This is a genomic window from Flavobacterium sp. GW823-FHT06G12 (genome assembly GCF_058794775.1).
In genome coordinates this window covers 288,357-346,027 of record NZ_JBXAHE010000001.1, presented here as the reverse complement: position 1 = coordinate 346,027, position 57,671 = coordinate 288,357, and the positions used below count along the sequence as shown (strand labels likewise).

50 protein-coding genes (2 of these 50 cut by a window edge) are annotated in these 57,671 nt (G+C 32.7%); 29 read left to right on the top strand and 21 right to left on the bottom strand.

All coding sequences use genetic code 11. From position 1 onward, the window contains the following. A protein-coding gene (locus AC1Q5Z_RS01420) for a hypothetical protein (protein ID WP_492443504.1) crosses the window boundary here: on the bottom strand, window positions 1-121 show its beginning. 209 nt of this gene lie to the left of the window's left edge; the window shows 121 of its 330 coding nt (coding positions 1-121); the start codon lies at window positions 119-121; the stop codon falls past the left edge of the window. A 112-nt stretch (window positions 122-233) separates the two neighbouring features. Here AC1Q5Z_RS01420 and AC1Q5Z_RS01415 point away from each other — a divergent pair, with 112 nt between their 5' ends. Next, a complete protein-coding gene (locus tag AC1Q5Z_RS01415; RefSeq protein WP_198856927.1) occupies window positions 234-470 on the top strand; it encodes a helix-turn-helix domain-containing protein in 237 nt (78 codons plus the stop codon). On the opposite strand, the gene AC1Q5Z_RS01410 is transcribed toward AC1Q5Z_RS01415, so the two are convergent. Beyond that, a complete protein-coding gene (locus AC1Q5Z_RS01410) occupies window positions 457-1,092 on the bottom strand; it encodes a transposase (protein WP_492443501.1) in 636 nt (211 codons plus the stop codon). The two genes, AC1Q5Z_RS01415 and AC1Q5Z_RS01410, sit on opposite strands and share 14 nt — an antisense overlap. After that, on the bottom strand, window positions 1,089-2,249 hold the full coding sequence (locus AC1Q5Z_RS01405; RefSeq protein ID WP_492443499.1) for an IS3 family transposase: 1,161 nt from the start codon (window positions 2,247-2,249) through the stop codon (window positions 1,089-1,091). Before AC1Q5Z_RS01405 ends, AC1Q5Z_RS01410 begins: the two co-directional genes overlap by 4 nt. 305 nt (window positions 2,250-2,554) lie before the next feature. On the opposite strand from AC1Q5Z_RS01405, the gene AC1Q5Z_RS01400 reads away from it, so the two are divergent. The 8 genes from AC1Q5Z_RS01400 (at window position 2,555) to AC1Q5Z_RS01365 (ending at window position 8,591) form a co-directional block, all read left to right on the top strand. Next, window positions 2,555-2,908 (top strand): hypothetical protein, encoded by a 354-nt coding sequence (locus AC1Q5Z_RS01400; RefSeq protein WP_492443497.1) that lies wholly within the window; start codon window positions 2,555-2,557, stop codon window positions 2,906-2,908. 96 nt (window positions 2,909-3,004) lie between these two features. Next, window positions 3,005-3,439 carry a hypothetical protein gene (locus tag AC1Q5Z_RS01395; protein ID WP_492443495.1) on the top strand — a complete coding sequence of 145 codons (435 nt, stop codon included), beginning with the start codon at window positions 3,005-3,007 and terminating at the stop codon, window positions 3,437-3,439. A gap of 73 nt (window positions 3,440-3,512) precedes the next feature. Continuing rightward, window positions 3,513-3,956 (top strand): hypothetical protein, encoded by a 444-nt coding sequence (locus AC1Q5Z_RS01390; RefSeq protein ID WP_492443493.1) that lies wholly within the window; start codon window positions 3,513-3,515, stop codon window positions 3,954-3,956. A gap of 373 nt (window positions 3,957-4,329) precedes the next feature. After that, window positions 4,330-5,088, top strand: coding sequence for a hypothetical protein (locus tag AC1Q5Z_RS01385; RefSeq protein ID WP_343588432.1), 759 nt, complete (start codon window positions 4,330-4,332; stop codon window positions 5,086-5,088). 18 nt (window positions 5,089-5,106) lie between these two features. Continuing rightward, the gene (locus tag AC1Q5Z_RS01380; RefSeq protein WP_343588433.1) at window positions 5,107-5,496 is read left to right on the top strand and encodes a hypothetical protein; all 390 of its coding nucleotides are present in this window, start codon (window positions 5,107-5,109) and stop codon (window positions 5,494-5,496) included. 244 nt (window positions 5,497-5,740) lie between these two features. Then, window positions 5,741-6,565, top strand: a complete 825-nt coding sequence (locus AC1Q5Z_RS01375; RefSeq protein ID WP_492443490.1) for a DoxX family membrane protein — start codon at window positions 5,741-5,743, stop codon at window positions 6,563-6,565. Window positions 6,566-6,895: 330 nt separating this feature from the next. Beyond that, window positions 6,896-8,098, top strand: coding sequence for a C10 family peptidase (locus AC1Q5Z_RS01370; protein ID WP_492443488.1), 1,203 nt, complete (start codon window positions 6,896-6,898; stop codon window positions 8,096-8,098). Window positions 8,099-8,102: 4 nt separating this feature from the next. Further along, the gene (locus tag AC1Q5Z_RS01365) at window positions 8,103-8,591 is read left to right on the top strand and encodes a hypothetical protein (RefSeq protein ID WP_492443486.1); all 489 of its coding nucleotides are present in this window, start codon (window positions 8,103-8,105) and stop codon (window positions 8,589-8,591) included. Between the two features lie 179 nt (window positions 8,592-8,770). On the opposite strand, the gene AC1Q5Z_RS01360 is transcribed toward AC1Q5Z_RS01365, so the two are convergent. Beyond that, window positions 8,771-9,142: a GreA/GreB family elongation factor gene (locus AC1Q5Z_RS01360; protein WP_492443484.1), complete on the bottom strand. Its 372-nt coding sequence runs from the start codon at window positions 9,140-9,142 to the stop codon at window positions 8,771-8,773. A gap of 643 nt (window positions 9,143-9,785) precedes the next feature. On the opposite strand from AC1Q5Z_RS01360, the gene AC1Q5Z_RS01355 reads away from it, so the two are divergent. From AC1Q5Z_RS01355 to AC1Q5Z_RS01315, 9 genes are all read left to right on the top strand, one after another. Beyond that, complete coding sequence (locus AC1Q5Z_RS01355; RefSeq protein WP_198856921.1) at window positions 9,786-10,280, top strand: SRPBCC family protein; 495 nt, start codon at window positions 9,786-9,788, stop codon at window positions 10,278-10,280. Window positions 10,281-10,284: 4 nt separating this feature from the next. Next, entirely contained in the window at window positions 10,285-10,764 is a 480-nt protein-coding gene (locus AC1Q5Z_RS01350) for a hypothetical protein (RefSeq protein WP_343588439.1), read from the top strand. Between the two features lie 36 nt (window positions 10,765-10,800). Beyond that, window positions 10,801-10,980 carry a hypothetical protein gene (locus AC1Q5Z_RS01345; RefSeq protein ID WP_492443481.1) on the top strand — a complete coding sequence of 60 codons (180 nt, stop codon included), beginning with the start codon at window positions 10,801-10,803 and terminating at the stop codon, window positions 10,978-10,980. Window positions 10,981-11,233: 253 nt separating this feature from the next. After that, entirely contained in the window at window positions 11,234-11,647 is a 414-nt protein-coding gene (locus tag AC1Q5Z_RS01340; protein ID WP_492443479.1) for a lysozyme inhibitor LprI family protein, read from the top strand. Between the two features lie 234 nt (window positions 11,648-11,881). Further along, window positions 11,882-14,191: a type IA DNA topoisomerase gene (locus tag AC1Q5Z_RS01335; RefSeq protein WP_492443477.1), complete on the top strand. Its 2,310-nt coding sequence runs from the start codon at window positions 11,882-11,884 to the stop codon at window positions 14,189-14,191. 330 nt (window positions 14,192-14,521) lie between these two features. Then, window positions 14,522-14,998, top strand: a complete 477-nt coding sequence (locus tag AC1Q5Z_RS01330; RefSeq protein ID WP_343588444.1) for a DUF6265 family protein — start codon at window positions 14,522-14,524, stop codon at window positions 14,996-14,998. A gap of 65 nt (window positions 14,999-15,063) precedes the next feature. Beyond that, window positions 15,064-15,567 carry a DUF6265 family protein gene (locus tag AC1Q5Z_RS01325; RefSeq protein ID WP_198856915.1) on the top strand — a complete coding sequence of 168 codons (504 nt, stop codon included), beginning with the start codon at window positions 15,064-15,066 and terminating at the stop codon, window positions 15,565-15,567. Window positions 15,568-15,577: 10 nt separating this feature from the next. Continuing rightward, window positions 15,578-15,928, top strand: coding sequence for a hypothetical protein (locus AC1Q5Z_RS01320; RefSeq protein WP_343588446.1), 351 nt, complete (start codon window positions 15,578-15,580; stop codon window positions 15,926-15,928). Continuing rightward, window positions 15,894-16,262: a hypothetical protein gene (locus AC1Q5Z_RS01315; RefSeq protein WP_198856913.1), complete on the top strand. Its 369-nt coding sequence runs from the start codon at window positions 15,894-15,896 to the stop codon at window positions 16,260-16,262. Before AC1Q5Z_RS01320 ends, AC1Q5Z_RS01315 begins: the two co-directional genes overlap by 35 nt. 73 nt (window positions 16,263-16,335) lie before the next feature. On the opposite strand, the gene AC1Q5Z_RS01310 is transcribed toward AC1Q5Z_RS01315, so the two are convergent. Next, on the bottom strand, window positions 16,336-17,496 hold the full coding sequence (locus AC1Q5Z_RS01310; RefSeq protein WP_198856912.1) for an MFS transporter: 1,161 nt from the start codon (window positions 17,494-17,496) through the stop codon (window positions 16,336-16,338). Between the two features lie 217 nt (window positions 17,497-17,713). Between AC1Q5Z_RS01310 and AC1Q5Z_RS01305 the strand changes: the two genes are divergently transcribed. The 5 genes from AC1Q5Z_RS01305 to AC1Q5Z_RS01285 all read left to right on the top strand — a co-directional run bounded on the left by AC1Q5Z_RS01305 (window position 17,714) and on the right by AC1Q5Z_RS01285 (window position 26,002). Further along, window positions 17,714-20,020, top strand: coding sequence for a TonB-dependent siderophore receptor (locus tag AC1Q5Z_RS01305; protein WP_343588448.1), 2,307 nt, complete (start codon window positions 17,714-17,716; stop codon window positions 20,018-20,020). Window positions 20,021-20,103: 83 nt separating this feature from the next. Further along, the gene (locus AC1Q5Z_RS01300; protein ID WP_492443473.1) at window positions 20,104-21,258 is read left to right on the top strand and encodes a PepSY-associated TM helix domain-containing protein; all 1,155 of its coding nucleotides are present in this window, start codon (window positions 20,104-20,106) and stop codon (window positions 21,256-21,258) included. Between the two features lie 108 nt (window positions 21,259-21,366). Continuing rightward, a complete protein-coding gene (locus AC1Q5Z_RS01295) occupies window positions 21,367-22,092 on the top strand; it encodes a DUF4198 domain-containing protein (RefSeq protein ID WP_286965435.1) in 726 nt (241 codons plus the stop codon). 236 nt (window positions 22,093-22,328) lie between these two features. After that, on the top strand, window positions 22,329-24,548 hold the full coding sequence (locus AC1Q5Z_RS01290) for a TonB-dependent siderophore receptor (RefSeq protein ID WP_492443471.1): 2,220 nt from the start codon (window positions 22,329-22,331) through the stop codon (window positions 24,546-24,548). A gap of 140 nt (window positions 24,549-24,688) precedes the next feature. Further along, window positions 24,689-26,002 carry an APC family permease gene (locus tag AC1Q5Z_RS01285; RefSeq protein ID WP_343588451.1) on the top strand — a complete coding sequence of 438 codons (1,314 nt, stop codon included), beginning with the start codon at window positions 24,689-24,691 and terminating at the stop codon, window positions 26,000-26,002. A gap of 166 nt (window positions 26,003-26,168) precedes the next feature. Here the strand turns inward: AC1Q5Z_RS01285 and AC1Q5Z_RS01280 are convergent, their stop codons facing one another. Beyond that, a complete protein-coding gene (locus AC1Q5Z_RS01280) occupies window positions 26,169-28,802 on the bottom strand; it encodes a valine--tRNA ligase (RefSeq protein ID WP_343588452.1) in 2,634 nt (877 codons plus the stop codon). Between the two features lie 288 nt (window positions 28,803-29,090). Between AC1Q5Z_RS01280 and AC1Q5Z_RS01275 the strand changes: the two genes are divergently transcribed. Continuing rightward, window positions 29,091-29,471 (top strand): DUF1573 domain-containing protein, encoded by a 381-nt coding sequence (locus AC1Q5Z_RS01275; RefSeq protein ID WP_198856905.1) that lies wholly within the window; start codon window positions 29,091-29,093, stop codon window positions 29,469-29,471. A 144-nt stretch (window positions 29,472-29,615) separates the two neighbouring features. On the opposite strand, the gene AC1Q5Z_RS01270 is transcribed toward AC1Q5Z_RS01275, so the two are convergent. The 5 genes from AC1Q5Z_RS01270 to AC1Q5Z_RS01250 all read right to left on the bottom strand — a co-directional run bounded on the left by AC1Q5Z_RS01270 (window position 29,616) and on the right by AC1Q5Z_RS01250 (window position 37,371). Then, window positions 29,616-30,095: a hypothetical protein gene (locus AC1Q5Z_RS01270; protein ID WP_198856904.1), complete on the bottom strand. Its 480-nt coding sequence runs from the start codon at window positions 30,093-30,095 to the stop codon at window positions 29,616-29,618. A 66-nt stretch (window positions 30,096-30,161) separates the two neighbouring features. Then, the gene (locus AC1Q5Z_RS01265; RefSeq protein ID WP_343588453.1) at window positions 30,162-32,291 is read right to left on the bottom strand and encodes an OmpA family protein; all 2,130 of its coding nucleotides are present in this window, start codon (window positions 32,289-32,291) and stop codon (window positions 30,162-30,164) included. Between the two features lie 10 nt (window positions 32,292-32,301). Beyond that, entirely contained in the window at window positions 32,302-33,228 is a 927-nt protein-coding gene (locus AC1Q5Z_RS01260; RefSeq protein ID WP_198856902.1) for a PorP/SprF family type IX secretion system membrane protein, read from the bottom strand. A 30-nt stretch (window positions 33,229-33,258) separates the two neighbouring features. Beyond that, complete coding sequence (locus tag AC1Q5Z_RS01255; protein WP_492443467.1) at window positions 33,259-35,895, bottom strand: T9SS type B sorting domain-containing protein; 2,637 nt, start codon at window positions 35,893-35,895, stop codon at window positions 33,259-33,261. Between the two features lie 150 nt (window positions 35,896-36,045). Beyond that, window positions 36,046-37,371 (bottom strand): PDZ domain-containing protein, encoded by a 1,326-nt coding sequence (locus tag AC1Q5Z_RS01250; RefSeq protein ID WP_343588456.1) that lies wholly within the window; start codon window positions 37,369-37,371, stop codon window positions 36,046-36,048. 123 nt (window positions 37,372-37,494) lie between these two features. On the opposite strand from AC1Q5Z_RS01250, the gene AC1Q5Z_RS01245 reads away from it, so the two are divergent. The 5 genes from AC1Q5Z_RS01245 to lgt all read left to right on the top strand — a co-directional run bounded on the left by AC1Q5Z_RS01245 (window position 37,495) and on the right by lgt (window position 42,497). Then, window positions 37,495-38,691, top strand: a complete 1,197-nt coding sequence (locus tag AC1Q5Z_RS01245) for a pyridoxal phosphate-dependent aminotransferase (RefSeq protein WP_289058211.1) — start codon at window positions 37,495-37,497, stop codon at window positions 38,689-38,691. A gap of 204 nt (window positions 38,692-38,895) precedes the next feature. Next, entirely contained in the window at window positions 38,896-39,567 is a 672-nt protein-coding gene (gene folE, locus AC1Q5Z_RS01240; RefSeq protein ID WP_281631805.1) for a GTP cyclohydrolase I FolE, read from the top strand. 120 nt (window positions 39,568-39,687) lie between these two features. Next, window positions 39,688-41,169 (top strand): cysteine--tRNA ligase, encoded by a 1,482-nt coding sequence (gene cysS, locus AC1Q5Z_RS01235; protein WP_343588457.1) that lies wholly within the window; start codon window positions 39,688-39,690, stop codon window positions 41,167-41,169. 83 nt (window positions 41,170-41,252) lie between these two features. Further along, window positions 41,253-41,501, top strand: coding sequence for a membrane protein insertion efficiency factor YidD (gene yidD, locus AC1Q5Z_RS01230; RefSeq protein WP_286965404.1), 249 nt, complete (start codon window positions 41,253-41,255; stop codon window positions 41,499-41,501). Between the two features lie 63 nt (window positions 41,502-41,564). Continuing rightward, on the top strand, window positions 41,565-42,497 hold the full coding sequence (gene lgt / locus AC1Q5Z_RS01225; protein WP_343588458.1) for a prolipoprotein diacylglyceryl transferase: 933 nt from the start codon (window positions 41,565-41,567) through the stop codon (window positions 42,495-42,497). Window positions 42,498-42,550: 53 nt separating this feature from the next. On the opposite strand, the gene AC1Q5Z_RS01220 is transcribed toward lgt, so the two are convergent. The 10 genes from AC1Q5Z_RS01220 to AC1Q5Z_RS01175 form a co-directional block, all read right to left on the bottom strand. Further along, complete coding sequence (locus tag AC1Q5Z_RS01220; RefSeq protein WP_492443463.1) at window positions 42,551-43,162, bottom strand: acyloxyacyl hydrolase; 612 nt, start codon at window positions 43,160-43,162, stop codon at window positions 42,551-42,553. Window positions 43,163-43,245: 83 nt separating this feature from the next. After that, complete coding sequence (gene secDF, locus AC1Q5Z_RS01215; protein WP_198856894.1) at window positions 43,246-46,236, bottom strand: protein translocase subunit SecDF; 2,991 nt, start codon at window positions 46,234-46,236, stop codon at window positions 43,246-43,248. 226 nt (window positions 46,237-46,462) lie between these two features. Next, complete coding sequence (gene mdh / locus AC1Q5Z_RS01210) at window positions 46,463-47,398, bottom strand: malate dehydrogenase (RefSeq protein ID WP_278022377.1); 936 nt, start codon at window positions 47,396-47,398, stop codon at window positions 46,463-46,465. A 110-nt stretch (window positions 47,399-47,508) separates the two neighbouring features. Next, window positions 47,509-49,449 (bottom strand): DNA topoisomerase (ATP-hydrolyzing) subunit B, encoded by a 1,941-nt coding sequence (gene gyrB / locus AC1Q5Z_RS01205; protein ID WP_198856892.1) that lies wholly within the window; start codon window positions 49,447-49,449, stop codon window positions 47,509-47,511. Window positions 49,450-49,812: 363 nt separating this feature from the next. Further along, window positions 49,813-51,426 (bottom strand): asparagine synthase B, encoded by a 1,614-nt coding sequence (gene asnB / locus AC1Q5Z_RS01200; protein WP_492443460.1) that lies wholly within the window; start codon window positions 51,424-51,426, stop codon window positions 49,813-49,815. A 310-nt stretch (window positions 51,427-51,736) separates the two neighbouring features. Further along, window positions 51,737-53,410 (bottom strand): asparagine synthase B, encoded by a 1,674-nt coding sequence (asnB, locus tag AC1Q5Z_RS01195; RefSeq protein ID WP_177210404.1) that lies wholly within the window; start codon window positions 53,408-53,410, stop codon window positions 51,737-51,739. Between the two features lie 483 nt (window positions 53,411-53,893). Beyond that, entirely contained in the window at window positions 53,894-54,343 is a 450-nt protein-coding gene (locus tag AC1Q5Z_RS01190; protein WP_198856890.1) for a hypothetical protein, read from the bottom strand. 63 nt (window positions 54,344-54,406) lie between these two features. Beyond that, window positions 54,407-54,937, bottom strand: a complete 531-nt coding sequence (locus AC1Q5Z_RS01185; protein ID WP_343588462.1) for a GNAT family N-acetyltransferase — start codon at window positions 54,935-54,937, stop codon at window positions 54,407-54,409. A gap of 132 nt (window positions 54,938-55,069) precedes the next feature. Further along, window positions 55,070-56,821 carry a TonB-dependent receptor gene (locus AC1Q5Z_RS01180; protein ID WP_492443457.1) on the bottom strand — a complete coding sequence of 584 codons (1,752 nt, stop codon included), beginning with the start codon at window positions 56,819-56,821 and terminating at the stop codon, window positions 55,070-55,072. Between the two features lie 141 nt (window positions 56,822-56,962). After that, on the bottom strand, window positions 56,963-57,671 hold the 3' portion of the coding sequence (locus AC1Q5Z_RS01175) for a PhzF family phenazine biosynthesis protein (RefSeq protein WP_492443455.1). 155 nt of this gene lie beyond the right edge of the window; the window shows 709 of its 864 coding nt (coding positions 156-864); the start codon falls outside the window, past its right edge; the stop codon is at window positions 56,963-56,965.

Here is a 57,671-nt window from a genome sequence, read left to right as displayed (position 1 = left end):
CTTTTAGCGGTATTGTAAACGAGTTGGTTTCTTTTGGCACTGGTTTTAGTTTGCTGAAATATTTTCCTTTATTTATTAATTCTAACAATTCTTCGGCTCTTTCTTTATTTTGTGTTTCCATTTTTATATAAGATTTAATTTACAATTTTAAACAAATATATAAAATATCGGTTGAAAACAATCGATTTTTAACAATCATACCAAAACAATCTATTACTTGTAATTTCATTTCTATGAAAAGAGAAAGAAAAAGTGAAATTCCAGAAGTTGTAAAAGAACTGGGAATTAAGATAAAAGATGTGATTGAGGATAATAAATTAAAGACAAGAGAAGTTGCCCATGACGCTGAGATGGATGTGGAAAATTTAAGAAAATACCTTAAAGGTTCACAAGAAATGAAAGTAAGCACTTTGTTTAAAATTGCTCAAGCTTTAAAAATTCACCCAAGCGAATTAATTAAGGATTTGTAATATTTTGTTGTTGCTTTATTGCTAAATTATTTTTTCGTATTGAGACGTATATGCCTAATTCTCTCATACATCTTAGCACAGTTGTATGTGATAAAAAATACCCTGATTTTTGTAGTTCTATAACAATACGATGGCAACCATAAGTTTCTTTAGAAGCAGAAAAAATAGACTTAATTTCATTTTTTAAGTTTATACGCCATTTTTGAGTTTCTGTAAGCAAACCTCGTTTCCATGTGCGGTAGGTACCTCTATTTACATCTAATGTTCTGCACATTAATTTTATTGAATATTTTTTTTCATTTTCTGCCATAAAATGAAAAATGAAAGGTTTTCCGAGGAAAATATATTTACTGGCATTTCTAATGATTTCAAACTTTAAATCCACATCTTTAATTTGTTTTTCAAGATCGTAAATTTTCTTCTCTTCAGAAGTTAAAGTTAGATTGCCATATCCAGGAAAACATCCTGTTCCATATTTTTTATACTCTTTTCGCCAAAGAGAAAGAAGATTTTTATCTATTTGCAAATCTCTTGCCGTTTGAGCCGAATTTCGATTTTCATAACTTAAGAAGACTGCCTTTAATTTGAAATCGCGGTCATAATTTGCTCTGGTCTTTTTCATAAATTATAATTATTAAATTCCTCGATTGTCTTGTAATTAAGGCTGGAATGTATTCTTTTTTTATTATACCAGTTTTCTATATATTCAAGTATAACGATTTTCAATTCACCTGTTGTTAGTAATCTCTTCTGTTTATAAATTACTTCTCTCTTTAAAGTATTAAAAAAACTTTCCATAACAGCATTATCTAAACTGTCTGCTGTTCTGTTCATACTAGGTTTGCAATTATATTCAGCTAATTTATTAGTAAACAATTTACTCGCATACTGAGATCCTTTATCAGAATGGAATATTAATCCGTCTCTAATAGGACGATTAATTATTGCTTTTTCAAAAGCAGGTAAAGTTGTAACCTTAGTAGAAAGTTCACAACTCAAATGCCATCCTACTATTTTTCTATCATACAAATCCATAACAACAGTGAGATATGAAAACCTTCTCTTTATTTGAATATAAGTAATATCTGAAACCCAAACTTTACAAGGTTCATCTACTTTAAACTGTCTTTTTAATAAGTTGGAAGCAATACATAAATTATGCTTTGAATCAGTTGTAACTTTGAATTTCTTTTTTACTTTACTCCTCAAACCAAGCTCTTTCATCCAAAACGATACCTGTGCTTCAGAAATTTTAAATCCTCGATTATTAAGTTCTCTTGTAATTAATATAACTCCTTTATACTGCTTGAATTCAAAAAATATAGAATCTATTTCTTTTTTAAGCAGATTAACGCGGATTTCTCTTTTTGAAAAAGGTTGTTTTGTCCATAAATAATAGGTTGAATGTGAAGCTCCTAAGACCTCAAACATTGTATATAAAGGATATTTATCTCTATTCTGATGTATGAAATTACAAATTACATGTTTGCCTTGATTCATATATTTAAGACCTTTCTCTAGTATTTCTAACCGCAGTTGAGAATCTGCAAGCTTTTTCTCTAATTCATAGATTTGCTTGTTTTCGTAATATACTCTTTTAATACCTACTCCTAGAAAACTCCCTTTACCAAACTTTAGGTAAGCGCTACGCCATTTAGAAAGCATTTTAGGATTAATGCCTAATTCTTCTGCAGTTTCTGAAACGGTCTTTCTTATATAGCTTAATAGAACTGCATTCTCTTTGAAGATTGGGTCGTAATGTCTAACATTTTCATTCATATTAAGAAGTTTTATTATTAATTTCATTTATACACAAAAAAAAATAACAATCTAATTTACAACAAATTAGAACACAATCTTCATAGAAACCTATTAGCGCGGATTTGCAATCCGTGCCCGCAACAGCAAGACACAATACAAATAATTTAAAAAGCAAATCTTTGTGGGCACGAATTGCAAATCCGCGCTATCTGGATTAGAAATAACGAATTATTTTTAAGTAATTGTAAACAATCGATTGTATACAACCGAATTTAAAACTTATACAAAATATCTTATATTTGAAAAAACTAAACCTATCCAAAATGAATAAGCTAATCAAACTAAATCTTGTTGGAGTGATTTTATTTCTTACTTCTTGTACTTCAATGTCTCCACTTCAAGTACATAACACACTTCCGACTTTAACCAAATCAAAATATATTACACAAGCAGAAATAGAAACAAGTAATTGCAAACCAATAACAAAAAACAGAAGCTATGTAGCTCCCATTGGAATGACTCCAAAAAACGATTTGACAAATGCCGCTAAAGGAATCGATGAATGGGTTAAAATTGATGGCGGAAATGCCTATGTTTTAAGAAATTTTATTTGGGTTAATATTGACCAAGATACAAGTCAACTTCATGTTGATTTTGATACTTTGTTGTGTGAGTAAAATTGCACAAGCTTTAAAAATTAACCCGATAGCGCGGATTATATTTGTTTTAATTTCATAAACCGTACTTCTAAATTTTAATTAAATACTTTTCAATTGAAAAAAATAATTATTGTTCTGTTTATTATAATATTTTCATCCTGCAAAGAAAATAATGAAAATGAAAAACTAATGTATAACCAACTTATACTCTATCGCGATGAATTAAAAACAAATTCATTAGCTATAGATCAAGCAATAAACTTTCAATTAGAAAAGGAGAAAACACTGAAAAACATCTTAAAAGAAAGAAAAAGAATTTTACTCGAATTTGAAAAATCTTTTGAGAAATTAAAATTTAAAGAAAGAGATAAGATAGTTAAACTCCGTGATTCATTTAATAATAAATATAAATTGTACCTGCATTTCGACACTTCAAATTATGACATTAATGTATCGGACACAATTTTTAACAGATTAATGGAAATTGACTTTTATCGCATAAAAACTAGCTTTCAAAGTAGATATTTATTAAGACATGGATGTATTTAACATGTCACCTGTTAGCGCGGATTTTCAATCTTTGCCCTAAACGCTATACAAATTCCAATAAAAAAAAACTTCAATGACCAAATCCAAATTTAAACTGATTATACTTATCGTGGTAGTTCTTTTCATTTCGTATAAGGTAATTTCGTTTTTTTCTACTTTTCATTTTTATGCTGCGGGAACATATCCTTACGCGGAAACCTATTATATTAAATGCCCTGAAAAGAAAATTCTTGATGCTCTGGAAAAAATGAATCTTACAAATCTTGATTTAAAAGATCAGGATACTACCGACTATTGGCACAACATTTATTTTGATTTATATGGCAAAAGAATAGAAGCTTGGACAAGACCTTCTGTCGATGACGGAACAGACTTCGCTCTCGTGGCGGTACACGAAAGCAGAAAAACAGGCTGGCAGTTGGTTAATCAGGAATTAGGTTTATTTAAAAATATAATGGTGAAAAGAGAATTTGAAAAGGAAATAGTAAATAAACTTAAAGCTGAATTAGAAAAATAAAATGTTATACAGATTTTTTCTTTTCACCCGATAGCGCTGATTTGCAATCTGTGCCCGCAACAGCAAGACACAATACAAATAATTTAAAAAGCCAATCTTTGTGGGCACGGATTGCAAATCCATGCTTTTACGAGAGTATTAATAAACTTTAAGTATATTTAATTTGTATAATAGTAATCTTTTACTTACTTTTATAATTCTATTCAGAATAAAAACAATTCAATTCCATTAAAAGATTAGCGCCAATACTACTTCAGGTGCAAAAATGAATCTTCCAAAATAAAAATTTAATTCTCCATTTGCTTCATAGAAATTCTATATCCAAACTGAATTAGGAAGCATTTCAATTGTATTAACTTTAATATCAATAAAAATGAAAAGAATTATTTTTTTACTCGTAGCTGTTTCTGCAAATGCTTTATTTGTGAGTTGTTCAAAAGAACAAGATTCCAAAGATTCGAATTCTGCAAAAGAAAAGGTTGAGATTCCTTTAACTGATTATGGTTTTTATCATAATGAAGCTTTAGATTTATACTATAAAAAATATAAAGGAATTGATGGAAAAACAACTGGTTTAATAATAGACGAAATGTTGGCTGAGCTTAAAGTAAAATATCCTGAACAATTCAAAAATATGGATACAAATGAGGTAAAGCTTGCATTTCAGGACATTGATCCAAAAAAATTTGACATTTATTCTTTTTGGAATTCAAAAAAAGAAGAATTATATACTTCCAATAAAGTATCAAAACGTTTAGGAAGTTTAGTTGACAATATAATTGAAAATGATATGAATTATGACCAATGTATGGTTGCGATTGAAGATTTCAAAAAAGTCAATTATTTATCGAAAACAAATAATCCCCTAACAGTAAATGAGCAAAATGAATTATTAGTATTTGAAAATGTTTTGAAAAGTTCAAATCAATATTGGACTTCTAAAAGTAATTCAACAAAAAAGACAAATAACCAACCAGGATCAAAAGCAATTATTGCTGACACAATGGGAGCTTTAATGTTTGTTTACAGTGGTCCAATGTCATTAATCGCTGGAGGGATTTGTTCACTATTTGTTAATGAAGCTATCCCTTATGAAGCTGTTCCATACGAAGAAGAATTTACAAATCCTTAAGAAATAAAAACTAGCACAATGATAAATATAGAGTTAAATAAAACTGTAGAAATGTTAGAAAAATTCAATTATAAATACAAATTGAGAAACAGTATTATTACTGTAACTCTTGAATTTTCTCAAAATGTGGTAATTGATTTATCAAATCCTTCAAAAATTATTATTTTGGATCGTCTTGAAAATTGGAATTTTTTAACAGGCTGTATCAAAATGAGTTTAAAAAATGCGATTCTGTATAATTTTATCCTGCTTTTATTCTTCGGTTTTTTATGCCAATATTTACAATTTACGGGAAACTCATTAACCAATTTGTTTTTAACTTTCATGGGATGGATATTGTTATTTTCCACATATTATTTAATTAAACTTGAAGGTTTTAAATTACAACTCAAAACAATTATAAAGTAATTTTCTCTCGGTTGGCGCGAGCGTCCTGCTCGTGCTAGCAGAGAACAATATGGAATTTTTTTGCGGAGCTACTTGCGAAGATTTCTCCTTACGTCGAAATGACAATACTGTGTGGTTACTACGCGGATAAACTGGCGAGAAACAAATCGCAAAAAACCAACCTTCATTAAATCAGTATTTTAGTAAGAATTTTATATATTTGGTCAACCACCAAAAACAAATTTACTATCTAAAACCACTATTAATGAAAGGACTTATCAAAATCGGCCGTTTATTTTACGGTATTGGCATCATTGCTCTAGGAGTACATCAGCTTATTATTAAAGATTTTCGATCTGAAATTTTATCTCCTTTTCCCGCTTGGGCGCATCAATATTCTATTTTTTCTATCCTTACGGGAATTGTTTTAATATTGGCAGGAATTATTATTTCGGGAATTGTTACCATTAAATTTATCGATACTAGAAAAGTCTGTCTTTATTTAGGTTTTGCTTTTCTTGCTGCTTTTGTTGTTTCGCATCTTCCGTTTATTTTCGTTTTTAATACCGATAAAACCAACGCCACACAAATCTGGATCAATGCTATTGAGGAACTAACGTATAGCGGCGGAGCGTTTGTATTGGCGGGTTCTTATAGTGCTAATAAAAGCGAAAGCAAATTCGACAAATTTCTAGAAAAACTTATCCCTGTTGGGCGAATTTTCTATTCGCTTTTAATGCTTTTGTTTGGTTTAAGCCATTTTCTTTTTGCTGAGTTTGTATCTACAATGGTTCCGAAATGGTTACCAGGAACTATGTTTTGGACTTATTTTGTAGGTGTTGCGCTTATTTGTTCGGGCATTTCGATTATTTTCAAACTTTGGATAAAACCTATTTCGCTTCTTTTGGCTTTAATGCTTTTACTTTTTGTACTTTTCTTCCATATTCAAGATGCTGTTGCAAACCCAACTGTTGGTGGCGGAAATGAAATTGTACGCGCCATTATTGCATTACTTTTCTGCGGCATTGCATTGGTAATTGCATTAACAAACGATTCTAAAAAAGAGCTTTTGGCTTCAGAAGCAATTTAAACTCAAATAATAAAAAAAACATCCCGCAAAGAGATCTTCTTTTTGGGATGTTTTTTATTTAAAGCAAAAATTAGTTTACACCTCTTGTACTTTAAGAATCTCTAGTTTCAGATTCCCTTTTTTAGCAGGCCATTCGATAATATCGCCTTCTTTGTAGCCTACCATTGCAATTCCTTGCATCTGAATTTATTAGGAAATTCACCAAACCTTATTTATCTTATTATAACATAAAAAAAACTTTTACTGGCTGTCGGTTTGTTTCAACTTGATTTATTTTATAAAAAAGTAAGAAATTACTTTTATTACTAATTATAAATCAAACCTTTAACCATGAAACAAACAATCAGAAAAAAAATTATCAAAGCATTATTTTTCTCATTTTCACTGATCTTTCTTTCCTGTTCGAAAGATTTTGAAGCAGAAAATTTGCAAAATGCCCAACAAGAACATTTCGTAGGATCGGCATTAGCGAAAGAAATAGCGTCGGAGATTCTGTTTAAAACAGATGCAAATTCTCAGACCTCCAAAAGCAACTCTTTAGCTTCTAAAAAGAAAATCGAAAGCATTACTGAAGTTAAAAATGATCTAGGAAAAATAGTATTCTATATCATTAATTACAAAGAGGGAGGCTATATACTCTTGTCGGCAGACAATAGAGAACAACCCGTTTTAGCCTTTTCAGAAGACAGTGAATTTGTTTTAGATACAGATTCTAATTCTTTTGGATTTACGCTTTGGATAAGTAATGTTAAAAAACAAATTACAGGTATTCAAAATTCCACCGCTCAACAAACAGAAGAAAAAAAGTTGCAATGGCGACAAGTTAAGAATATGTTTGCTAATTACAATTTATTTGCAAAAGTACCTCTAGACCAATGTACTGAATATACTACAACAGTAACTAAAGGCCCATATTTACAATCCACTTGGTGGCAACAAGGTGGGTATAACAGTGCATTAAAATATATATCATGTGGAGGTGCCGACTTTCAAATATTTGCTGGTTGTGTACCTATTGCTATGGCACAAGTTATGAGATATTATCAATATCCCACTAATTACATTTGGTCACAAATGCCTTTGGATAAAGCGACACCTACAACTGCAAATTTTATAGCAGATATACATAATGCAATTCAAAGTGAATCTCCTGGACAACCTATGTCTGATTGTTCTGGCACAGGAGTCATTTATTATAAAGATATGGGAGCTGTTTTAAAAAATAAATTTCAATATAATTCTGCTATTAAGGCTGATTACAATTATTTGACTGTGAAAGCAAATTTAAATGAAGGAAAACCTATTTTATTAAGTGGCTTTGGAAATTATGGTGGGCATATGTGGGTTTGTGATGGATATAGTGCTTCAACGATTTATAATACGGATTGTACAGGAACAAGTGTACTATATTTTCATATGAATTGGGGATGGGAAAATGGTAAAAACAATGGCTATTATGCATTTAGTAATTTTAATCCTGGTGTATATACTTTTAATGAAAACATCCAAATGATTTATAATATAAAACCTTAATACCATGAAAAAGCTATTCATTATTCTAACCATTTTTACTTTTCTTGCATGTAATAGTAATGACGACAATAGAGAATTGAAACCAAAGGAATCTATTAATACTTCTATTGACTTTTCAGTTTTTAATGCTCAAGGCGAAGATCTGCTTGATTCAAAAAACGCAAATCACATAGATAGCGATAAAATAAAGTTATTTTACGTAATCAATGGAAATACTAAAGAACTTGTACACAATCCTAAAAATCAACTAATTTATGTACGCAGGGACAATAATATTAATGCATGCATTATGAGAGTCGTGATGAATGACATTGAAAAGGTAAAAAAGTCAATTACCTATATTCAATGGAACGAAAAAGAAACAGACACAATTGAGGCTACTTATGTAAGAGGCAAAAACTATATTTTTCCTAAAGAGGTTTGGGTAAATGGCGCTTTAATTTCTAATGATGTAAAATATGGTGAAACTGCTTATGTTGTCTTGACAAAGTAGGAATTAATTAATTCGCAAAAAGGTTCTTGATGGAAGTTTTACATTCTCAGTTAGTTAAAAACGATCTTCATATAGACCATTTGTTAAGCGACAAATCTTTATTTTTAAACAAAAATCCCAAAAGAGTTTTTCTTTTGGGATTGTTACTAAACTTAAATCGAAAACAAAACGTATTAAACTTATTCTTCTACTTTAAGAATCTCTAGTTTCAGATTCCCTTTTTTAGCAGGCCATTCGATAATATCGCCTTCTTTGTAGCCTACCATTGCAATTCCTTCGTCTGAAAGAACAGAAATTTTGTTTTTGCTTACTTTTACATTTTCTGGACCAACTAAAAGAATTGTTTTTTCTTCATTTTTATTGTGGTCTTTGTAAGTAACTTTTCGGTTTATCGAAACAATATCTTTGGGCAAGTTTTTTCGCAATACTTGAGAAGCATTTTTTAATTGATTCAATAACAATTCTTCTTCCTCTATTGTTACTTTTTTTCTTCTAATATGGTCTTTAATTAAATCGTATGTTCCTGTTGTTAAAATTATATTTTGTGACATGACTTTCTTGTTTACTTCAATTTAAGTAAAGGCATGATACAACTCTATTACCAAATACCACATAAAGTGATAACTCAGTATTATCATATCCTGAAAAATTGAAGATTAAATAAATAGATTAAAATCGTAAAAGATTCCCCTGCCTAGAGTTGTGACAGGGTAAAAGAAATAAACTCTTTTGAACTTTTTAAGAAAGTATCGTCATGCAAATACAGCAATGTGCACATTAAGCACATCAAAGAGCTGTTTATTAAATAAAAATTTGCAGTGATCATTATAATATCAAATTATTTTAGCAATATACGCCTTTTTTATCTTACAAAAAAATAAAGAGCCTAGAGAACTCGCTTTTGAACTTCTAGTGCAGTTCTAAAGAATAGACAAAATAATGTGGCATCTTCTTTTTTCCTGTTTTTTTAATATTATAAAAATAGATTCTCAATACATTTACTCTATCTGTTTATCATTCATCAATCACCAAAAACAAACTAAACATGGTTAAAAATCCGTTTCCTTGGATCAAAGAGAAACATTTTCTACAGCTTTTTTTTGAAATAAAAGCTAGAGGAAATATCTTATATTTGTTTTAATCAATCTTTTAATAATCTCTCTTTCTTCTAACTTTAAAACAACATAAGCTATCATGGAAAATTTCGATTGGACTTCTTTTACAAAGAAAATAGCCGTAAGAGCCGAACTGTCTGACATTTACAATGCTTGGACAAAAGCTGAAGAACTTGAAAAATGGTTTCTTGAAAAGGTATCTTTTTTTGATGGTAATCAAGAACCTTTAAGCAAAGGCAAAAATGCAGAAAAAGATAATATGTATGAATGGCTTTGGTATTTGTATGATGATTCTATGAAAGGAAAAATCGTATCTGCCAACGGAAAAGATCAATTGCAATTTACGTTTGAAGGAAATTGTCTTGTAGACATCAATTTAAGCGAAAAAGAAGATTATACGATTGTAGAACTTCGCCATCATAATATTCCAACAGATGATTATTCTAAACAATACATTAGATTAGGCTGTTCAAATGGCTGGCATTTTTATCTCACTAATCTTAAATCGGTTTACGAAGGCGGATTGGATTTGAGAAATAAGGACAGTAATTTGAATCCAATGATTAATAATTAAGCATATGATATCACAAATTGATATTAGCGAATTCCGAAAAAGACTTAAAACCAATACCAAACAAGGCAATCCAAAAATTAGTGGTACTCCTTTTCATGCTTTTAATTTGATTGGAGACAAAGACAAACTTTTTTTTGGCATAGTAAATCAAAACGATTTTAGAATAACCCAAAATGCTATACTTCATCCTATTCCATTTATTTTAAAAGGAAAATTTAAATCAAAAAATGAAAATCAAACAGAGATTTCATATGAAATGATTCCAATTAAGTTTGGCTATTATTGGATTCGTTATTTTCCTTTTGTTGCATTTTTATTATTCAATACAATATTTATTGTTAAAAAGGCGCCATTGACAGTATACATAATTTTCAATTCGTTTCTTTTAATAACTAGTTTGATTTCTAGAACAATCACCAGCTACAAAAAAAGAAAATTTATAAACAATTTTAGAAAAACATTTGAAATAATAAACAATGAATAAAAAAATAATCCGCCAAAATCCAACCAATTAAGCGCTATGAAAGTACTAATTACATTTTTCCTCTTAGTTTTCAATCTAACTTTATTTGCACAATCCAATCAACTTGCTGGCGAATATTCTCGTTCACTTTCTGAGAAAGAAAAACATACAATCGAATATAAATTAACTTTAAATCCCGACGGAACTTTTGTATTTCATTCGTATTCAAAATTATAAGACGGAAATCCAACGGAAGACAATAAATATGGAAAAGGAAAATGGAGTGCAAAAGACAATCTGATTACTTTTTCGGCAAACAAAAAAGAAGATTTAGACTCAAAATATACTCTAGATTTTAATAATTCGACAGCTCGATTTATTACCAAAAATTCGAGAGATAAAAGTGATAAAGTTGTTAAAACAAAACTTCAGTTTTTAAAATCAGAAATTTTCTGGATGAAGAGCATAGACGTTTTTAAATTGTAAATGAATGAAAAAAGTACTTATTTTAAGTTTTCTGTTTCTATCAATCGCAGTGTTTTCACAAAACAAAAATGAAAACCCAATAGATGCCTTAGAATCAAAATGTCTTAATAAAGACAACATTTCTAATGCCGACATGTGCAATTGCACCATACAAGCCCGTGAATCTTGGGATAAAGAATTGAACAAATATTACAATTTATTGAAAACGAAACTTCCGAAAGAAGCTTTTGAAACTTTAAAGGAGTCTCAAAAACAATGGCTCACTTATCGCGATAAAGAATATGCTTTTATTTCAAAATACTTTTACGAAGTACAACAGGGAACCATGTGGTATGCTGTTGCTGAAAACAGAAAGAAAGAAATTGTAAAAACGAAAGCGCGGGAACTGGAAGAATATTATAAAATGTTTGAATATTAAGCGCCGAAGTTATAAAATTTATCCTCTTACTTCTTTTCTTATTATTAAATATTTTCATTCAAAAAAATATCCTTGTTTTCTTGCCCAATTGAAGTAAAAAAGAATGCATTAGATCAATTTCAATTCTTATAAAAAAAAGAGGATGATAAAATGTCTTTGTCTCTTTGTTACTAACAACCTTTGCCCCTTTCTTCAAAATTCCCTACTTTCGCCTATTAATCAAGAAAGGAAAAAATGAAGGTCTGTATTGCCGAGAAACCAAGTGTAGCGCGTGAAATTGCATCTGTTTTAGGTGCCAATACCAAGCACGATGGTTATTACGAAGGCAATGGTTATGCCGTGACTTACACTTTTGGGCATTTATGCACCTTAAAAGAACCCAACGATTATAAACCCCACTGGAAAAGCTGGGATTTAAACAATCTGCCGATGCTTCCTGAAAAGTTTGAAACCAAAGTCGTTCAAAATTCTGGAATTCAAAAACAGTTTAAGATCATTAAAAGTCTTTTTGAGAAAGCCGAAGTGGTTATAAACTGCGGGGATGCTGGACAAGAAGGAGAATTGATTCAGCGTTGGGTAATGAACGAAGCACATTACAAAGGCGAAATTCAGCGATTATGGATTTCATCTCTTACTACAGAAGCAATTAAAGAAGGTTTTGAAAACTTAAAACCCTCTTCAAATTATGATAATTTATTTTATGCCGGATTTTCTAGAGCTATTGGAGATTGGCTTTTAGGAATGAATGCTACACGTTTGTACACCGTAAAACATGGCGGTTACAAACAAGTTTTGTCTATCGGACGTGTACAGACACCAACGTTGGCAATGGTTGTAGAGCGTTTTAGAGAAATCGAAAACTTTAAACCTCAGCCGTATTGGGAATTGCAGACTTTGTATAGAGAAACACTTTTTAGTTATGAAGAAGGCCGTTTTCTAAACCAAGAAGATGGACAAATTATAGCAGCAAAAGTCAAGGAAAGTGATTTCGAAATTGTTTCTGTTGAGAAAAAGAACGGAAACGAATATGCTCCAAAACTTTTCGATTTAACTGGTTTGCAGGTCTATTGCAATCAAAAATTTGGCTTTTCGGCCGAGGAAACACTGAAAATTGCACAAACTTTATACGAGCAAAAAGTAATTACATATCCTAGAGTTGATACGACTTTTTTACCAGGAGACATTTATCCGAAAGTACCTGGAATTCTCCAGAAATTAACAAATTATGCTGAATTGACTCAGCCTATTTTGGAGAAAAAAATCAAAAAATCGCCAAAGGTTTTCAATGATAAAAAAGTAACCGATCACCATGCGATTATTCCAACTGGAATTCAGAACAATTTACCGCATAATCAACAGCAGGTTTACGATATTATTACGCGACGTTTTATTGCTGTTTTTTATGATGATTGTTTGGTTGCAAATACGACAGTAATTGGAAAAGCTGCCGATGTGACTTTTAAAGCAACTGGAAAAGAAATCTTGAAAAAAGGTTTCCGTGTTGTTTTTGAAGACCCGAATGCGAAGGAAAAAGAACCCGATTTATTGCCGAGTTTTACTGTGGGCGAAAAAGGTCCTCATGAACCTTCGTTTCTTCAAAAAGAAACCAAACCACCCAATCAATTTACTGAAGCAACTTTATTGCGTGCAATGGAAACAGCAGGAAAACAGGTTGATGATGAAGATTTACGTGAATTGATGAAAGAAAACGGAATCGGTCGCCCGTCAACTCGAGCGAATATTATCGAAACGCTTTTCAAACGTCAATATATCGTTAGAAACAAAAAGCAGGTTTTACCAACTTTAACTGGAATTCAGTTGATCGATACTATTCAGAACGAATTGGTAAAATCAGCCGAGCTTACCGGAACTTGGGAAAAGCAATTGAAAGATATTGAAAAAGGAACTTTTACCGCTGCTGCATTCATTAGAAACATGAAACGCATGGTTGAAGCTTTAGTCTACGAAGTGCGAAGCGAGACCAAACATGCTAATATTTCGCATGCGGCAACGATTCAAAAACCTGTTGTAAAAGCCGAAAAAGAGAAGAAAAAATCCTCTGGAATTTCAGCAGAAACTTGCCCGAAATGCCAAAAAGGAAACCTGATTAAAGGAAAATCTGCTTTTGGATGCAGCGAATACAAAGCAGGTTGCGACTTTGTATTGCCTTTTGTTTTTCATGATAAAAAAATCACAGAAAGTCAATATTTACGATTGGTTCAAAAAGGTTCAACAGTAAACATTAAAGGCTTCAAAACCGAATCTGGAACTGTTGAAGGTTTAATTCGTTTTGAAGAAAACTATAAACTGAAATTAGAACCAAAGAAAACAGATAAAAAAGCGGAATCTAAAGAAAGTTCCGATGCATTAGTTTGTCCAAAATGTAAAAAAGGTACAATCTTAAAAGGCAAAACAGCTTATGGCTGCGCAGAATATAAATCAGGTTGTGATTTTAAAGTGACTTTTGATGAAGTGCGTGCAAAACTTCAAGATCAAAAACCAACAAAAGAATTGGTTTATTCTATTTTGAGTGAAAGCGTTTGATTTTTTTGCAACGAATTTCCACGAATTATTTTTTGAAAATTACTGTGTTTATATTATTTGCCACAGATTAAAAGGATTAAAATGATTCTTTACTCTGTATATTTTACCAATAATTGCACAAATTTTTTCCCGCAGATTTAGCAGATTTGACAGATTTTTATAATGCAGATTATAAAATAAATTTGCTGAATCTGCTAAATCTGCGGGAGACAAAATCCTTTTAATCCTTTTAATCTGTGGCAGATATAAAAAAAGAAATTTGCGAGAATTCGTGAAATTTGTGGCAAACATTTTTTTCATACATTAGTGCTATCAAAAACCTCAAAAAATATGTTTCAGAAAATTACTCTTTTAGCTCTTGTAATAGCTTCGGTTTCTTGCCAAAAAAAAGAAACTATTGAAAAAGACAAAATCAAAAAAGCCGACTGGTTAATCGGGAATTGGGAAAATACTTCTCAAGAAGGTGTTTTGTCTGAAAACTGGCAAAAGTTAAACGACAGTACTTTTAGCGCTTCTTCTTATTTTATTAAAGGAAAAGACACGCTTCATTTTGAAACTATTGTTTTGGCGCAAATAGGCGAAACACTTACTTACAAAGCAACAGTAAAAGGTCAAAACGAAGATCAGCCTGTTTTCTTTCCTTCTACTTCTGAATCGGATAAACAATTTGTTTTCGAAAATCCGAAACACGATTATCCTCAAAAAATTACTTATACAAAAGGCACGAACAATACTTTGACGGCAGAGATTTCTGGAAATTTGAATGGAAAACCGAGTTCTGAGAAGTTTGTTATGACGAAGAAATAAAATGAATTTGGGCTAAAACCTACCGATAGTTTTCCTCTTACTAAAATTATAAAACACAATGAATCATGAAATTAAACAGCATTTTATTTCCGACACTTATAACTTTAGTAATTTTCTCTTCTTGCAAAAAAGAAGTCAAAACCGAAACTCCTGTAAAAACCTACCCTAAACTTGCAAAAGCAGAATGGTTTATTGGAGAATGGGGAAATAAATCGGCTGAAGGCGAACTTACCGAACGCTGGAAAAAAGAAAATGATTCGGTTTATTTAGGAGAATCTTATTTTGTGGTGGGACAAAACGACACCGTTTTTTCAGAACATGTTCGTCTTGAAGAAACCAATGGAAAATTGTCTTACATAGTAACAGTTCCTGGTCAGAATAAAGAATTGCCTGTTAGCTTTAAAATGACCTCAACGACAGATAATCAAATAACTTTTGAAAACCCAAAACACGATTATCCGAATAAAATCATTTACAATCTGGTAGAAAAAGACTCCTTAATCGCAGAAATTTCAGGACTGAAAAATGGCAAACCCAATACTGAAAGATTTGTTATGGCAAAGAAATAATTGTTTTTGAATGTTTACAATCGTCCTTTCTTTTTTCGGTATTATTATCGTATTGAATATCATTTTGTATATAAAGTATTCAATTATTCCAAAATCATTTATACCTCTTGAAAGCAAAATAGTTCGCTTTGAAGAAAGGATAAAATGGCGCGATGCTACAGGAAGTCCAAGCAATCCAGAAGTATCACCTACTTACTTTGTACCAATTATAGAATATACTTTTAATGATAAAAAATATATTTATGAGGGTAAGCTTCCGATAACGTTTGCAACTTATAATTTCAATCGCAAAATAGCATTATACATCAATCCCAAAAAACCATCTGATGTCAGACATAAAATTAAATACTATTGGGAGTGAATTATGGAATGGCTACAGCAAGCACAATGAAACTAGAGCTTTTTTAATCCACTTAATTGAAAGCGGAATTACTTCTTTTATTTTTAAATACAATCGAATAGAAAAATCAATGTACACCACGTTTGATTTTAGGCTTTATTGCATAGAAAATCAAGTCGAAAAAGAACTATTCTATGTTAATTGCAGCTCTACCAGAAAGACTTTGCTTTCTTTCTTGCAAATCCTGAATCATATTAATGAAAACTATAAAATTGATTTGGTAAATGAATTTGCTAATGATGGTTATTTTTACGATGCCAAAAAGCTAGAAATTGTACGATATATATACCCTTAATTTTCAAGGAAAAAGAACTAAATATAAAAACCTTAGAATCTAAGCATCTCAGAATCTTAGTACCTAAAAAAAATTATTCATTCTCCCCGATCTTATTCACCATAAAAATCATTAGAATTCCAAGAAGCGCCATAATAAGAAATGCCCATTTCATACTTAGATATTCGGAAATAAAACCAACCATTGGCGGAACCAGCAAAAATCCTAAATAACCAATTGTTGATATTGAAGTTAAGGCAGAACCACTGCTTAAATTTGAAGATCTTCCAGCAATGCTAAACACTAGCGGAACTACACAAGAAACCCCAAATCCGATTAAAACGTAACCGAAAATAGTTGGGTAAGCATATGGGAGGATAAAACAAAGTCCGAAACCAGCTGTTATTAAGATTCCGCTGTAAAGCAGGATTTTTTTAGTTCCAAATTTCATTACACCATAATCCCCAAATATACGTCCTAACGTAACTGCAGAAGCAAAAAATACAAATGCGGCACTGGTTAATTTTGGAGAAGCCTTTAATATATTTTCAAAATAAATTCCACTCCAATCGTACATGGTGTTTTCGCAAGCCATAGAAACAAAGCAAATCAGCGAAAATTTTACTAGATTTTTTTCAGGCATTGAGAAAAACTTCTTCTTAACCGGAACAGGCTCATTATGAATACTCATTGGATAAAAACAAGCCGTAAGCGCAAGCATAAAAATACTCACTCCCAATAAATGATGCGACGGTGCAATGTGCTGTGTTACCATTACATATCCTAAACCAGCTCCAGAGAAAACTGCAATACTCCAAACCGCATGAAAACGTGTTATAATAGACTTTGGATACAATTTTTGAACTTCAAGAGATTGTGCATTTATTGATAAATTGAAAATATTACGAGAAGCTCCAAAAAATAAAAGTATAATTACCAACTGCCAGACAAATGCTGCCAAACCTGGCAAAGAAAGCGCAACATTAAACATAACCGCACCAAGAAGCATTATATAGCGGCTGCTGTATTTATTCAATAATTTTCCTGTAAAAGGCATTGTAAGCATTAAACCGATCGGAAAAGCAAATAAAACTGCTCCAAATTCGGCTTCAGACAAATGCAATTGGGCTTGTATATGTGGAATTCTTGAAACCCAAGAAGAGTAGCCGAAACCTGATAGAAAGAAAAAAACAGTGTTGGCAATACGATATCCTCTAGGCGTATTTTGAATCTTTTTAAAGAATGGTAAAATCATGAAGTCATTTTTCAGACAGCAAAATTAAGGCTTTTTAAAGTTTATCCAACCACAATTTCGAATAAGAATTTTGATTAATCGCTCTAGAATAAACATTTAACAATTTAATCTGCAAATGGCAGAAATAAAAATTGTTAAAGTTATTTTAATTTTTACATTTGCATTGTTTTTATTTATTCTAAATAAAATTTAATTATAAACCAATTAAAAATTAGCAATGAATTACCTCAGTTTGAAAACTTCGCGTTTTCTATTTTCTATCAGTTTTTTATTTTCGTTCTTATCAATTTTTGCTCAACAAAATCACGGAAAAATTAAAGGAACCATAACTACCTCAGACGGCGATGCTGCGGCGGGAGTAAATATTATTCTTAAAAACACAAAATATGGCACCGTTTCTAATGATGATGGTACTTTTGATTTTAATAAAGTAAAAGCCAATTCTTATACATTACAAGTATCTTTAACTGGTTATGAAACTCTAGAAACTGAAATTACAGTTACTGAAAACGAAACCTCAACAGTCAATTTACAACTGAAAGTTTCTAATAAAGAATTAAAAGAAGTTGTTATTAGCAGTCCGAAAAGCATTATGTCTAAAAAAACCGACTATGTTGCCAGAATGCCTCTTAAAAATCTTGAAAATCCGCAAGTTTATAGTGTAATCCATAAAGAACTTTTGTTAGATCAAGTTGCTGTAGATGTTAGAAGTGCAGTACAAAACTCCCCTGGCGCAGTTCCTGTTACTTATCCTTCTGGTGGAGTTGGCGTAACTTTTAGAGGTTTTACTACAGGAATTAATGCTAGAAACGGAATGGAAACTGCTACAAATCGTTCTTCTACAGATCTTGCTAATATTGAAAGAATTGAAGTTCTAAAAGGTCCATCAGGAACTTTATTTGGATCAACTATTTCATCTTTTGGAGGTGTAGTGAACTTGGTAACTAAAAAACCTTTTGAAACCGCAGCCACAGAAGTTTCTTATACTATGGGAAGCTATAACTTAAATCGTTTTACTGCAGATATCAATACGCCTTTAAAGAAAGATAAAAGTGTTTTATTTCGACTAAATGCAGCGGTTAACAGAGAAAAAAGTTTCTTAGATTTTGGTTTCAATAATACTTTTGCCTTCACGCCAAGTTTGACTTACAAGGCAAGTGATAAACTTACTTTCAATATTGACGCAGAATATATTAGCTCAAACAACACAAGACGTACTTATCATAGATACGATCCTAAATCAGGAATTACAAATCCTGGAGATTTGATGGTAGGTTACAGAAAATCACTATTTTATGATGACAATGATGCTAAAACTTCGGCAAATAAAGTTTTTGCTCAAGCAGAATATCAAATATCTGAAAACTGGAAATCGACTACTCTATTCTCTTTTATGGGAGAAAATGTAGAACGCAGCTACCAAACTTATACTCTTTGGCTAACTCCATACTTAGCGGCGAGAAGAGTTGGTAACTGGGGACCTATTTACAATAACTACACTAATATTCAGGAAAATATAAACGGTCAATTTAAAACAGGAAGCATCAAACATAAACTTTTGGTAGGTGCAAATTACAGTTTTAATAAAAATAGCTTCTCTTCTGGAATTACAGCTTATATTGATACGGTCGATGTTAGAATGCCTTTTGATCCGATGAGAAGAAAAACGGTTGATGCAACATTAAAACAAACTGCTTATCCTACTGATGGCGACCAGACTTTTAGCATTTATGCTTCTGATGTAGTTAATTTTACGGATAGATTATCTGCAATGTTAAGTTTACGTATGGACAATTATAAACGTAAAGAAGTTGAAGGTACTGAAGCTTATAACCAGACTGCATGGTCTCCAAAATTAGGTTTGGTTTATCAGGTTGTAAAAGATCAAGTTTCTCTTTTTGCAAATTACATGAACGGATTCCAAAATTCACCTCCTGCAACACAGCCAGATGCAACAAAATTGATTTTAGATCCTGTTTATGCTGTACAATATGAAGCAGGTGTAAAAGCAGAAGCATTTAATAAAAAATTAAGTGCTACTTTAAGCTATTATAATATTACTATTGATAATGCAATTCGATACGATTCAAATGGTTTTGCATTTCAAGATGGAGTTCAAAAAAGCAAAGGTTTAGATTTTGAGTTAATAGCCAATCCAATAAACGGATTAAATATTATTGGAGGATATGCATACAATGAAAATCGCATCGAAGAGTCGGGAGCAATAGCACCTGGAGCTCCAAAAAATGTAGCTAACTTTTGGGCAACTTATGCTTTGCAAAATACGGTTAAAGGTTTAGGTGCTGGTTTTGGGTTAAATTATGTTGGAAAAAGCTATCTATTTGAAGACAATATTTTCTACATGCCATCTTATACAACAGCAAATGCAACAGTTTTTTACGATCAACCGACTTGGAGAATTGGAGTGAAATTCAACAACATTTCTAGTGAAAGATATTGGGATTTTTACGGAAATTCTCAAGCATTATCAAACTTCTTAGTGAATCTAACATTGAAATTCTAAGGTCATTCCTTTTCAAAAAACACCTCTGTACTATCTGCAGAGGTGTTTTCTATTTTAACACCTATCTTATTTAACCTTTTACAATGACTTTTAAAAAGCTACTATTAAAAATACATTTATGGCTAGGTTTATCATCAGGTCTTATCGTAGTTATACTAGGAATTACAGGCTGTTTATACGTTTTTGAAGAAGAACTGCGTCCTATAATTCATGACTATTATTATGTCGATCAGGTTAAAGATAAAAAACTGCCTATTAGCCATTTAATAACGATTGCGCAAGAAGCAAACAAAAAGATCCATCCGAAGCAGACATTTTCTGGATGCAGGACATTTAGTGATGATAGACGTACTATTGTTGCTTGGTTTTATGAAGAATTGGACAAAGATGCGATCTGGTATTGGAATCAGTATCAGACAAACTATGTTTACTTAGATCCCTACACAGGAAATGTCACAAAAATAGAAGATTATAATTTTGAGTTTTTTGTTTTTGTACGAATGCTGCACCAAACACTTTGCTTAAACAGTAAAATTGGCGATCCCATTACAGGTACAGCAACCATTATATTCATAATTTCCTTAATTACAGGTTTAATTCTATGGTGGCCTAAAAATAAAAGTGCGGCAAAACAACGCTTTTGGTTTCAATGGAAAAACACTACAAAATGGAAACGTAAAAACTACGATTTGCATAATATTCTAGGATTTTACATGATGATTTTCACTTTGATCATTGCCTTAACCGGATTAGTATGGGCTTTTGAATGTTACGATAAAGGAATTCAATGGTTATTTAATGGCGGAAAAACATTTGCGAAAGAAGAAAGAATCGTTTCTGATACTACAAAATATACTCCAATCAGTGCTACTGATAAGATATATAACGCCACTCTAAAAGCACATTCTAAAGCCACTAGCTACTTTTTATTTACACCTGCAGAAAACGATTCTTTGGCGACTGTTCAAACATTTATTCGATACGAAAATCGTTTCGATGATACATCAATGTTATTTGACCAATACAGCGGAAAGAATCTTAAAGTTACCACCTATAAAGACAAAAATAATGGTGAAAAATTCAGGTTTATAAATTACGATCTGCATGTTGGAAGTATTCTTGGATTTCCAGGAAAAGTTCTTGCTTTTTTTGCCAGTCTAGTTGCTGCAAGTTTACCTCTAACTGGCTTCTTAATTTGGTGGGGACGAAATAAAAAAAAGAAAAAAACGAGTAGCTAGTACTTTCTCCCTTATTTATTGGTCTTTTTTATGATTTTTATTTTTAATTATTCTAAATAAGACTTATGTTTGTAAAAAATATCATTCTAATAATTTAAACTTGATCTTATGAAATCAAATACTTTAAAAACATTAAGCTTTTTATTTCTAATGCTTTTTGCCGCACCACAGCTTTTTGCCCATGCTCTTTGGATCGAAACTAAAGCAACAGGAACAAAAGGAAAAGCCCAAGAAATTTCTGTTTATTTTGGAGAATTCTCTGACAATGATATTACAAAAGCTGATAAATGGTTTTCTGATTTAAAAGATTTTTCATTGGTAGTAATTTCTCCTTCAAAAAAAGAAACAAAACTGACTGCAAAAGCTTTAGATAATAAATACCAAGCATTCTTTACACCAGAAGAAGACGGAGTTTATACCATTGTAATGCATCATACCGTTGGAGACGTTTACGGAACAATGAAATTAGATTATAACTCAAGTGCAACTGTAGTTGTTGGAAATAAATCTGCAGGAAATGTCGCTGCAGCTAACAATAATAAAATTAGCGTATTCTCTGAAAATGCTGATATCGCGAAAAAAAATACTGTAATCAACGTCTCTGCTTTATATGAAGGAGCTATTGCAAAATCTCAAAAAATTAAAGTAATCGCTCCAAACGGATGGGAAAAAGAATTATGGACAAATGATAAAGGAGAAATCTCTTTTACTCCTATCTGGTCTGGAAATTATATGGTTGAGTTTGCTTATACTGAAAAATCTGCAGGTGAACATAACGGTAAAAAATATGACGAAATCTGGAAAATGGCTACATACCAAATTGCAGTAAAATAATTTAAGAAAATTTCATTCTTAGAGTTTAATTTCAATTTAAAAAAACCTTGTTTAACGGCAAGGTTTTTTTTGTTGCTATTTATACTAAATTAAAATAATATTAGAAAATCCTTAAGACAATCTTAAGAAAACAATAAGAAAGGTTTAAGTAAGAAAACGCCCCATAAATTTCATTAACACAATCATGCCATTGTATATTTGCGGCGATCTATTTTTATTGAATCTAAATAAACAACATGAAATATAATTTACTATTTGCATTAGGCTTATTAAGTTTTGCCTCTTACGCTCAAGACTATTCAAGCACTGAATCTACTTCATCTGTAAACGATACAGTTAAGAATAAAAAAGGGGAAATTTTAAATGAAGTAGTTGTTACTAAAACCAAAGAACCAAAACCAGTAACAGCAGTTCGCTCTGGATTAAAACCAATGGATAATCCACAAAGCATACAAGTTATTGGTTCTGAAGTTATCGAACAGCAGCAAGCTATCAGATTAAGCGAGGTTCTTAAAAATGCTAACGGTGTTTACGTTGGTTCTGCTCGTGGTGGTGCTCAAGAATCTTTTTTCTCTAGAGGTTATGACATGTCTGCAAACAATATGTTTAAAAACGGATTCCGTTATAATGCAGGGTCAATTCCTGATGTTTCTGGACTAGATAAAGTAGAATTTCTTAAAGGAGGTTCAGCTTTATTATTTGGAAACGTAGCACCTGGAGGAATTCTAAATTTAGTAACTAAAACACCTCAATTTAAAAGCGGTGGAGAAGTTTCAATGCAAATTGGAAGTTACTCTTATTACAAGCCAGCATTTGATTTGTATGGAGGTCTTACTAAATCAATTGCCTTTAGAATCAACGGTTCTTACGAAAACTCAGAAAGCTTTAGAGATGTCGTAAAAAATAAACGTGTATATGTAAATCCATCGTTGCTTTTTATCATTAATCCTAAAACTCAAATTACAATTCAAGGAGATTATTTAAGCGCAGATTGGACACCAGATTTTGGAACTGGAATTATTGGCACACAAATTCTTGATTTGCCTAGAAATGCTTTTTATGGATCTCTTTGGTCTAATGGTAATACAAAATCTGCTAGTGCGTCTGTATTGTTAAATCATGATTTCAATAAAAATTGGAAGCTTAATTTCAATAGCTCTTACCAAACTTATGACAGAGCTTCAAAATCTACAGCACAATTATCTTCTGTTAAGGAAAACGGAGACTGGACAAGACCTTTAGTTCAAAATGATAACTCAGAACAAATTTTAGGAGATCAATTAAGTCTTCAAGGAAACTTTACCACAGGATCAATAAAACACCAAATATTTACTGGTGCAGACTGGGAAAACTCATTTGCAACTGCTTATACTTTTGCATTTAATCCTGCAAATTATGATACAATCAATCTTTTCAATTTTGATCCGTCAACACAAAGAAATGATATTCCAGATGCGAGAGCAACTCAAATTGCAAAAACAGAAACGAATCGTTTTGGTGTCTATTTTCAAGATTTAATCTCAATTACAGAGAAATTCAAAGTATTGGCTGGTGTACGTTGGTCATGGCAAGAAGCTGAAGTTACTACTTATAAAGAAACAGCAACTGGTGCAGGAAACCCAGAAAATGCAATACCAACAGTTGGTGACAAAAAACTTGATAATGCATTTTCTCCAAAATTTGGATTAATATATCAACCAAGAAAGGAAGTTTCATTATTTGCCAGCTATTCTACTTCATTTACGCCAAACACAGGAACTACAGCAGATTTAAAACCAATTGAACCTTCTATTATTGATCAATACGAGGCTGGTATTAAAACTGATTTCTTAAAAGGATTATTAAGCACAAATGTTACAGTTTATCAAATTACCAACAGCAACTTAGCTCAAACTGCCGAATTTAAAGCTGATGGAAGTTTAAACACAGATACAAACGTAAAAGTTTTAAGTGGTGAAACTAAAAGCAAAGGTGTTGAAGTTGATGTTACGGCAAGACCAATTGACGGACTTAACATTATTGCAGGATACAGCTACAATGATATGCGTTATACTAAAACATCTGGTTTAAACGGAAGTTTTATTGAAGGTGATCGTCTTGTTAGAACTCCAGCAAATACAGCAAACTTAAGTTTCTATTACACCGTACAAGAAGGTCTATTAAAAAATTTATCTGTTGGAGCAATTGGAAATTACATTGGTGATCGTTTAGGAGGTTGGAATGACCAATACAGCACAGATACAGTTAAATATCCTGACGGAATCTACCATAGAGAAATTCCTTTGGAAGGTTATGTTACTATTGATGCATCTGTTGGATATGCTTGGAGAAAATTCTCGATTCTTTGCAAATTATCAAACATCACAAACGAATTAAATTATACTGTTCACGAGAACTATAGTGTAAACCCAATCGCTCCTCGTCAAGTTATGACAAGCTTGCGTTACAAGTTCTAAAATATTGAATTAGAGTTTTGATTTTATCCCAAGATTTTTAAGTAAAACTAAAAATCTTGGGATTTTTAGTTTATGTCCAATACTAATTCAATTAGCCCTATTTTTGCTTGAAATTATAATCCTTAAACAGAAATTCAAAAATGTCAGATTCCAAGAAAAACCAATTGCAAAAAAGTTTAGGCCTTAGTTTTAATATTGCCGTTTTAATTGGAGGAACAATCGGTGTTGGAATCTTAAGAACTCCCGGAACCATCGCAGAAATGCTAAACAATTATTGGCTTATTTTGGCTTCTTGGCTGTTTGGAGGTTTATATGTTTTAATGGGTGCAAATTCGTATTCAGAACTGGCGACAATGTTGCCAAAAGCTGGTGGATCGTACAATTACATTAAAAGAGCTCTAGGAGAATACGCTGGTTTTCTTTCTGGATGGTACGATTATATTGTCAATGCAATCCCTCCTGCTTTTTACTGCATTGTAATTAGCGAATACACCATTATTTTATTTCCGCAATTAGCCAATTATTCGACAGTATTATCGATTTCTTTATTAGTTGCTTTTGTTTTATTGCATTTAAGCGGAGTTAAAAACGGAAGCTTGATACAGCAAATTACCAGTTTCTTAAAAGTAATTTGTTTTGTTGCTTTGGTTATAGCTTGTTTTGTGTATACAGGAGTCGAAGTTCCTTCAATAAAAACAGACAGCTCCATTTTTCAAATCGGACTTATTTTTGGATTCTTTAAATCATTACAGCTCATTATTGGAACTTATAATGGTTGGAACGCTGTTTGTTTTTTCGCAGAAGAAAATGATGATCCAAGCAAAAACATTCCAAAATCATTATATAGTGGCGTTTTGCTTGTTGTAGCTATTTATATTTTGGTAAATGTTGCTTTCTTTCATGTTTTACCAATTGAAATTTTAGCCAAATCAAATCTAGCGGCTGCTGATGTTGCTAAGATTCTTTTTGGCGAAAGTGGTGCTAAAATCGTAACCGTTATTTCAATCTTTTCTTTAATCAGTATTTTAAATGCTTTTATGATGATTCCGCCAAGAATTCTTTATGGATTAAGCCGCGACGGCTTCTTCATCGAAAAAGGAACAAAAGTAAACAAGGGTGGAACTCCAATTGTTGCGCTATTAGTTTCGTCTCTCTTTAGCTTATTTTTAATTTGCATTGGTTCATTTGAAGTATTGTTTTCATTTGCCGCTTTTATCTCGATAATCGTTTGGGGACTCGCCTATTATTCGCTTTTAAAATTAAGAACTACAGAACCAGATTTGCCAAGACCTTACCGTTCCTTTTGGTATCCATGGAGCACTATAATTGCTATTATATTCTCAATTGCATTACTTGTAGGATTTATCTACAGCGATCCTAAAAGCTTTATTGTCATTGTGGGAATTGCGATTGTTTCTTATCCTTTGTTTTTGGTTTTGAGGAAGAAAAAATAACATGCTTTTTTTCATTCCGAGGAACGAGGAATTACACATAAAAGTCCGTACAGTGATTCTCCAATCTTTGTCGATTTCCGAGTGTGATTCCTCGTTCCTCGGAATGACAAAAACAAAAAAAGCTGTCCAAAGTGGACAGCTTTTCTATTTTAAATCAATCTGATTCTTATTTCAAACCAGCCAAACTCTGCTCAATTGTAGCAATTTTTGCTAAAGCATCAGCTTGTTTTTGTTTTTCTAGATTAAGGACTTTCTCTGGAGCTCCGTTTACGAATTTCTCGTTTGAAAGTTTCGCTTCTACAGATTTCAAGAATCCTTTTGTATAATTTAATTCTTCTGTCAGTTTTGCAATCTCAGCTTCAATATCGATATTTCCTGTAATCGGGATGAAGTATTCATTCGATTTTACACGGAAAGACAGTGCGCCGTCTACTTTTTCAGAAACATATTCGAAAGCAGAAACGTTTCCTAATTTCGTTATGATTGAATCAAAATAAGTAGAAACATTTTCGCTGTTGATTCCTTTTAATTCAATTGCATCTTTAAACGGAATATTTTTATCTTTTCTGATTGTTCTAATTCCAGAAATTACTTCAATTGAATTTTCAAAATCAGCAATTAATTTTGCATCAAATGATTTTACTTCTGGCCAAGTCGAAACAATTAAAGCTTCTTCAGGCGTTCTTTCAGCAATTAACTGCCAAATTTCCTCTGTCAAGAAAGGCATAAACGGGTGCAATAACTTCAAGTTGTTTTCTAACATTTCGATCGCTTTCGCGAAAGTTACGCTGTCAATTGGCTGTTGGTATGCTGGTTTGATCATTTCTAAGAACCAAGAACAGAAATCATCCCAAACCAATTTATAAATTGCCATTAATGAATCTGAAATTCTGTATTTCTCAAAATTATCTTCGATGTCAACTAAAGTCTGCTGTAATTTCGCTTCATACCATTCGATTGCCACTTTTGATGATTCTGGCTGTGCGATCGTTTCAGAAACTTCCCACCCTTTAATCAATTTAAAGGCATTCCAGATTTTATTCGAAAACGCTTTTCCTTGACTGCACAATTCTTCATCAAACATGATATCGTTTCCTGCAGAAGCACTTAAAAGTAATCCCACACGAACTCCATCAGCTCCAAAAGCATCGATCAAATCTAAAGGATCAGGAGAATTTCCTAATGATTTAGACATCTTACGACGTTGTTTATCACGAACCAAACCAGTCAAATATACATTTGTAAATGGTTTTTCGCCTGCATATTCGTAACCTGCAATGATCATTCTCGCCACCCAGAAAAATAAAATATCCGGACCAGTTACCAAGTCATTTGTTGGGTAATAGTATTTAAAATCTGCACTTTCTGGATCCATGATTCCGCCAAAAACAGACATTGGCCATAACCAAGAAGAAAACCATGTGTCTAACGCGTCAACATCTTGTTTTAAGTCAGATGTTGTAAGTGAGTTGTTAGATGTTTTTTCTTTTGCTAAAGCTAAAGCATCTTCGATATTTTCTGCAACTACAAAATCTTCTTTTCCGTCTCCGTAATAGTAAGCTGGAATTTGTTGTCCCCACCATAATTGACGAGAAATATTCCAATCGCGAATGTTGTTTAACCAGTGCGCATACGTGTTTTCGAAACGTTTTGGATGTAATTTAATTTCTCCTGTTTCTAAAACCGACTTAATTGCAGGTTTTACTAATTCTTCCATTTTCAAGAACCATTGGTCAGATAATCTTGGTTCGATCACAGCTTTTGTTCTTTCAGAAGTTCCAACTTTATTCAAATGGATTTCTGTTTTTGCTAAAGCTCCAATTTCTTCCAGTTCTTTTGCAATTTCTGTACGAACTACAAAACGGTCTTTTCCTTGATAATGTAATCCGAAACTATTTAAAGTTGCGTCTTCATTAAAAATATCAACGATTTCTAGATTGTGTTTTTCTCCTAACGTTTTATCGTTCATATCGTGAGCAGGCGTTACTTTCAAACATCCTGTTCCGAATTCTACATCTACATATTCGTCTTCAATAATTGGGATTACTCTTCCGCAAATAGGAACGATTGCTTTTTTACCTTTTAAATGTGTAAAACGCTCATCGTTTGGATTGATACAGATTGCAGTATCTCCAAAAATAGTTTCAGGACGTGTTGTAGCAATCGTCAAGAAATCTTCTGAACCTTCAATTTTATATTTTAAGAAAAATAATTTTCCTTGTTGTTCTTCGTAAATTACCTCTTCGTCAGAAAGAGTAGTTTTTGCTTCTGGATCCCAGTTTACCATACGGTATCCTCTGTAGATTAATCCTTTGTTGTATAAATCTACAAACGATTTAATTACAGATGCAGACATATCTGGATCCATCGTAAATTTAGTGCGTTCCCAATCGCAAGAAGCACCTAATTTCTTAAGTTGCTCTAAGATTGTTCCACCGTATTTATCTGTCCATTCCCAAGCATGTTTTAGGAATTCTTCGCGGGTCAAATCGTTTTTATTGATTCCTTCTGCTTTCAATTTTGCTACCACTTTTGCTTCAGTAGCAATAGATGCGTGATCTGTTCCTGGAACCCAACAAGCATTGAATCCTTTAAGACGTGCACGACGAATTAAAACATCTTGAATCGTATTATTCAACATATGTCCCATGTGAAGGACTCCAGTGACGTTTGGCGGCGGGATTACAATGGTGTACGGTGTTCTATGATCTGGTTCTGAATGAAAATAATTGTTTTTCATCCAGTAATCATACCATTTACTCTCAATCGTCTTAGCGTCAAATTGTGCTGGAATTGTCATTTACTAGGGTTGTTTAATCGTTAATTTGTTTAACCGTTTAATCGGTTTTGATCATCGAATTTCAAATTGATTTGTTTTCTTATTTCTGTTTAAAAAAATCATTTATAAATCAATCTCAATGATTAAACAAATAAACGATTAAACAGTTAAACAAAAAAACTGGTTCAATTTTTGTATTTATAACTGACAGCAAAAGTAAATAATTAAGTAGACTATAAAAAGAGAAATAATAATTTGTGTGTTAATTAAAAGAATGTATATTTACTTACAATAAAAAAAAGATTTCATATGAAAAATACAGCCTCTTTTATTGCAGTCTTATTGTTTAGCGCAATAAGTTTTGCACAAAACGGCCCAAAAATTGAATTTGCAGCCTCAGACAATACAATTGATTATGGAAAAATTTCTAAAGGCGACAATGGGCTCCGTTCCTTTGAATTTACAAATACAGGTGATGCTCCATTATTAATTACAGGTGCAGAATCTACAGTAAGTTCTATCATTGTAACAAAACCTGCCGCAGCAATTTTGCCAGGCAAAAAAGGAAAAATTGATGTAAAATATAATATGGTAGCAGGACCTATTCGTAAAACAATTACTGTTGAAACAAACGCAGTAAACTATCCTGACGGAAGAGTAGCTCTTAAAATTAAGGGTGAAGTTCAATAAGAATTAAAAAACTTCTAAATAATAAAAAGCCGTTTCTAAATCTAGAAACGGCTTTTTACTTTTATAGAGAAATATCTTCCTTCTAAAATCTTTTCTCATTATCTACATAGAGAAACATCTTGCTTCTCAAATCTTTCTTCTTTATTACTTCGCAGCACATTCTACTGAGTCAAATTTATATTTTACGCTGTCAAAATCAATCGGTTTGTCTTTTACCAGATAAGTTACTCCCATTGTTGTCTGCATAGTTCCGTTACCCAAAATAAGCTGATTGTTACGTTTTAAAAATGCCATAGGATTTTTGAAGGTTTTAGCGTCCTCATTAACTTTAAAAGTGTAGTCTACAAATAAAGTATCTCCGTGGAATTCACCTGCAACTTCTCCTTTTCTAACAGTTGAAGGTGCTACATTCATAACCATATCTCCCGTTAATTTTCCGTTCTTTAACGTATTCAGTTTTAAATCTATTGTATCCTTTTCGTAAATTGCTTTATAGCATGCAGTACTTACGACTGCTTCACCTTCTGCTTTTACAGCTTCAGCGGCTTTTTGTTTTTCTTCATTTTTACAGCTTTGCAATCCAATAAAGGATAGAAGCAAACAAGATAAGGTTAGATTTCTCATATTTTTTCTATTTTGTTGATACTACTATAAAATTAAAGAAAAAAAGGCTTTCTTCTTTCAATAATTTTATAAATTTTTAATTACAAATTCAGATCTTCTATTCAATTCGTGTTCTTCTTCTGAGCAAGATTCATCTGTTTTGCATTTTATAATTGGAACCGATTCGCCATAACCTTTTGCTACAACTCGCTTAGAATCTATACCAGATTGTATGATAAACTCTCGCGTTGAATTGGCTCTTTTTTGAGATAAATCAGCATTGTATTTTTCATTTCCTCGTGAATCGGTATGCGATCCGATTTCGATTTTCATGTCTGGATATTTCTTCATCAATTCTACAACTCGTCCTAAAATCACTTTCGATTCTTTACGGATATACCACAAATCGTAATCAAAATAAATAGGATCTGTTTTTATGATTAAACGTTCTTTATCCTTGACAATATCTTTTTCTTTTTCTAAAATTTCTTTTACTTTTTCGTTCTTTCGAATTTCAGCAGCTACAATTGCCGCTTCTTTGGCTTTTTTGTCTTTCTCTTTTAATTCAATTGCTGCCAAGGCTTCTTTTTTCTTGTTTTCTTCTTCAATAATAATTTCCTGTTTTCTCTTGTTTTCAGCAATTTGTTTTTCTTCTTTTTGAATTGCTTCTAAAGATCTTAGTGCCAAAGAACCATCATTAACTTTATCTCTTGTTTTGTCTAATGTCAATATTTTAGAAGCATTAGTATAATTTTCTTTGAAAGCACTAATTTTATACGAAGCCTCGCAAGCAACAGTAAAACTGAATTTTCCGTCAGCCGAAGTTGTAATAGTATTTAAAGTCTTATTTTCTGAATCTTGCAATAATACCGTTGCATTTTCTAAAGCCAATTGTGTATCAAGATCTGTAATGGTTCCAGCAATAAACTGTTTGCAATCTTCAACAATCAAATCTTTTATTTCTTTGAATTGGTAAATATCATCGCTTCCTTTACCTCCTTCTCTATTTGACGCAAAAAAGCCTTCTTTAGTATTCGAATCAATATTAAATGCAAAATCATCTAAATTAGAGTTTAATGGAAGTCCGACATTTACGGGTTTTAAATACTCGTTTCCATTTATTTCAGAGACAAAAACATCTAAAGATCCATAACCTAAATGTCCGTCTGATGAAAAATAAAGCTTATTATCTGCAGAAGCAAAAGGAAACTGTTCTCTTTTGTCTGTATTAATTTCTGAACCTAAATTTTTCGGCGTATCAAATGCCCCTTTATTTATGTTAACCGAATAAATGTCAAAAGAGCCGATAGATCCTGGCATATCAGAAGCAAAATACAATACTTTTTCATCTGGACTTAAAGCGGGATGTTCAACAGAATAATTTGGACTATTGAATGGAAGCGACGTAACATTTGTCCATTTTCCTTCTACCAATTCTGCTTTAAAAATCTGAAGATTAGAGATTTTTTTATCGTCTTTTTTCTTCTTTCCGTTTTTAGAATTGTTTCGGGTAAAATACATGGTTTTGCCATCTTTTGTAAAAACAGCATTCGATTCGTGCATTCCGGTTTTTAATTCTTTAGCAAAATAATGAATAGTGGAATCTGCAGAATTAATGTTTTTAAGCGGAATAGTAACCAAATTTAAATAGGTTTCATTATCCCATTTGTACCTTTTGTCAAACAAACCTGGTTTCAATTTTACTCCTGCAAAAACTAGATTGTCTTTGTATTTTACAGCTCCAAATTCAGAATTTGGCGTATTTATCGCAAGATTTTTAATTTCAAAACGTTTACCAATTGCGGTGACATTTTCTAAGGTTTTCAATTCTTTTTCAAAATTGACCATATCTTCTGCATTTGCAGATTTAGAATAATATTCCTTTAAATTGACATTTGCATCATCGTTACTATTTGTTGCTTTTAGAGTTTGTGCATATCTAAAATAATATTCTCGGTCTAAATTATTGCTGTAATTGCCAATCAAGAGACGATAATAGCGTTGCGCTTTAATCAATTCATTGGTATAGAAATAAGAATCGGCAAGATTTTTAATTACTTCTTGAGAAGGTCTTTCGTCTGCCAATTTTTGATATAAAATAATGGCTTCGCTGTAATACGTTTTATCAAAAAAACGTTTTGCTCTTGCTAATTCCTGATCTTGTGCCTTTATAAACTGTATTGAAAATACGAATACAATAACGAGTAATTTTTTCATATTTTTCATTTTAGAAGAATCTTGGAGATTTATCAAATCCTTTTCCTAACAAGTCCAAATCAAACAAAAGCATAATTTCGTGTGTTCCTGAATTAAACTGTCCGAAGTTTGTAAGTGTGTAATCATAGGCATAACCTACTCTCAGCGTTGGCGTAACATTTATATTAAATAGTGCACTTACCGAATCATCAATTCTGTATGCTGCTCCAAATTCGAATTTTTCATTATACAAAACATTAGCAGTAACATCTAAACTAATTGGTGCACCTTTTACAAATTTTGACATAAATGCTGGTTTCAATTTCACTTTATCATTAACCTGAAAAACATAACCCGCTGTCAAAAAAGTATGTATTTCTTCTGAACCAAAAGCATTAACTCCTGACTTTTCTTCAATATATTTTGACTTTAGTAAATTCGGTGCAGACAATCCAACGTATAGATTATCTCTAAAATAATAAGCTCCAACTCCAATATTAGGTTTTGTTGCATTTATGTTTTCTGAAAAAGCTAAATCTGTTTGAGGATCTGTAAATCTGAATCCGTTAAAATTAGTTTGCATAGACGAAAATCCAGCTTTTAAACCTAACGATAATTTATTTTTTCCGCCTAATTTTAAAACATAGGCAAAGTCAGCATAAACGTTGTTTTCCTTTTTTGCGCCGTCACCAATATCATCAGAAATAAATGAGATTCCTGCTTCTATTTTGTCATTAATTGCCGTATGTCCAAAAAATGTAAATGTTTTAGGCGCACCGTAAGCGCCAACCCACTGCGTTCTGTATAATCCGCCAAAATTCATCATGGCGGGAACTCCAGTTGCATAAGCAGGATTTACAACGCTCATATTATACATATAATGCGTATACTCAGGATCTTGCTGGGCAGAAATGGATAAACAGAAAAGGAAATTTATAAGGAGTATTATTTTTTTCATTTGAAAATTATATTAAAAATATAAAAGAGATTATCGATTTAAGTAAAGACGGCCTTGTTGTGGCGGTTTATTGTCTTTATTAAAATGCAGTACATAAAAATAAACTCCATTGGGCGCAACGCCTCCAGCGATACCGCTTTTCTCGTAATTCTTGCCATCCCAAGCTGGTTTACTATTATCTCCTTTATACATTCCGTTGCCGTACCTGTTATAAATTTCAAGTGTATAGTTTGGATATAAAAATTCAATATCTTTTATCACAAATGAATCGTTTACACCGTCTCCGTTTGGAGAAAATCCGTCAGGAACAAAGAAATCGTACTGAGCAACTTCACAATCTCGTAAAGAGACTTTCACTTCTTTATAATTTTCAGACAGACATCTTGTTGTTTCATTTAAATCGTATCCGTAATAAATTGCATTGTGTACCAATAATGTGGTTGAAGGCAATAAATTTCCGTCTACAGAATCATACCAAGCTACCGTTGACGGAACATTTGTCTTACTGGATAAATCGCTTATCTTCGGATTTGCTAAACCGCAAAAATCTGCCGTTTCGTTCATTTCTGGTGCTGGCGTATCATTTATCACTACCGAAACTTTTGCGGGTTCTGAAATACAACCTTCAGCAGAGGTTTCTGTAACGTAATAATCTTCTGTTTTTAAAACATAATCAACGGCAAGTGGCGTTGTTGCTGTTGCAGAATTATACCATTTGTACTGAGTTCCTTTTGGTTCTAAATTGGCAATTACCGCCTCGTCTACTTTACAAAAGTTCTGATCTAAAACAGTTGGTGCAGGCGGAATCGGATTTATAATGAAATCGTCTGTAATGTTGATTAAATCGACATCACAATTTGTAACCGTATTAGTTAAATTCAATAATGTAATTTTTGTTGAACCTGTATTTAAAAGCAATTCGGCAGGAATTACAAAATCTAACTTACCATTTTGCACTGTATTACTACTAGTCTGTATTCCCGAAATATTACTTTCTGACAATTGATAAGAAATACTAACATTGGTTAAAGTTTCCAATCCAGAAATTTCAACAGTAACAGGTGCATTCAAGCAATAATCTTTAACTGCCGCAATTACAGTTAATGCATTTGGCAACGGATTTACATATAGATTTCCTGCAACATTTGCTGTATTGGTACATTGTGGTGAAGGATTTGTAATATTGGTTATATTATAAATTGTAATTACCGACAATCCACTTCTTTTACTCAGGTTTCCCGGAATTGTAAAAGATGCTTTTCCGCCAACAGATTGTATTTCTGCTGTTTCGCCCATAGCTAGATTATCTCCATTTATATTGTAAGAAATACGATAAGTACCATCAAGCAATTGAGGTGCAATAATATCAATTGTCGCTATATCATTTTGGCAAACAGGAAGCGCTGTTAGCGTAGCATTAGTTAAAAGCGGTAACGGATAAATTGTTAAAACACTTGAAAACGGATTGAAAATGTCTACGCATTTTCTTTTACTTGTTGTAGACACTATACCTGTAACCGTTATCGTATACTCACCTACTTCTTTAAAATAAGATGATTGTATTGGAAAATTAAATTCTCCATTCAAAAAATCCCCTCTTACATTATCAGATGCTGATACTCCTGGCCCAACAATATTAAAGCTTACATCATATTTCCCATTAGGAATATTATCTTGCCCTTGGGTAATTTTTGCCGAATAAGTCGCTGTCGCGATTTCAGATTCGCAAATATCTTTGCTTACTTCAATTTTAGATCCTGTAAAATCAAGTCTTTTTTCGAGAGTTATATTTACAGTAGCACTTTTATTAGCACATATATTACTATTAGGAAGTGCCAAAACAGTGTAGGTATAAGGGTATACGCCAGGTCCATTTGCATCAAACAATTCTTGAAGATTAATATTATGATCTGTAGCAGAAGTCAATCCCATACCTGTCCAAGTACCTCCTTTATCCCCTTCACCTATCCGGTCAAATAAATCTAAATCGGTGTAGGCCGCCAAATCTGTAGTCCCACATAATTCCAAATCTTGTGGTTCTCCAATTTTAGGAGCTATAAAAATGGTCACCTGCACATTGGTTGACTTTGTATTAGGAGAACACGCCGGCACTGCCGGTACAGTATATATAAAGTTAAGCGTAGTTTTGGTTTTATATTGTCCAATTGGTATTGTACGCGGTACAGGTTGCCCTTTATCGGTAGTAAAACTTCCGTTTACATGTGGCCCCATAACCTTACTGTCAAAAGCTGTAAAAAGATTAAAAAAATTATTTTCGTTACAAACTGTTGCTTCAGATCCCACGCCCACGTATGCGCCTATGGTAATCGTGACTACAGCTTTGTTATTTGTACACCCCGAAGTCGCTGGAGCCGTATAGGTATAGTGATATTCTCCTCCGCTAAGGATAAATTGAGCATTTAAAATACCAGTAGAAGGATCTAAACCTTGTAGATTATTATCATCTGTCCATGTTCCACCTGGAATTGGAGAACCTCCTAACAAAGAAAATAAATTTACTGATTGATAAATGGGATTAGTGACATCGCAAATTAATTCATTTACATTGTCAGTACCAGCACATTGTGCCGTTAGTTTTGAAGGAAGTAAGGAAAAAAAAATAAAAAACAATACAAAATGTAGGTAGTTAATGTAGTTTTTTGCCATAGATTAAATTTTTGTTAAACATAAGAAATTATCTAACTAAAAAGCTAATTTTTAGTAAACTTATTTTCACAAAAAAAAGGCACACCTACATTACAATAGCTTAAAATGGGGTTTTTAAAGAAATTAACCCAAAATTAAAATTCTACTTTTTTACAACTCATCTTCTAATTTAAACCTAAATTTAAGCACCAAACTATTTCGTTCTACCTCAAGATTAATCCATACATCATCTTCCGATTTCAAAAGATTATTTATTTGTTGAAGAGTGTATTTATATGGCTGATTTTTATTAATACTGACTATAATATCACCTTTTCGCAATCCACATTTTTCAGCAGCAGAATTCTCACGCACATTTACTATTTCGTAAACTGGCTTAAGAGCAAATTTATACTTAAAGTTATTTTCGTTTTTGTCTTTTTCCTGCAATTCGTCCATTGTAGAAGCAACTCTTACAGTCTCTAAATGTACTGTTTCTTGCACCCATTGAAGTCCATTGTGCTGAATCGTAATTCCGCTCTTATTATAAGTAAAAGGTTCTCCAAATTTGCTGTTTCTTTTTAAGTACAGTTTTTTTTCTTTATAATCTAAAACTAAGGTAAATCGTTTCAAAACTTCTCCGCCAACAGAACCGATACGTCCTGGAACCATCTTAACGTTACGAATTGATGCTGAATCAGGAAAAGAGACAATAGGTTTTTTAAAATCAAATTCGTCTATAGAGAATTTATCAATTTTAGCACGATGTCCTTCAATGTCACCGCTAAAACCTTTTCCTAAAAAATCAGGAAAGTTTTTGTTCGGGAGTTTTATTTTATCATTTTCAAAAATCCAGAAAGCATCACTATTTCCAATATCAATTAAAAGCTTTGCCGGAATTTCTTGATCATTAACTGTAGCTTTTGTAATTATATAAGGTTTTGACTTTTCAACCGTTATCGGAACCATTTTAAACTGTTTATCAAGTTTTCCCTGATATCTATCGCTCTTAGCATGAACTATTATTTTCTTTTTCTGGTAATTAATTTCAACAAGATTGTTTCTAAAGAATTTATGACCGATAATTCCATTAACAGGAATTCCAATATGAGAAGACAAATTAAAACTTTGATCTAGGATAATAAAAACCATATGGTCACTTGATTTCAGACCATGCGTTTCTAGAATATTCTTTGTCGATTTCAAGCCTTCTATCTCTTCTTCACTTCCTAATCCACGGAGTTTGATTTTCTCAACATTGTTAAAACTAACTTCTTGTTTATCTTCCATACTAAACAAAAGTGTTTCTTCAACACCAGAATCAAGAAGAAAATTCAACTCTACTCCATTCACTTTTATAGGAATAAAAACGAGGTTATTAATCAATTTAAAAGGGATTATAGCCTTTTTTGCATTGTTTTCCAATATGAAATCGCCTTGCCCGAAAAGCAAAAAAGGTAAGAATAACCCAAAAAACAATACTATATATTTTTTCATTGACAATATTTTATTATAAAATTAGTAAATATATTTATTATTGTTACATTTTTGGAAGTACCCTTATTGTTTACGTTAAATTCGAAAAAAATATGCAAATTTGCACTTCAATAATTTATACTCATGCCGACAATTTCACTCAAGGGAAGAAACATGCCCGAATCTCCGATACGCAAGCTGGCTCCTTTTGCTGATTTAGCAAAGAAAAAGGGACACAAGGTGTATCACTTAAACATTGGTCAACCGGATATCAAGACACCGGAAGTGGCCATCGAGGCGGTAAAAAATATTGATTTGAGTATTATAGAATACAGTCCGTCTGCCGGATATGAAAGCTATAGAAAAAAATTAGCTCATTTTTACCAGCGCCAAAATGTAAACGTTAACACAGAAGACATCATTGTAACAACTGGTGGTTCTGAAGCCTTACTTTTTGCACTGGCCACAATTACAGATCCAGGAGATGAAATCATTATCCCGGAACCTTTTTATGCTAATTATCATGCCTTTGCTTCTTCGACAAGTGCAACTGTAGTGCCTCTAGTTTCTACTATCGAAACTGGATTTGCTTTACCAAGTATTGATGAAGTAGAAAAATTAATAACACCAAAAACAAAAGCCATTCTGATTTGCAACCCTGGAAATCCGACTGGATATTTATATTCTGAAACAGAAATTAAACAGCTTGCCAGCTTAATTAAAAAACATGATTTATACTTAATCGCTGATGAAGTGTATCGTGAATTTTTATATGATGGCGACGATGTGCACTTTTCTGTAATGAATCTTGAAGATGTACAGCAAAACGTAATCATGGTCGATTCTGTTTCTAAACGTTACAGTATGTGCGGAGCAAGAATTGGATGCTTGGTAACTAAAAACAAAGATGTTTTAGCAACAGTAATGAAGTTTGCTCAAGCACGTTTAAGTCCGCCAACTATTGAACAGATTGCTTGTGAAGCTGCAATAGACACACCACAAAGTTATTTTGACGAAGTAATTGGCGAATACAAAGAACGCCGTAATACTTTAATCGCTGAATTAAATAAAATTGATGGTGTTATTGTAACTAAACCAAAAGGTGCTTTTTATTGCATTGCAGAGCTTCCTATAGAAGATTCAGATGATTTTGCACAATGGTTACTTGAAAGTTATAACTTAAATGGCGAAACGGTAATGATTGCTCCTGCTAAAGGTTTTTATTCGACACCTGGAATGGGACTAAATCAAGTTCGTATTGCCTATGTTTTAAACAAAAAAGATTTGATTACAGCCGTAAACATTTTAAAGGAGGCTTTACTAGTTTACAACAACAGATAATCAATTCATTATAATACACTTTAAAAAGACAATAACGTTTTTCGTTATTGTCTTTTTTATTTTTAATAATAGTATTTATCTTCAAATTTTAAATTATATCCAAAAAGCAGCAATTAAATCCTAAAAACCATAGAATAGGTTTCCTATTTATTAATTATCTTTACCGCCTTAAAAAGATATACCACATTATAATAGTAGTTCTTAATGATAAATAACGAAGATTTTTTAGACGAAATAGGTGACAGTCACTTCAGCAGTAATGCAAAAAACCCTTTAAGAGAGGATGCTTTTGACATCACTGATGAAGAAAAAATAGAAAAAATTAAAAAAGATGTCGAAAGCATTCTACAAACATTAGGAATGGATTTGACAGATGACAGCATTAAAGGAACTCCAAACCGAGTTGCAAAAATGTTTGTAAAAGAAATTTTTGGTGGTCTTAACCCAGCAAAACAGCCAAAAGCTTCTACTTTTGACAATAATTACAAATATGGCGAAATGCTTGTAGAAAAAAACATTACAGTTTATTCTACTTGCGAGCATCACTTACTGCCAATTATCGGGCGTGCTCATGTTGCTTATATCTCAAGCGGACGCGTGATTGGTTTATCAAAAATGAACCGTATTGTTGAGTATTATGCAAAAAGGCCTCAAGTACAAGAGCGTCTAACTATGCAGATTGTTCAAGAACTTCAAAAAGCTTTAGGAACAGAAGATGTTGCTTGCGTAATCGACGCAAAACACCTTTGTGTAAACTCTCGCGGAATTAAAGATATCGAAAGCAGCACAGTAACTTCTGAGTTCGGCGGAAAATTCAAAGATCCTCAAACGAAAAGAGAATTCTTAGATTATATCAAACTAGACACTCAGTTCTAGTTTAATCGGTAAATTGTTAATTTGTTTAACCGATTAAATAAATTAACAATTACACAAAAAATATTATCTTTCACAAGAATAAATCCTTACTAAAAGATTAAACGGTTAAACATAAATTTTATGCCATTATATACAACACAACCACTAAAAATATACAATTCACTTTCGGGTGAAAAAGAAGATTTCAAACCAATCCATGAAGGAAACGTTGGAATGTATGTTTGTGGACCTACCGTATATAGTAATGTCCATTTAGGAAACGTAAGAACTTTTATGTCTTTTGATGTAATTTTTAGATATTTTCTTCATTTGGATTATAAAGTTCGTTATGTTCGAAATATTACCGATGTTGGACATATCGTAGACGATGTGGATGAAGGTGAAGATAAAATTGCTAAAAAAGCACGTTTGGAGCAATTAGAACCAATGGAAGTAGTACAACGCTACACTGTTGACTTTCACAACATTCTAAAAGCTTTCAATTTTTTACCTCCAAGCATCGAGCCTACAGCAACAGGACACATTATTGAGCAAATTGAAATTATTAAAAAAATAATCGATAAAGGCATTGCATATGTTGCTAATGGTTCAGTATATTTTGATGTTGTAAAATATAACGAAACCAATAATTACGGTATCTTAAGCGGTAGAAATATCGACGATATGTTAGCTAACACGCGTGATCTTGACGGACAGTCAGACAAAAGAAATCCGCAGGATTTTGCCTTATGGAAAAAAGCTGAACCAGAACACATCATGAGATGGCCTTCTCCTTGGAGCGATGGTTTCCCAGGATGGCATCTAGAATGTACAGCAATGAGCACCAAATATCTTGGCAATCATTTTGACATTCACGGAGGTGGAATGGATTTAAAATTCCCGCACCACGAATGTGAAATTGCTCAAAATGAAGCTTGCACTGGCCAAGCTCCAGTAAATTACTGGATGCATGCTAATATGCTTACCTTAAACGGAAAGAAAATGGCAAAATCAACTGGAAACAACATTCTTCCAGGCGAGATTCTTAGCGGAGACAATAACATCTTAAGCAAACCATTTTCGGCTTCAGTAACTCGTTTTTTCATGCTTCAAGCACACTATAGAAGTATTTTAGATTTTTCTGATGATGCTATTGTTGCTGCTGAAAAAGGATACAAAAGATTAATGGAAGCACTAGACGCTTTACCAAATATCAATGCAGAAACTTCTAGCTCTATAGATTTTGCAGCTTGGAAACAGCTTTGTTACGATGCGATGAACGACGATTTCAATACGCCAATTTTAATTGCACAATTGTTTGAAGCCGTTCGTTATATCAATCTATTAAAAGATGGCAAAGAAACTATTTCTGCGAATGATTTAGCTGATTTTAAAACAGCAGTAAATGCTTTTGTATATGACGTTTTAGGTCTTAACGACGACAAGGCTGCAGATGGCGATAGCGACAAACTAGATGGCGTAGTAAACATGCTTATCGAAATGAGAAATCAGGCAAGAGCAGATAAAAACTTTGCACTTTCTGACCAGATTCGCGATCAGTTAATTGCTTTAGGAATTCAGCTTAAAGACGGAAAAGAAGGAACTACTTTTAGCATTCAATAAGAATATTTATTTTTGGATGTAACATAATTCTTTTTAGGACAACAAATAAAAGTGTTTGAAAATCGAATCATTATTATTAAAAAATGCTATCCAAAATTCTAATATATCCATTTGTATTGTTAGTCCGTTTTTATCAGACTGCTATTTCGCCGTTTACGCCAGCTGCCTGCAGATTTGAGCCGACTTGTTCGACTTACATGATTCAAGCGTTGCAAATTCACGGATTGTTCTATGGCGGTTTTTTAGGCATTAAACGCATCTTAAGCTGTCATCCTTGGGGAAGAAGCGGTTACGATCCTGTTCCTGAAAAGAAATGTGACCACAAACATTAACCTTTTAGAAAGCGGCACTTTACATTAAATATTTATTTTTAAAGCTATATAAAACATTTATACATGACACACGCCTTAAATTTAGTTTGGAATCCTTCTGAGGGAATCAACTTAGGATTTTTTATGATTCGCTATTACAGCTTAATGTTTGTAATTGCTTTTGGTTTAGGATGGTTCCTAATGAAAAAGATTTTCGAAAGAGAAAACGAATCGATTGAAAAACTAGATTCTTTATTTGTTTGGACAGTTCTTGCAACTTTAATTGGAGCGCGTTTAGGTCATGTTTTCTTTTACGATTGGGAATATTTTAGAAATCACATTTTAGAAATTTTCCTTCCGTTTAAATTCGAACCTGAATTTCAATTTACAGGTTTCCAAGGATTAGCAAGTCATGGGGCTGCAATTGCGATTATTATTGCAATGTATTACTACAGCAAAAAAATATTAAAACGTTCTTTACTATGGATCTTAGACCGCGTTGTAATACCTGTTGCAAGTGGCGCTATTTTTGTACGTTTAGGAAATTTCTTTAATTCTGAAATTATAGGTCACGAAACTTCATCTACTTTTGGAATCCGTTTTCTTCACGATACATTTAGCAAAGCCGAAGCAGTACAAAAAACCGGAATTGCAGACCCAAAAGAAGCTTACAATGCAATTGCAACAGATCCAAAATTTGCAACATTATTAGCAGAAGTTCCTTCAAGACATCCTACACAATTATATGAAGCATTCTGTTATGTTTTTGTATTTGCCATTTTATTCTTTTTATACTGGAGAACAAATGCAAGACTTAAATCAGGCCTTTTATTCGGATTATTTTTAGTGCTTTTATTTGTTGTTCGTTTCGTTGTAGAATTTGTAAAAGAAAGCCAAGGCGGTTTCGAAAGCGAATTAGGCTTATTCTCTACAGGACAATGGCTAAGTATACCTTTTATCATTATAGGGCTTTTCTTTATCATTAGAGCGCAAAGAAATCCTTTAGCAGAGTCATAAATTTTCAATATAAATAAAGAATGCCCAATATCGCACGTATTGGGCATTTTTTTTTATAGCTGACAGGAAATACCAAATTCGATATTCTTGGTGTTATATCCTGCATTACTGCTTCCTAATCCAGCATTAGAAACATGTCTTACACTAGGACGAATATCAAACTTAAATTTATCAAAGCTTGCGGCAAAACCAACTGCTAAAACATCAGCAAAAGCAAAACCTTTAGACATTCGCTCGGTTTCTGTATCTGTAATCATCGGACCAATACTTCCCAAAACATAAAACGAACATGTTTTACCAATAGGTTTACACACTAGAAAACCACAATTAAGCACATATTCGCGAATATCTTTTAATCGTGTAAATTCGTCTCTTTTTTGCTGATAATTGGGCGTATCAGGTTTAACAAAATAAAAGTTCAATAGTTGATGTTCAGCAAAATTAATCTCAGGCTGAACTAAAATCTGATATTGAAAATACTTTGTTTCTTTTAATCTATAATATAGCTGAACTTTGTAAAATTGATTGGTAAACGTATAGTTTCTATTACTGAATTCACTTCCAAAACCATAATTAAAACCTAAGGAAAAATTTGATTCACCTTTCTGTGCGGTCATTTCTACAGCCATAAGAAACAATAAGACTAAAAGTAATTTTCTTGTCATAAATCATTCTAAAATTCTTTTAAATATAGCACAAAAAAAAGATCCAGCTTTCACTGGATCTTTTCATATAACTAGAGCAATAATTATGCTTTATTGTGTTTGTCTTCGATTGTGTGTTTCTCATCACTAGAAATCGTATCAACCAATACTGGCGTAGCGATAAATAATGAAGAGTAAGTACCCACAATAATACCGATTAACATTGCGAAGATAAATCCTCTGATAGACTCTCCACCGAAGATAAACATCGTTAATAATACGATGATCATCATTAATGAAGTATTCAATGTTCTAGATAATGTAGTATTAATAGAAGCGTTTACGATATCTTCGAAACTACCTTTACGGTTTCCGATGATAAACTCTCTCACCCTGTCAAATACAATTACAGTATCGTTCATAGAGTAACCAATTACAGTTAAGATCGCAGCGATAAAGTGCTGATCCATTTCCATGTGGAATGGCATGAATTTGTAACATAATGAATAAATTCCTAATACAAAGATTACGTCGTGAGCAACAGCTGCAATTGCACCTAAAGAATATTGCCATTTACGGAAAGATACCATTAAGTATAAGAAAATAACTGCCATTGCACCAAGAACCGCCCAGTAAGAGTTAGTTTTAATATCCTCTGAGATAGAAGCACCAACTTTAGAAGCTTGTAAAACACCAACTTTCTTACCATCAAATGAGTTGATGAATTTATCGTAAGTTGTATTTGGGAAGTATTTCTGTAATCCAGCATATAATTTCTGATTTACTTCTTCATCAATAGCTACTCCATCTTCTTTAATTTTGTATTTAGTTGTGATTTTCAATTGATCATCATCACCTAAAATTTTAGCTTCAACTGGAGTACCGAAAGCAGCAGATAATTCATCTGAAACTGCAGTTGCATCAACTGGTTTTTCGAATTTAACTTGGAAAGTTCTTCCTCCAACAAAATCAACACCTTCATCTAATCCGTTAACGAAGAAGATAGAAACTAAACTTACTACTGTTACAATAGAAGAGAAGATATAAGTGAATTTCTTAACTTTAATAAAGTCAAAATGGAAGTTTGTAAACCAGTTTTTAGTAATATTTGTACAGAAAGTTAAATCAGCTTTTCCAGCAATATTTCTGTCAATAAAGATTCTAGCAATAAAGATTGATGTAAACAATGAAGTTACGATACCAATTAATAATGTTAATGCGAAACCTTTAATAGGACCTGTTCCGAAAATAAATAAGATCGCTCCAGTTAAAACGTGAGTAACGTTTGCATCAATAATAGAACGCATTGCACCATGCCATCCGTAAGAAGCTTGAACAGCTTCAGAAAGAGATTTTCCTTCACGTAATTCTTCTTTCGCTCTTTCGTAAATAATAATGTTCGCATCTACCGCAGTACCTAATGTTAATACGATACCTGCAATACCTGGTAATGTTAATACAAAACCAAAACTTGCCATAATTCCGAATAAGAATAGTAAGTTTAATAATAATGCAAGGTTTGCATACCAACCTGCTTTACCATAATAGAATACCATCCAAACACAAACTAATAAGAAACCTAATACAGAAGAAATTGTACCTGCATCGATAGCTGCTTGTCCTAAAGATGGACCTACAACCGTTGACTGAATAATATCTGCAGAAGCTGGTAATTTACCTGCATTTAATACGTTAGCTAAATCTTTAGTTTCAGCTACATCAAATGAACCTGTAATCTCAGATCTTCCTCCAGCAATAGGACCGCTTGTTACACCTGGAGCAGAATATACGATATCATCTAATACAATAGCAATGTAACTTTTTTGAGCAAATGCTCTTCCTGTCAATTCTTCCCAAACTTTAGCACCTTGGCTGTTCATTTGCATAGAAACTGCTGGTTTACCCATTTGGTCAAAAGTATCTTTTGCATCAGTTACAACACCACCGCTCATTGCTGGAGTATTGTCTCTGTTTCCTTTTAAAGCGTATAATTCTACAACTTCAACATCAGCTGCGCTTTTTACATCTTTAGCTTTTGGATCTTTTATAGTTGTTGGCTTACTCCATACAAATTTTGCATAGTGTTGGTCAGCAGCCAATAATACTCTAATTTCTGGTCTTTTGAAATAATCATTGATAGCAGCTGTATCTTTAGGAGCAAAATAACCTAAAACTGGCCCACCACCATTACTAACTATTTTATCAAATAAAGGATTGTTTCCTTTTTTAACATCTGAAGAATCTTTAGCATCTGTTAATAATGCATTTAATGAATCTTTAGCAACTGTTTTAGTTTCAGTTTTCTTAACTTCAGTTTTCTTTAAAGCTTCGTTTGCTGATACTAAGAAATTACCAATTTCTTCAATTTTATAAGTTTCCCAAAACTCTAATTGAGCTTTTCCACCTAATAATTTTTTAATTCTATCAACATCCTTTGCACCTGGAAGCTCTACTAAGATTCTTCCTGTTTCTCCTAATTTCTGGATGTTTGGCTGTGTAACACCAAATTTGTCGATACGCTCTCTTAATACTTTAAAAGCACTTTCTACAGACTCATCAACTTTTCTTTTGATAACTTTTTGAACCTGCGCGTCAGACATTTGAAAATCTACACCACCATCACCTTGAAGGCTTCTGTTAGCGAAAATATCTGGAGATGCTAATTTCACAGATCCTTTTGAATTTGCTTCAAAAGCTTCAAAAAACTTATTTAAATACGTTTTGTTTCCTTCTAAATTTGCAGATGCATCAGCTAATGATTTATTAAAAACTGGATTTTTAGAATTATTAGCCAAACCTTTTAATACATCTTTAATAGAAATTTGAAGAATTACGTTGATTCCTCCTTCTAAGTCAAGACCTTTATTAAGTTGTTTGTTTTTCACTTCATTGTAAGTGAAATCAGTAAAACCAAGATTTAATACTTTTTCTTTACCAATAGAATCTAAATATTTCAGCTCCTTATCAGGATTATCTCCTGCAAAAGCTTTGGCTTCACTTTTGACACCATTTGCCACAAAAGTGAATGATAGTTGGTAAATACTTACCAATGCAAATAGAATTGCGAAAAATTTAATAAGTCCTTTATTCTGCATTATTACTAAAAATTAATTATGTTTTATTTTTGTTTTTGTTTTAAAGTCCCATAAAATAAGCCCTGACATGATTTTTTTAAAACAAAAATACGAGATCACGAATTACCAATTTTTTTTTAAACCGAGCAAATATATAATTAACGAAAATATTAACCAATTTATTTATTAATTAATCTCAAAAAAAAAGCTGCAAAAGTGCAGCTTCTTTTCTTTTTTGCCATTTTTATTATACTAAAATCGTTTTAAGGGCATCATTCATACTACGAACTGCATCTGCACTTTTCGCAAATAAAGCCTTTTCCTGATCGTTTAAGTTTATATCTAGAATTTCTTCTACTCCGTTTTTACCAATTATACATGGCACTCCAATACAGATATCATTTTGACCATATTCTCCTTCTACAAAAACAGAACAAGCAATCATTTTCTTTTGATCATTCAAAATACTATCAACTAAATATGCCACAGAAGCTCCTGGTGCGTACCAAGCAGAAGTCCCTAGAAGACCTGTAAGCGTCGCTCCTCCTACCATTGTATCTGCGGCAACTTTTTGCAATACTTCTTCTGAAAGAAACTGTGATACAGGAATTCCGTTATAAGAAGCCAAACGCGTTAACGGAATCATAGTAGTATCTCCATGACCTCCAATTACCATTGCCGAAATATCATTTGCTGGTTTGTCTAAAGCTAATGAAAGGTACGTTCTAAAACGAGAACTATCTAAAGCTCCACCCATACCTATAATTCTGTTTTTTGGAAGACCTGTAGCTTTTAAAGCTAAATAGGTCATAGTATCCATTGGGTTGGAAACTACGACAATAATCGTATCTGGAGAATACTTCAATACATTCTCAGCAACTGTTTTCACAATTCCTGCATTGATGCCGATTAATTCTTCTCTTGTCATTCCTGGCTTTCTCGGAATTCCTGATGTAATTACAACCACATCACTTCCTGCAGTTTTAGAATAATCGTTGGTAACGCCAGATACTTTAGTATTAAAACCAGTATTTGTCGCACATTGTGTAATATCCAATGCTTTACCTTCGGCAAAACCTTCTTTAATATCCAACAATACTACTTCGCTAGCAATTCCTCTATAAGAAATAACATCTGCACATGTAGCTCCAACATTTCCTGCTCCTACAATGGTAACTTTCATATTTTTTACTTTATCGGTTATTAATTTTGTCTATTCTTTAAAAAGACAATTCGTTTAATTGTCTAGTAAATTTAAACAATTAAACGAATTGAAATTATTAATTTTTCATTTTATGCATCAATATTTGCATAAACTGCATTTTTCTCGATAAACTCTCTACGAGGCGGCACTTCATCCCCCATTAACATAGAGAAAACTTGATCAGCTTCAGCAAGACTATCAATATTTACTTGACGTAAAGTTCTGAAATTCGGATCCATTGTAGTTTCCCATAATTGCTCCGCGTTCATCTCTCCAAGACCTTTATAACGTTGAATATTAGCACTTCCTCCCATTCTTTCGTTGGCTTGATCACGCTGAACATCATTCCAAGCATATTCTTTTTTATTTCCTTTTTTAACTAAGTATAAAGGTGGCGCTGCAATATAAACGTGACCTTCTTCAATTAGCTCTTTCATGAAACGGAAGAAGAACGTTAATATTAAGGTAGAAATGTGGCTACCATCGACATCGGCATCACACATGATGATTACCTTGTGATATCTTAATTTTTCTAGATTTAATGCTTTACTATCTTCTGCAGTTCCAACTGTTACTCCTAAAGCTGTAAAGATATTTCTAATCTCTTCGTTTTCGAAAACTTTATGGTGCATCGCTTTTTCAACGTTCAAGATTTTACCACGTAATGGCAAAATCGCTTGAAAGTTACGATCACGTCCTTGTTTTGCTGTTCCACCAGCCGAATCTCCCTCGACAAGGTAAACCTCACATCTTGCTGGATCTTGTTCAGAGCAATCAGATAACTTACCTGGCAATCCTCCACCGCCCATAACGGTTTTACGCTGTACCATTTCACGCGCTTTTTTCGCCGCGTGACGTGCCTGAGCTGCTAGGATTACTTTTTGGATAATTAATTTCGCATCATTTGGATTTTCTTCCAAATAATTTTCTAGCATTTCTCCAACAGCTTGAGAAACTGGAGAAACTACCTCTCTATTTCCAAGTTTAGTTTTTGTCTGACCTTCGAACTGAGGTTCAGCTACTTTTACCGAAATAATCGCTGTTAATCCTTCACGGAAGTCATCTCCAGCAATTTCAAATTTTAATTTATCTAATAAACCAGAAGCATCAGCATATTTTTTAAGCGTTCTTGTCAAACCACTTCTAAAACCTTGCAAATGCGTTCCTCCTTCGTGCGTATTGATATTATTTACGTAAGAGAAAATGTTCTCTGTATAACTTGTATTGTAGATTAAGGCAACCTCAACTGGGATTTCACCTTTATCATTATCCATACTGATAACGTGAGAAACAATTGGCTCACGGTTACCATCTAAGTAACGAATGTATTCTTTAAGACCTTCCTGAGAATGGAAAACTTCACTTCTGAATTCTCCTTTTTCATCTACTTCTCTCTTATCTGTAAACGTGATTGTGATTCCTTTATTCAAGAAAGAAAGCTCACGCATACGCGCTGAAAGTGTATCATATGAAAACTCAGTAGTCTGAGTAAAGATTGTATCATCTGGATAAAAAGTCTGGCGCGTACCTCTTTTATCTGTTTCTCCAATTTGTTTTACTGGATATAATGATTTTCCTCTTTCATACTCTTGCTCATAGATTTTTCCTTCTCTAAAAACAGTCGATTTCATATGAACCGAAAGTGCATTTACTACAGAAACCCCAACACCGTGAAGTCCTCCAGAAACTTTATAAGAGTCTTTATCAAATTTACCTCCGGCACCAATTTTAGTCATTACAACCTCAAGTGCAGAAACTCCTTCTTTTTTATGTAAATCAACAGGAATACCACGACCGTTATCTTCAACTGTTACCGAACCATCTTCGTTTATTGCGACACTAATAGTATCACAATGTCCTCCCATCGCCTCATCAATAGAGTTATCAACAACCTCGTAAACCAAATGGTGTAGTCCTCGAACCCCTACATCACCAATATACATCGACGGACGCATTCTTACGTGCTCCATCCCTTCTAATGCCTGAATACTATCTGCTGAATAATTGTTCTTCTTGATTTCTTCGCTCATATAATTTATTCTAAAAAATGTAATTAATGTCTAACACGCAAATATATAAAAACGCGAGCTATATACCCAGTAAATTACGACTTAAAGCACTTAAGTTATCAACACAATTGTCTGAAAAACTAAAAAATAAACCCAAAAATGAATTTAAATTCAATTTTTTTGAAAATTCCAAAATTTTAAATACCAAATTCCAATTTTGAAAATCTCAAACTCCAAATCCCAAATCTGAAATACCGAATCAAAATTTTAAAATTTGCCTAACACATTAAAATTAAAAAACCGAAATACATTTAATGCATTTCGGTTTTCTATAACAGAATCCAACTTGGAATTTGGAATTTAAAAATTTTGGAATTTCATCTTTTAAGCGATAACAGTAGTTTTTACAGGTTCAAAATTTCCATTTAAATGGGCTGCATTTGCTCTTCCGCTCGGATCGAGGTTTTCTTGCCATTTCGGAATCCATTTACGAACCGTTTGCGCCGCGCTGACCTGTGGATAGTATTTATGAAAAATTGATCGATATAAGTACGCTTCTTTCGTCGTTGGCGAATTATACGGAAATTCGGCACTTGCACCAGCTAATTGCTCATCTGTAACTTGCGAAGCACAATATTCGATTAATTCATCTACCCATTTATATCCTACTCCATCAGAAAATTGCTCTTTTTGTCTCCATAAAACTTCTGAAGGCAAATAAGCATCTTCAGTATCAAAAGCTTTTCTTAGAATATATTTCTCAACACCATCATAAGTTTTCGGCTGTTTTTCTTCTGTTTTAATTCGAATGGCAACATCTAAAAATTCTGTATCCAAAAATGGAATACGAACTTCTAAACCATTTGCCATTGTCGTTTTATCTGCACGAAGTAAGTCAGCTGTAAATAACTTTTGAACTCTTTCTATCGTTTCATCTTGAAATTCTTCTTCTGATGGTGCATTTCTAAAATACAAATGTCCTCCAAAAACCTCATCGGCTCCTTCGCCAGACAAGATAACTTTTATACCTTGATCTGCAATAGCTTTTGAAAGCAAATACATAGGAACACCAGATCTTACAGAAATAATATCGTATGTCTCCAAATGATAAATTACTTTTTCTAATGCTTTAACTCCCTCTTCAACAGAAAAATGGATTTCGTGATGTTCTGTTCCTAAAAATTCTGCGGCTTTTCTTGCTGCGATATTATCTGGTGCTTCGGCATCTAATCCGATAGAAAACGAATGGAGTTTTTGTCCTTTTTCTTTCAGCAATCGAGAAGCAATAGAAGAAATCAACGAAGTGTCTAAACCTCCTGACAAAACAGTCCCTAAAGGCACATTGCCTAATAATCGTTTATTTGTAGCTTGAATCAAACTTTCACGAATCAACCCTAAATCTAATGCATGAGTTGCGTTTTTATGATCTTCGTATTCTGGACGATAGTATTTTACAAAACCTGTTTTTGCTGTATAGTAATGTCCTGGAGGAAAAGTAGAAAACGACTTGCACTGGTCTGCAATAGACTTCATTTCTGACGAAAAATAAATTCGTCCTCTTTCATCCAAACCATAATACAAAGGTTTTACTCCAATCGGGTCACGACCTGCAATATATTTATCGCCATCTACAACCACAAAAGCAAAATCTCCATCCAATTTATTGCAAAAATCATATCCGAATTCTTCATAAAGATGTACAATTACTTCAGAATCAGATTCTGTTCTAAAAGTATGATTCTTTAAAACCGTGTCTTTAAGTTCTTGATAATTATAAATTTCACCATCATGTACCATCCATGCTTTATCAGTCCCTTGAATAGGCTGTTTTCCCGAATTAAGATCAATTATAGAAAGGCTTTCATGACAAAGTATACTGCCATTTTCCATAATATGAATATCGCTCTCATCAGGTCCGCGATGTGACATTCTCTCAGAAAGTTCTTTTACAAGCTTGGGGCCTTTTCCTTTGCCAATAACGGCTAACAATCCAGACATACTATTTTATTTTTTATTTTTATTCTGATGTACCAGCCTCAAATAAGCTGTACATTAAAAAATCATTAAAATTTCCGCTTAAAAGCAAAACTAAATATTATTTTCTGCTTTCCTACATTTTGCATCCTAAAATTTCATGGTTTAACTTTTATTTCAACGAAAGTCAAATTGGAAATAAATTTTAATCGATTACCAAAACTTTTAATTTTAATCTATTGAAAAACAGAAACTTTTTTAGACAAGAAAGACGCTCTCATAAAAGAACGTCTTTCGGCAATATATATACTAATTCTAAAAATTAAACTCTTAATTATTTAACATAAGCATCATCGTGAACATTTGCTACTGCTCTTCCTGATGGATCGTTTAAGTTTTTGAATGCTTCATCCCACTCCAAAGCAATTTTAGTACTACAAGCTACACTTGCTTCCTGAGGAACACATAATGCTGCAGCATCACTTGGGAAATGTTCTGTAAAAATTGAACGATAGTAATACTCTTCTTTTGAAGTTGGAGTTTGCAATGGGAATTTAAATCTAGCGTTTGCCAATTGCTCATCTGAAACCTCTCTAGCTACCACTTCTTTCAAAGTATCAATCCAGCTATATCCTACTCCATCAGAAAATTGCTCTTTTTGTCTCCAAGCAACACTTTCTGGAAGCATATCTTCAAAAGCTTTACGAACAACCCATTTTTCCATCGGATGCTCTTTGTTGATCATTTTATCTTGTGGGTTGATGCGCATTGCAACATCCATAAATTCTTTATCCAAGAATGGCACACGACCTTCGATTCCCCAAGCTGCTAGACTTTTGTTTGCACGTAAACAATCGTACATGTGAAGTTTTCCTAATTTACGAACGTTTTCTTCATGGAATTCTTTAGCATTTGGCGCTTTGTGGAAATATAAATATCCTCCAAACAACTCATCTGCTCCTTCTCCTGAAAGAACCATTTTAATTCCCATAGATTTGATCACTCTCGCCATTAACCACATTGGAGTCGAAGCTCTAACTGTAGTTACATCATACGTTTCTAAGTTGTAAATTACATCACGAACTGCATCTAAACCTTCTTGGATTGTAAATTTAATTTCGTGGTGAATAGTTCCGATATGATCTGCTACTTTTCTTGCTGCCGCTAAATCTGGAGAACCTTCCAATCCAACAGAGAAAGAGTGCAACTGCGGATACCAAGCATCTGTAGTATCATCTGATTCGATTCTTTTTTGAGCAAATTTCTTAGCCACAGCTGAAGTAATAGAAGAATCTAAACCTCCAGAAAGTAAAACTCCGTAAGGAACGTCACTCATTAATTGTCTGTGAACCGCAGCTTCCAATGCTTTTCTGATTTCTGGAATGCTAGTTTCGTTGTCTTTTACTGCATCATATTCTGTCCAGTCTCTTTTGTACCACTGTACAAATTCACCGTCTTTACTTGATAAATAATGTCCTGGAGGGAATAATTCGATTTTTGTACAATATCCTTCTAAAGCTTTTAACTCAGAAGCTACATAGAAAGTACCGTGCTGATCCCATCCAATATATAATGGAATAATCCCCATGTGGTCACGAGCTACGAAATACTCGTCTTTATCAACATCATAAATTGCGAAACCGAAGATTCCGTTTAATTCATCAACAAAGCTTACTCCTTTTTCTCTGTAAAGTGCTAAAATAACTTCACAGTCACTTTCAGTTTGAAAGTTATATTTTCCTTCAAATTGTTTACGCAAATCTCTGTGGTTGTAAATCTCACCATTTGCAGCTAAAACTAGTTTTTTGTCTTCTGTAAATAAAGGCTGTTTTCCTGAAGCTGGATCTACAATTGCCAAACGCTCATGAGAAAGAATCGCTTTATCATTGCTGTAAATTCCGCTCCAGTCTGGTCCGCGGTGACGAATGATTTTTGACATTTCTAATACTTGAGGTCTTAACGCTTCGGCTTTTTGTTTAAGATCAAAGGCACATACAATTCCACACATAATTTTATATTTTAATTCTTTAAATTTTAATTTGATAGGGCAAAGATGTGATATTAGTTACAATTGAAAAACACAATTATGTATTTCAATTACAATTTAAAACCATAATTTTATTTTTACATATAAAATGTAAAATTTAGAAGTAAAAACGAGCTTGAAACTTGAAAATTTTAATTTGGACTATAAAACTGGTTGAAAATTGAAACTTTAAACCAGTTTTTTGAATTAATTTTTGAGTTATTTCATTACTAATGAAAGATTCGTAAAGAAGAGTTAGAAAGTTGTTCTTGTATTATTGTTTACACAATAATACAAGACATTATCAAGAAGCTCTACAAAGATTGGCGATACACGTTGCGGAGTTACTTGCGAAGATTTCTCGTTCCTCGAAATGACAAACTGTATGGAATTACTTTATGTCTGATCTTTAGAAAACTTTGTCAAAGTTTGAAACTTTGACAAAGTTGTTCATAGACGAATACATTATTCAACGCTTTGAATCGTATAATGCGTCTTATTTATTTCAAATTGAAATCCAGCTTTATTACCCATTAAATGATTTCCCAAAGGAGATTGTGGAGAAAGTGCAATAACGTTAATTCCGTCAATTGTTATTTTAGGAAGTGCAACACTTACATACAGATAGATTCCGTTTGCTTTTACCAAACTTCCCAAAACAATATTTTCTGTCGTTTTTAGTGGATCTATCTTATCCAAAATTGCTTTTTGCTCTAAAGCTTCTTTTAATTTATTTGTCAATTTTTCTTGCTCGATATGCATCATTGACAAAGCCGTTTCATGCTTATCACCTGCAGAACCTTTGGCATCATTTTTTGAATCTTCTGTCAAACCCGAAATCATGTCTTTAAAAACATCTATTCGATCTTGAACCATTTGAGTGTAGTGAGAATATATTTTTTCTTTGAAAGTCATTTTTTGTAAGGTACTAAGGTTCTGAGATGCAAAGATGCTAAGGTTTTTTCTTTATTTAAATTTTTATTCGAAAAAAGCTTTTGGGTATACTACTTCTCCGCTTATCCCTTTTAAAGCATCTTCCGTTAATGCGATAACCATACAGTTTTCAGCTGGAACATCAAACGGCATTTTGATATTGTATTTTTCACAAAGTTCATATCCGAATCTTGGATAATAATCTTGATGCCCTAATAAAATAACCGATTTGTAACCTAAACTTTTTGCAATTTCGTGTCCGTGCAAAATGAGTTCAGAACCAATTCCTTTTCCTTGAAATTCTGGTAAAACCGAAACTGGAGCAAGTGCTAGTGAAGGAAAGGTTTCCGATTCATTTTTTATCTGCAGTTTGGTAAATAAAATATGACCTACAATTTTATTATCAATTTCAGCGACAATAGAAAGCTCTGGAATAAAAGCTTCAGAATTCCTTAGTCTTTCTACTAAAAACTGTTCTTTGTGATCACTGTATTCTTCTTTTTCAAAAGCTTTTTCAATCAATTGAAAAACACTTTCAAAATCGTTTTTATTTTCTTGACGTAGTTTAATTTCCATTTTATAAAATTAAAAAAAACAGCCACGAATTCACGAATCTACTCCAAAAAATTCATGAGTTCATGGCTGAAAAAAAAAGGCACATTCATTTAAAATGTTTTTGTGCCTAAGTATCTTTATGGCAAAGATCTCTTAAAAATCAAATTTATAATTTGCACCTCCTAAAACTTGGAATCCTTGTACAGGATAATTTAACCATTTTTCGTAAGCTTGGTTTCCAATGTTATTCAATTTCAAGAAAAACGTCAAACGTTCGCTAAATTTATATCCTAAATGAGCATTGGCGTCAAAATAGCTTTTTAAAGTAATTGGCGTAGCATCGATTCCTAAAGAAGTATTGGTTTGCATATCTTTTCTTTCTCCAACATAAAATACATTCAAACCTGCGTACCACTGCTTAGTAATATTAACGTCTAAAGTCGAACTTAATTTCATTGTTGGCAAATTCCACGCTTCAACTGCATTATCTGTGTTATAACTATTAAAAGTTCCATTGATTCCGAAAGTTACATTTTGAGAGAAATCGGCTTTTAGTTCTGCATACAAACGGAACGTTCTAATACCTTCATAAACTACTCCAAATGAGTTCCCGAAAGCATAATCTTCGTTTGTAACAACTTCTGTGTAATCATTCGCTTTAAACAATGCTTTATTTTTCTCATTCAAATAAGAACCTGTCAAGTTATAATTTACATTGTTAGCCAATTTTCCTTTCAAACCAGCAAAAACATTGTATTGCGTGCTTGATGGACGCATGTTTAAAGTTGGAGATAAAAACGGATTATCTGTCACAAAATCTGCATAAGAGTTTTGGTTTAAAGCTCCATTTACTCCAGTATAGAAAATCATTAAATCGCCAACCAATTTATAAGATGCATTCACTTTTGGATAGAAATAAAATTTATTACCGCTGTTTTCAGAATCTGCACTGTAATAAATTCCAGCTCCTAATTCTAAAGTCCACTCATTTTCATTGACCACAAAACTTGGCTCGATTCCAACGTTTGTAAAGCTATATTTTAAAGCTTCTGTATTGTCTTGTAAATAATTATTCTTGAAAGAACCGCTTACGTGATCTACAATAACGTTTGTTTTAATAGCCTGATCCATTACATCAACTGTAAAAGTTGGCTTTACATAAAATCTATTTTCTGATGAAGAATAACTGTCTGAAAAGTGTGTAAATCTTGCTGAAAGCTTACTAAAAATACTTTCTGTAAATTCTGCATTTCCACCAAGTGAAATTGTGTTGTACGAATGATCTGGATTAATGCTGTTTACCAAATCGTAACGCTGATCTGGAATTGTCGAACCAAAATCTGACGGAAGTCCGTACCAATTATAAATCTGGTTTTGGTAACCTAAATCAATGTTCCAGTTATTATCTCTGTTATTTTGACCGTAACCAACATTTATTGCTGTATCATAAAATTCATCATTCAATTCTACATCTTTGATTCCACCTTGAGAAGAGTGATGGCGAAACATTCCCGCCACATAATCATTGTTTCCTAAATCTTGATTTACAAATAACTCAGCGTTTAAAGTGCTATAATTACCAACACCTACAGTCGCATAATTATTAAACAATCTTTCTTTTTTTGCTTTTTCTACGCCCTCCGCTTTTCCTTTTGAAGGCGTAAAAGTAGAAGCCACAGGAACAGACAAAATACTGTACTTAATAACTTCCTTCGGCTGATTACCACTATCATCAAGCGAAGGCGTTTCTTTCACTTTAAAAGCATCTGAAATAGTCGGCGAATAAGGTTTTACTACGTTTACAGTTTCGGTTCCAATAGTTTCATTTTTCTTTTGCGCAATCGAAAACTGAGCAGCAAATAACACTAACAAAATGATTATTTTATGTCGGCAGTTTAATTTCATATTTATATTATTGTGTAAAATGTTGTTTGTAAAATGTAAAATGTGTTTTCAACCAATATTCTCTTTTCACATTTACATCTTTCTTTTCACATTTCACTTTTTACATTATCTAATTTTCTAATTATCTCAATTATCTAATTTCTAAGCTTCCCACTCTCCTTTAGCCACAAACTGAGCTTTTCCTCCTATTCTAATATCGAACTGTTCCCCGTTTAGTTTTCCATTAAAATAAATCTCAGACGGGCGCCCGATGTAATCTCCTTGATGATTTGTCAATTCAAACTCAGGTTTATGATATTTTAATAAAAAAGCCTGTAAACAAGTACTTGCGCTTCCTGTTGCAGCATCTTCTACCAATTGATTATGCTCAATACACAACATTCTGCTGAACAATTTTTCTCCTTCTAAATAATAAAAGTATAAACCTCTATGATCTGTTTTGCAGTGCTGTTTCATCCACTCATCAGCTTTGTCTTTATCCAAAACCAAATTTTCTAAAGCTCTTTTACTGCTTAATCCAACCATTACAAAAGCACTTCCAGTTGTGACTTCCTGAATTGGAAACTGATTTTCGAAATCACTTACTTTCAAGTTGCTGAAAAAAGTAAAATCTATTTTAGAAAAAGTATCCCAAAACTTTGGCTGAGCCGCTTTTAACCAAATCAAATCGTCTGATTTATTGATAGAAATTGGTCCAATTGGCACTTCTAATTTTATTCCGTTCGGAGCATTTTCAAAGATTTTGTTCATCAAAACCCAAGAAGTTCCAATAATCGGATGTCCCGCAAACTGCATTTCGTGCGCTGGCGTAAAAATTCTAATTTCTGCTTTATTATTGGTTTTATCCAGT

Coding starts and splice junctions, on each gene's coding strand:
- AC1Q5Z_RS01415 (WP_198856927.1), top strand. CDS start 234: ATGAAAAGAGAAAGAAAAAGTGAAATTCCAGAAGTTGTAAAAGAACTG.
- AC1Q5Z_RS01410 (WP_492443501.1), bottom strand. CDS start 1,092: ATGAAAAAGACCAGAGCAAATTATGACCGCGATTTCAAATTAAAGGCA.
- AC1Q5Z_RS01405 (WP_492443499.1), bottom strand. CDS start 2,249: ATGAATGAAAATGTTAGACATTACGACCCAATCTTCAAAGAGAATGCA.
- AC1Q5Z_RS01400 (WP_492443497.1), top strand. CDS start 2,555: ATGAATAAGCTAATCAAACTAAATCTTGTTGGAGTGATTTTATTTCTT.
- AC1Q5Z_RS01390 (WP_492443493.1), top strand. CDS start 3,513: ATGACCAAATCCAAATTTAAACTGATTATACTTATCGTGGTAGTTCTT.
- AC1Q5Z_RS01385 (WP_343588432.1), top strand. CDS start 4,330: ATGAAAAGAATTATTTTTTTACTCGTAGCTGTTTCTGCAAATGCTTTA.
- AC1Q5Z_RS01380 (WP_343588433.1), top strand. CDS start 5,107: ATGATAAATATAGAGTTAAATAAAACTGTAGAAATGTTAGAAAAATTC.
- AC1Q5Z_RS01375 (WP_492443490.1), top strand. CDS start 5,741: ATGAAAGGACTTATCAAAATCGGCCGTTTATTTTACGGTATTGGCATC.
- AC1Q5Z_RS01370 (WP_492443488.1), top strand. CDS start 6,896: ATGAAACAAACAATCAGAAAAAAAATTATCAAAGCATTATTTTTCTCA.
- AC1Q5Z_RS01365 (WP_492443486.1), top strand. CDS start 8,103: ATGAAAAAGCTATTCATTATTCTAACCATTTTTACTTTTCTTGCATGT.
- AC1Q5Z_RS01360 (WP_492443484.1), bottom strand. CDS start 9,142: ATGTCACAAAATATAATTTTAACAACAGGAACATACGATTTAATTAAA.
- AC1Q5Z_RS01355 (WP_198856921.1), top strand. CDS start 9,786: ATGGAAAATTTCGATTGGACTTCTTTTACAAAGAAAATAGCCGTAAGA.
- AC1Q5Z_RS01350 (WP_343588439.1), top strand. CDS start 10,285: ATGATATCACAAATTGATATTAGCGAATTCCGAAAAAGACTTAAAACC.
- AC1Q5Z_RS01345 (WP_492443481.1), top strand. CDS start 10,801: ATGAAAGTACTAATTACATTTTTCCTCTTAGTTTTCAATCTAACTTTA.
- AC1Q5Z_RS01340 (WP_492443479.1), top strand. CDS start 11,234: ATGAAAAAAGTACTTATTTTAAGTTTTCTGTTTCTATCAATCGCAGTG.
- AC1Q5Z_RS01335 (WP_492443477.1), top strand. CDS start 11,882: ATGAAGGTCTGTATTGCCGAGAAACCAAGTGTAGCGCGTGAAATTGCA.
- AC1Q5Z_RS01330 (WP_343588444.1), top strand. CDS start 14,522: ATGTTTCAGAAAATTACTCTTTTAGCTCTTGTAATAGCTTCGGTTTCT.
- AC1Q5Z_RS01325 (WP_198856915.1), top strand. CDS start 15,064: ATGAAATTAAACAGCATTTTATTTCCGACACTTATAACTTTAGTAATT.
- AC1Q5Z_RS01320 (WP_343588446.1), top strand. CDS start 15,578: ATGTTTACAATCGTCCTTTCTTTTTTCGGTATTATTATCGTATTGAAT.
- AC1Q5Z_RS01315 (WP_198856913.1), top strand. CDS start 15,894: ATGTCAGACATAAAATTAAATACTATTGGGAGTGAATTATGGAATGGC.
- AC1Q5Z_RS01310 (WP_198856912.1), bottom strand. CDS start 17,496: ATGATTTTACCATTCTTTAAAAAGATTCAAAATACGCCTAGAGGATAT.
- AC1Q5Z_RS01305 (WP_343588448.1), top strand. CDS start 17,714: ATGAATTACCTCAGTTTGAAAACTTCGCGTTTTCTATTTTCTATCAGT.
- AC1Q5Z_RS01300 (WP_492443473.1), top strand. CDS start 20,104: ATGACTTTTAAAAAGCTACTATTAAAAATACATTTATGGCTAGGTTTA.
- AC1Q5Z_RS01295 (WP_286965435.1), top strand. CDS start 21,367: ATGAAATCAAATACTTTAAAAACATTAAGCTTTTTATTTCTAATGCTT.
- AC1Q5Z_RS01290 (WP_492443471.1), top strand. CDS start 22,329: ATGAAATATAATTTACTATTTGCATTAGGCTTATTAAGTTTTGCCTCT.
- AC1Q5Z_RS01285 (WP_343588451.1), top strand. CDS start 24,689: ATGTCAGATTCCAAGAAAAACCAATTGCAAAAAAGTTTAGGCCTTAGT.
- AC1Q5Z_RS01280 (WP_343588452.1), bottom strand. CDS start 28,802: ATGACAATTCCAGCACAATTTGACGCTAAGACGATTGAGAGTAAATGG.
- AC1Q5Z_RS01275 (WP_198856905.1), top strand. CDS start 29,091: ATGAAAAATACAGCCTCTTTTATTGCAGTCTTATTGTTTAGCGCAATA.
- AC1Q5Z_RS01270 (WP_198856904.1), bottom strand. CDS start 30,095: ATGAGAAATCTAACCTTATCTTGTTTGCTTCTATCCTTTATTGGATTG.
- AC1Q5Z_RS01265 (WP_343588453.1), bottom strand. CDS start 32,291: ATGAAAAAATTACTCGTTATTGTATTCGTATTTTCAATACAGTTTATA.
- AC1Q5Z_RS01260 (WP_198856902.1), bottom strand. CDS start 33,228: ATGAAAAAAATAATACTCCTTATAAATTTCCTTTTCTGTTTATCCATT.
- AC1Q5Z_RS01255 (WP_492443467.1), bottom strand. CDS start 35,895: ATGGCAAAAAACTACATTAACTACCTACATTTTGTATTGTTTTTTATT.
- AC1Q5Z_RS01250 (WP_343588456.1), bottom strand. CDS start 37,371: ATGAAAAAATATATAGTATTGTTTTTTGGGTTATTCTTACCTTTTTTG.
- AC1Q5Z_RS01245 (WP_289058211.1), top strand. CDS start 37,495: ATGCCGACAATTTCACTCAAGGGAAGAAACATGCCCGAATCTCCGATA.
- folE (WP_281631805.1), top strand. CDS start 38,896: ATGATAAATAACGAAGATTTTTTAGACGAAATAGGTGACAGTCACTTC.
- cysS (WP_343588457.1), top strand. CDS start 39,688: ATGCCATTATATACAACACAACCACTAAAAATATACAATTCACTTTCG.
- yidD (WP_286965404.1), top strand. CDS start 41,253: ATGCTATCCAAAATTCTAATATATCCATTTGTATTGTTAGTCCGTTTT.
- lgt (WP_343588458.1), top strand. CDS start 41,565: ATGACACACGCCTTAAATTTAGTTTGGAATCCTTCTGAGGGAATCAAC.
- AC1Q5Z_RS01220 (WP_492443463.1), bottom strand. CDS start 43,162: ATGACAAGAAAATTACTTTTAGTCTTATTGTTTCTTATGGCTGTAGAA.
- secDF (WP_198856894.1), bottom strand. CDS start 46,236: ATGCAGAATAAAGGACTTATTAAATTTTTCGCAATTCTATTTGCATTG.
- mdh (WP_278022377.1), bottom strand. CDS start 47,398: ATGAAAGTTACCATTGTAGGAGCAGGAAATGTTGGAGCTACATGTGCA.
- gyrB (WP_198856892.1), bottom strand. CDS start 49,449: ATGAGCGAAGAAATCAAGAAGAACAATTATTCAGCAGATAGTATTCAG.
- asnB (WP_492443460.1), bottom strand. CDS start 51,426: ATGTCTGGATTGTTAGCCGTTATTGGCAAAGGAAAAGGCCCCAAGCTT.
- asnB (WP_177210404.1), bottom strand. CDS start 53,410: ATGTGTGGAATTGTATGTGCCTTTGATCTTAAACAAAAAGCCGAAGCG.
- AC1Q5Z_RS01190 (WP_198856890.1), bottom strand. CDS start 54,343: ATGACTTTCAAAGAAAAAATATATTCTCACTACACTCAAATGGTTCAA.
- AC1Q5Z_RS01185 (WP_343588462.1), bottom strand. CDS start 54,937: ATGGAAATTAAACTACGTCAAGAAAATAAAAACGATTTTGAAAGTGTT.
- AC1Q5Z_RS01180 (WP_492443457.1), bottom strand. CDS start 56,821: ATGAAATTAAACTGCCGACATAAAATAATCATTTTGTTAGTGTTATTT.